This window comes from Armatimonadota bacterium (genome assembly GCA_031432545.1).
In the GTDB taxonomy this organism is placed as follows: Bacteria; Sysuimicrobiota; Sysuimicrobiia; order Sysuimicrobiales; family Sysuimicrobiaceae; genus Caldifonticola; species Caldifonticola tengchongensis.
The window spans coordinates 398,038-452,447 of record JAVKGX010000001.1 but is presented as its reverse complement, the minus strand read 5'-3'; the positions used below and the strand labels follow the sequence as shown (position 1 = coordinate 452,447).

Annotated in this window: 63 protein-coding genes and 1 tRNA gene (2 of these 64 only partly in view); 15 read left to right on the top strand and 49 right to left on the bottom strand. The window is 69.9% G+C overall.

What is annotated here, in order from left to right; translation table 11 throughout:
• The 12 genes from QN163_02325 to QN163_02270 all read right to left on the bottom strand — a co-directional run.
• Nucleotides 1-88 carry the 5' end (the start) of an NADH-quinone oxidoreductase subunit J gene (locus QN163_02325; GenBank protein ID MDR5682852.1) on the bottom strand. The gene continues 443 nt to the left of window position 1, outside the view, so the window shows 88 of its 531 coding nt (coding positions 1-88); it begins with the start codon at nt 86-88; the stop codon falls past the left edge of the window.
• 94 nt (nt 89-182) lie between these two features.
• A complete protein-coding gene (nuoI, locus tag QN163_02320; GenBank protein ID MDR5682851.1) occupies nt 183-674 on the bottom strand; it encodes an NADH-quinone oxidoreductase subunit NuoI in 492 nt (163 codons plus the stop codon).
• A 14-nt stretch (nt 675-688) separates the two neighbouring features.
• Nucleotides 689-1,663, bottom strand: a complete 975-nt coding sequence (gene nuoH / locus QN163_02315) for an NADH-quinone oxidoreductase subunit NuoH (protein MDR5682850.1) — start codon at nt 1,661-1,663, stop codon at nt 689-691.
• Nucleotides 1,660-4,170 carry an NADH-quinone oxidoreductase subunit NuoG gene (nuoG, locus tag QN163_02310; GenBank protein MDR5682849.1) on the bottom strand — a complete coding sequence of 837 codons (2,511 nt, stop codon included), beginning with the start codon at nt 4,168-4,170 and terminating at the stop codon, nt 1,660-1,662. The genes nuoH and nuoG overlap by 4 nt, the downstream gene beginning before the upstream one ends.
• Before the next feature lie 84 nt (nt 4,171-4,254).
• Nucleotides 4,255-5,544 carry an NADH-quinone oxidoreductase subunit NuoF gene (gene nuoF, locus QN163_02305; GenBank protein ID MDR5682848.1) on the bottom strand — a complete coding sequence of 430 codons (1,290 nt, stop codon included), beginning with the start codon at nt 5,542-5,544 and terminating at the stop codon, nt 4,255-4,257.
• A 7-nt stretch (nt 5,545-5,551) separates the two neighbouring features.
• Nucleotides 5,552-6,049 carry an NADH-quinone oxidoreductase subunit NuoE gene (gene nuoE / locus QN163_02300; GenBank protein ID MDR5682847.1) on the bottom strand — a complete coding sequence of 166 codons (498 nt, stop codon included), beginning with the start codon at nt 6,047-6,049 and terminating at the stop codon, nt 5,552-5,554.
• Nucleotides 6,049-7,221 (bottom strand): NADH dehydrogenase (quinone) subunit D, encoded by a 1,173-nt coding sequence (gene nuoD / locus QN163_02295; GenBank protein MDR5682846.1) that lies wholly within the window; start codon nt 7,219-7,221, stop codon nt 6,049-6,051. The genes nuoE and nuoD overlap by 1 nt, the downstream gene beginning before the upstream one ends.
• 116 nt (nt 7,222-7,337) lie before the next feature.
• Nucleotides 7,338-7,859, bottom strand: coding sequence for an NADH-quinone oxidoreductase subunit C (locus QN163_02290; protein ID MDR5682845.1), 522 nt, complete (start codon nt 7,857-7,859; stop codon nt 7,338-7,340).
• Nucleotides 7,856-8,338 carry an NADH-quinone oxidoreductase subunit B family protein gene (locus QN163_02285; protein MDR5682844.1) on the bottom strand — a complete coding sequence of 161 codons (483 nt, stop codon included), beginning with the start codon at nt 8,336-8,338 and terminating at the stop codon, nt 7,856-7,858. The genes QN163_02290 and QN163_02285 overlap by 4 nt, the downstream gene beginning before the upstream one ends.
• The gene (gene ndhC / locus QN163_02280) at nt 8,329-8,682 is read right to left on the bottom strand and encodes an NADH-quinone oxidoreductase subunit A (protein ID MDR5682843.1); all 354 of its coding nucleotides are present in this window, start codon (nt 8,680-8,682) and stop codon (nt 8,329-8,331) included. The genes QN163_02285 and ndhC overlap by 10 nt, the downstream gene beginning before the upstream one ends.
• Nucleotides 8,683-8,825: 143 nt before the next feature.
• Nucleotides 8,826-9,029 carry a hypothetical protein gene (locus tag QN163_02275; GenBank protein ID MDR5682842.1) on the bottom strand — a complete coding sequence of 68 codons (204 nt, stop codon included), beginning with the start codon at nt 9,027-9,029 and terminating at the stop codon, nt 8,826-8,828.
• Nucleotides 9,026-10,201: a cysteine desulfurase family protein gene (locus QN163_02270; protein MDR5682841.1), complete on the bottom strand. Its 1,176-nt coding sequence runs from the start codon at nt 10,199-10,201 to the stop codon at nt 9,026-9,028. Before QN163_02270 ends, QN163_02275 begins: the two co-directional genes overlap by 4 nt.
• 76 nt (nt 10,202-10,277) lie before the next feature.
• On the opposite strand from QN163_02270, the gene QN163_02265 reads away from it, so the two are divergent.
• Complete coding sequence (locus QN163_02265; protein MDR5682840.1) at nt 10,278-12,485, top strand: HD domain-containing phosphohydrolase; 2,208 nt, start codon at nt 10,278-10,280, stop codon at nt 12,483-12,485.
• A gap of 154 nt (nt 12,486-12,639) precedes the next feature.
• Here the strand turns inward: QN163_02265 and QN163_02260 are convergent, their stop codons facing one another.
• A complete protein-coding gene (locus QN163_02260; GenBank protein ID MDR5682839.1) occupies nt 12,640-13,002 on the bottom strand; it encodes a MerR family transcriptional regulator in 363 nt (120 codons plus the stop codon).
• 141 nt (nt 13,003-13,143) lie between these two features.
• Here QN163_02260 and QN163_02255 point away from each other — a divergent pair, with 141 nt between their 5' ends.
• A complete protein-coding gene (locus QN163_02255; protein MDR5682838.1) occupies nt 13,144-13,992 on the top strand; it encodes a WYL domain-containing protein in 849 nt (282 codons plus the stop codon).
• Between the two features lie 17 nt (nt 13,993-14,009).
• Here QN163_02255 and QN163_02250 read toward each other — a convergent pair whose 3' ends face one another.
• From QN163_02250 to QN163_02230, 5 genes are all read right to left on the bottom strand, one after another.
• Nucleotides 14,010-14,987 carry a histidinol-phosphatase gene (locus QN163_02250; GenBank protein MDR5682837.1) on the bottom strand — a complete coding sequence of 326 codons (978 nt, stop codon included), beginning with the start codon at nt 14,985-14,987 and terminating at the stop codon, nt 14,010-14,012.
• The gene (locus QN163_02245) at nt 14,984-15,685 is read right to left on the bottom strand and encodes a metallophosphoesterase family protein (protein ID MDR5682836.1); all 702 of its coding nucleotides are present in this window, start codon (nt 15,683-15,685) and stop codon (nt 14,984-14,986) included. Before QN163_02245 ends, QN163_02250 begins: the two co-directional genes overlap by 4 nt.
• Nucleotides 15,682-16,260: a CoA pyrophosphatase gene (locus tag QN163_02240; GenBank protein ID MDR5682835.1), complete on the bottom strand. Its 579-nt coding sequence runs from the start codon at nt 16,258-16,260 to the stop codon at nt 15,682-15,684. The genes QN163_02245 and QN163_02240 overlap by 4 nt, the downstream gene beginning before the upstream one ends.
• A gap of 2 nt (nt 16,261-16,262) precedes the next feature.
• On the bottom strand, nt 16,263-16,493 hold the full coding sequence (locus QN163_02235; protein ID MDR5682834.1) for a hypothetical protein: 231 nt from the start codon (nt 16,491-16,493) through the stop codon (nt 16,263-16,265).
• A gap of 62 nt (nt 16,494-16,555) precedes the next feature.
• Nucleotides 16,556-17,599 carry an amidohydrolase family protein gene (locus tag QN163_02230; protein MDR5682833.1) on the bottom strand — a complete coding sequence of 348 codons (1,044 nt, stop codon included), beginning with the start codon at nt 17,597-17,599 and terminating at the stop codon, nt 16,556-16,558.
• 152 nt (nt 17,600-17,751) lie between these two features.
• On the opposite strand from QN163_02230, the gene QN163_02225 reads away from it, so the two are divergent.
• Nucleotides 17,752-18,546 carry a thymidylate synthase gene (locus QN163_02225; GenBank protein ID MDR5682832.1) on the top strand — a complete coding sequence of 265 codons (795 nt, stop codon included), beginning with the start codon at nt 17,752-17,754 and terminating at the stop codon, nt 18,544-18,546.
• A gap of 56 nt (nt 18,547-18,602) precedes the next feature.
• Here the strand turns inward: QN163_02225 and QN163_02220 are convergent, their stop codons facing one another.
• The 6 genes from QN163_02220 to QN163_02195 form a co-directional block, all read right to left on the bottom strand.
• Entirely contained in the window at nt 18,603-19,274 is a 672-nt protein-coding gene (locus QN163_02220; protein MDR5682831.1) for a GNAT family N-acetyltransferase, read from the bottom strand.
• A 131-nt stretch (nt 19,275-19,405) separates the two neighbouring features.
• Nucleotides 19,406-20,344 carry an EamA family transporter gene (locus tag QN163_02215; GenBank protein ID MDR5682830.1) on the bottom strand — a complete coding sequence of 313 codons (939 nt, stop codon included), beginning with the start codon at nt 20,342-20,344 and terminating at the stop codon, nt 19,406-19,408.
• 34 nt (nt 20,345-20,378) lie between these two features.
• On the bottom strand, nt 20,379-20,828 hold the full coding sequence (locus tag QN163_02210; protein MDR5682829.1) for a GAF domain-containing protein: 450 nt from the start codon (nt 20,826-20,828) through the stop codon (nt 20,379-20,381).
• Nucleotides 20,829-20,848: 20 nt separating this feature from the next.
• Nucleotides 20,849-22,072 (bottom strand): MFS transporter, encoded by a 1,224-nt coding sequence (locus QN163_02205; protein ID MDR5682828.1) that lies wholly within the window; start codon nt 22,070-22,072, stop codon nt 20,849-20,851.
• A 35-nt stretch (nt 22,073-22,107) separates the two neighbouring features.
• The gene (locus QN163_02200; protein MDR5682827.1) at nt 22,108-22,524 is read right to left on the bottom strand and encodes a PaaI family thioesterase; all 417 of its coding nucleotides are present in this window, start codon (nt 22,522-22,524) and stop codon (nt 22,108-22,110) included.
• Complete coding sequence (locus tag QN163_02195; protein ID MDR5682826.1) at nt 22,521-23,846, bottom strand: phenylacetate--CoA ligase; 1,326 nt, start codon at nt 23,844-23,846, stop codon at nt 22,521-22,523. Before QN163_02195 ends, QN163_02200 begins: the two co-directional genes overlap by 4 nt.
• A 125-nt stretch (nt 23,847-23,971) precedes the next feature.
• On the opposite strand from QN163_02195, the gene QN163_02190 reads away from it, so the two are divergent.
• Nucleotides 23,972-24,469, top strand: a complete 498-nt coding sequence (locus QN163_02190; GenBank protein MDR5682825.1) for a hypothetical protein — start codon at nt 23,972-23,974, stop codon at nt 24,467-24,469.
• Nucleotides 24,466-24,750, top strand: a complete 285-nt coding sequence (locus tag QN163_02185) for a hypothetical protein (GenBank protein MDR5682824.1) — start codon at nt 24,466-24,468, stop codon at nt 24,748-24,750. Before QN163_02190 ends, QN163_02185 begins: the two co-directional genes overlap by 4 nt.
• A 205-nt stretch (nt 24,751-24,955) precedes the next feature.
• On the opposite strand, the gene QN163_02180 is transcribed toward QN163_02185, so the two are convergent.
• Genes QN163_02180 through QN163_02160 form a run of 5 tightly spaced genes read right to left on the bottom strand, consistent with a single transcriptional unit; the run spans nt 24,956 to nt 30,671 of the window.
• On the bottom strand, nt 24,956-25,300 hold the full coding sequence (locus QN163_02180) for a PD-(D/E)XK nuclease family protein (protein MDR5682823.1): 345 nt from the start codon (nt 25,298-25,300) through the stop codon (nt 24,956-24,958).
• Nucleotides 25,301-25,334: 34 nt separating this feature from the next.
• Entirely contained in the window at nt 25,335-26,861 is a 1,527-nt protein-coding gene (locus tag QN163_02175) for a SagB/ThcOx family dehydrogenase (GenBank protein MDR5682822.1), read from the bottom strand.
• Between the two features lie 10 nt (nt 26,862-26,871).
• Nucleotides 26,872-27,168: a hypothetical protein gene (locus QN163_02170; protein ID MDR5682821.1), complete on the bottom strand. Its 297-nt coding sequence runs from the start codon at nt 27,166-27,168 to the stop codon at nt 26,872-26,874.
• Complete coding sequence (gene rsmI / locus QN163_02165; GenBank protein ID MDR5682820.1) at nt 27,165-28,328, bottom strand: 16S rRNA (cytidine(1402)-2'-O)-methyltransferase; 1,164 nt, start codon at nt 28,326-28,328, stop codon at nt 27,165-27,167. Before rsmI ends, QN163_02170 begins: the two co-directional genes overlap by 4 nt.
• Nucleotides 28,329-28,358: 30 nt before the next feature.
• On the bottom strand, nt 28,359-30,671 hold the full coding sequence (locus QN163_02160) for a DEAD/DEAH box helicase (protein MDR5682819.1): 2,313 nt from the start codon (nt 30,669-30,671) through the stop codon (nt 28,359-28,361).
• An 18-nt stretch (nt 30,672-30,689) separates the two neighbouring features.
• On the opposite strand from QN163_02160, the gene QN163_02155 reads away from it, so the two are divergent.
• The 3 genes from QN163_02155 to QN163_02145 all read left to right on the top strand — a co-directional run bounded on the left by QN163_02155 (nt 30,690) and on the right by QN163_02145 (nt 31,431).
• A tRNA-Leu gene (locus tag QN163_02155) sits at nt 30,690-30,775 on the top strand.
• Between the two features lie 90 nt (nt 30,776-30,865).
• The gene (locus QN163_02150) at nt 30,866-31,222 is read left to right on the top strand and encodes a hypothetical protein (protein ID MDR5682818.1); all 357 of its coding nucleotides are present in this window, start codon (nt 30,866-30,868) and stop codon (nt 31,220-31,222) included.
• Nucleotides 31,222-31,431 carry a hypothetical protein gene (locus tag QN163_02145; protein ID MDR5682817.1) on the top strand — a complete coding sequence of 70 codons (210 nt, stop codon included), beginning with the start codon at nt 31,222-31,224 and terminating at the stop codon, nt 31,429-31,431. The genes QN163_02150 and QN163_02145 overlap by 1 nt, the downstream gene beginning before the upstream one ends.
• A gap of 20 nt (nt 31,432-31,451) precedes the next feature.
• On the opposite strand, the gene QN163_02140 is transcribed toward QN163_02145, so the two are convergent.
• The 3 genes from QN163_02140 to QN163_02130 are packed head-to-tail and all read right to left on the bottom strand — an operon-like array spanning nt 31,452 to nt 32,999.
• Nucleotides 31,452-31,961, bottom strand: a complete 510-nt coding sequence (locus QN163_02140) for a hypothetical protein (GenBank protein MDR5682816.1) — start codon at nt 31,959-31,961, stop codon at nt 31,452-31,454.
• Nucleotides 31,951-32,442, bottom strand: a complete 492-nt coding sequence (locus tag QN163_02135; protein MDR5682815.1) for a zf-HC2 domain-containing protein — start codon at nt 32,440-32,442, stop codon at nt 31,951-31,953. Before QN163_02135 ends, QN163_02140 begins: the two co-directional genes overlap by 11 nt.
• Nucleotides 32,442-32,999: a sigma-70 family RNA polymerase sigma factor gene (locus QN163_02130; GenBank protein ID MDR5682814.1), complete on the bottom strand. Its 558-nt coding sequence runs from the start codon at nt 32,997-32,999 to the stop codon at nt 32,442-32,444. The genes QN163_02135 and QN163_02130 overlap by 1 nt, the downstream gene beginning before the upstream one ends.
• A 216-nt stretch (nt 33,000-33,215) precedes the next feature.
• On the opposite strand from QN163_02130, the gene QN163_02125 reads away from it, so the two are divergent.
• From QN163_02125 to QN163_02115, 3 genes are read left to right on the top strand one after another with little or no spacing between them, the layout of a single operon-like run.
• A complete protein-coding gene (locus tag QN163_02125) occupies nt 33,216-33,350 on the top strand; it encodes a hypothetical protein (protein ID MDR5682813.1) in 135 nt (44 codons plus the stop codon).
• A gap of 56 nt (nt 33,351-33,406) precedes the next feature.
• Complete coding sequence (locus QN163_02120) at nt 33,407-33,643, top strand: hypothetical protein (GenBank protein ID MDR5682812.1); 237 nt, start codon at nt 33,407-33,409, stop codon at nt 33,641-33,643.
• Nucleotides 33,644-33,651: 8 nt separating this feature from the next.
• Complete coding sequence (locus QN163_02115; GenBank protein MDR5682811.1) at nt 33,652-34,239, top strand: methylated-DNA--[protein]-cysteine S-methyltransferase; 588 nt, start codon at nt 33,652-33,654, stop codon at nt 34,237-34,239.
• Nucleotides 34,240-34,263: 24 nt separating this feature from the next.
• On the opposite strand, the gene QN163_02110 is transcribed toward QN163_02115, so the two are convergent.
• Complete coding sequence (locus QN163_02110; protein MDR5682810.1) at nt 34,264-35,862, bottom strand: amidohydrolase; 1,599 nt, start codon at nt 35,860-35,862, stop codon at nt 34,264-34,266.
• A gap of 78 nt (nt 35,863-35,940) precedes the next feature.
• On the opposite strand from QN163_02110, the gene QN163_02105 reads away from it, so the two are divergent.
• Entirely contained in the window at nt 35,941-36,558 is a 618-nt protein-coding gene (locus tag QN163_02105; protein ID MDR5682809.1) for a molybdenum cofactor guanylyltransferase, read from the top strand.
• Between the two features lie 3 nt (nt 36,559-36,561).
• Here QN163_02105 and fdhD read toward each other — a convergent pair whose 3' ends face one another.
• The 3 genes from fdhD to proS form a co-directional block, all read right to left on the bottom strand.
• Nucleotides 36,562-37,416 carry a formate dehydrogenase accessory sulfurtransferase FdhD gene (gene fdhD, locus QN163_02100; GenBank protein MDR5682808.1) on the bottom strand — a complete coding sequence of 285 codons (855 nt, stop codon included), beginning with the start codon at nt 37,414-37,416 and terminating at the stop codon, nt 36,562-36,564.
• Between the two features lies 1 nt (nt 37,417).
• On the bottom strand, nt 37,418-39,667 hold the full coding sequence (locus tag QN163_02095) for an FdhF/YdeP family oxidoreductase (GenBank protein ID MDR5682807.1): 2,250 nt from the start codon (nt 39,665-39,667) through the stop codon (nt 37,418-37,420).
• A gap of 74 nt (nt 39,668-39,741) precedes the next feature.
• Entirely contained in the window at nt 39,742-41,178 is a 1,437-nt protein-coding gene (gene proS / locus QN163_02090; GenBank protein MDR5682806.1) for a proline--tRNA ligase, read from the bottom strand.
• A gap of 425 nt (nt 41,179-41,603) precedes the next feature.
• Here proS and QN163_02085 point away from each other — a divergent pair, with 425 nt between their 5' ends.
• Nucleotides 41,604-42,002 carry a DUF2231 domain-containing protein gene (locus tag QN163_02085; protein MDR5682805.1) on the top strand — a complete coding sequence of 133 codons (399 nt, stop codon included), beginning with the start codon at nt 41,604-41,606 and terminating at the stop codon, nt 42,000-42,002.
• Nucleotides 42,003-42,009: 7 nt separating this feature from the next.
• Here QN163_02085 and QN163_02080 read toward each other — a convergent pair whose 3' ends face one another.
• Genes QN163_02080 through QN163_02065 form a run of 4 tightly spaced genes read right to left on the bottom strand, consistent with a single transcriptional unit; the run spans nt 42,010 to nt 44,405 of the window.
• Nucleotides 42,010-42,612 carry a molybdenum cofactor guanylyltransferase gene (locus QN163_02080; GenBank protein MDR5682804.1) on the bottom strand — a complete coding sequence of 201 codons (603 nt, stop codon included), beginning with the start codon at nt 42,610-42,612 and terminating at the stop codon, nt 42,010-42,012.
• A gap of 24 nt (nt 42,613-42,636) precedes the next feature.
• Nucleotides 42,637-43,068 carry a thioredoxin family protein gene (locus QN163_02075; protein ID MDR5682803.1) on the bottom strand — a complete coding sequence of 144 codons (432 nt, stop codon included), beginning with the start codon at nt 43,066-43,068 and terminating at the stop codon, nt 42,637-42,639.
• 6 nt (nt 43,069-43,074) lie between these two features.
• A complete protein-coding gene (locus QN163_02070; GenBank protein MDR5682802.1) occupies nt 43,075-43,542 on the bottom strand; it encodes a DUF4395 domain-containing protein in 468 nt (155 codons plus the stop codon).
• Nucleotides 43,539-44,405 (bottom strand): sulfurtransferase, encoded by an 867-nt coding sequence (locus QN163_02065; protein ID MDR5682801.1) that lies wholly within the window; start codon nt 44,403-44,405, stop codon nt 43,539-43,541. Before QN163_02065 ends, QN163_02070 begins: the two co-directional genes overlap by 4 nt.
• 282 nt (nt 44,406-44,687) lie before the next feature.
• On the opposite strand from QN163_02065, the gene QN163_02060 reads away from it, so the two are divergent.
• Nucleotides 44,688-45,320 carry a protein-L-isoaspartate(D-aspartate) O-methyltransferase gene (locus QN163_02060; protein MDR5682800.1) on the top strand — a complete coding sequence of 211 codons (633 nt, stop codon included), beginning with the start codon at nt 44,688-44,690 and terminating at the stop codon, nt 45,318-45,320.
• Between the two features lie 24 nt (nt 45,321-45,344).
• On the opposite strand, the gene QN163_02055 is transcribed toward QN163_02060, so the two are convergent.
• From QN163_02055 to apgM, 3 genes are read right to left on the bottom strand one after another with little or no spacing between them, the layout of a single operon-like run.
• The gene (locus QN163_02055) at nt 45,345-46,013 is read right to left on the bottom strand and encodes a lysophospholipid acyltransferase family protein (protein ID MDR5682799.1); all 669 of its coding nucleotides are present in this window, start codon (nt 46,011-46,013) and stop codon (nt 45,345-45,347) included.
• 50 nt (nt 46,014-46,063) lie between these two features.
• Complete coding sequence (locus QN163_02050) at nt 46,064-46,825, bottom strand: hypothetical protein (GenBank protein MDR5682798.1); 762 nt, start codon at nt 46,823-46,825, stop codon at nt 46,064-46,066.
• Nucleotides 46,826-46,834: 9 nt separating this feature from the next.
• On the bottom strand, nt 46,835-48,100 hold the full coding sequence (gene apgM / locus QN163_02045; GenBank protein MDR5682797.1) for a 2,3-bisphosphoglycerate-independent phosphoglycerate mutase: 1,266 nt from the start codon (nt 48,098-48,100) through the stop codon (nt 46,835-46,837).
• Between the two features lie 69 nt (nt 48,101-48,169).
• Here apgM and QN163_02040 point away from each other — a divergent pair, with 69 nt between their 5' ends.
• A complete protein-coding gene (locus tag QN163_02040) occupies nt 48,170-48,604 on the top strand; it encodes a LapA family protein (GenBank protein MDR5682796.1) in 435 nt (144 codons plus the stop codon).
• A gap of 43 nt (nt 48,605-48,647) precedes the next feature.
• On the opposite strand, the gene QN163_02035 is transcribed toward QN163_02040, so the two are convergent.
• The 6 genes from QN163_02035 to QN163_02010 form a co-directional block, all read right to left on the bottom strand.
• A complete protein-coding gene (locus QN163_02035) occupies nt 48,648-49,454 on the bottom strand; it encodes an HAD-IIA family hydrolase (GenBank protein ID MDR5682795.1) in 807 nt (268 codons plus the stop codon).
• Nucleotides 49,455-49,495: 41 nt separating this feature from the next.
• Entirely contained in the window at nt 49,496-50,347 is an 852-nt protein-coding gene (gene dapF, locus QN163_02030) for a diaminopimelate epimerase (protein MDR5682794.1), read from the bottom strand.
• A gap of 63 nt (nt 50,348-50,410) precedes the next feature.
• Nucleotides 50,411-51,493 carry a D-alanine--D-alanine ligase family protein gene (locus QN163_02025; protein ID MDR5682793.1) on the bottom strand — a complete coding sequence of 361 codons (1,083 nt, stop codon included), beginning with the start codon at nt 51,491-51,493 and terminating at the stop codon, nt 50,411-50,413.
• Complete coding sequence (locus QN163_02020) at nt 51,486-52,481, bottom strand: GntR family transcriptional regulator (GenBank protein ID MDR5682792.1); 996 nt, start codon at nt 52,479-52,481, stop codon at nt 51,486-51,488. The genes QN163_02025 and QN163_02020 overlap by 8 nt, the downstream gene beginning before the upstream one ends.
• A gap of 99 nt (nt 52,482-52,580) precedes the next feature.
• Nucleotides 52,581-53,780 (bottom strand): ATP-binding protein, encoded by a 1,200-nt coding sequence (locus tag QN163_02015; protein MDR5682791.1) that lies wholly within the window; start codon nt 53,778-53,780, stop codon nt 52,581-52,583.
• A protein-coding gene (locus QN163_02010; protein ID MDR5682790.1) for a response regulator transcription factor crosses the window boundary here: on the bottom strand, nt 53,764-54,410 show its 3' portion. 79 nt of this gene lie beyond the right edge of the window; only the last 647 of its 726 coding nucleotides appear in the window; the start codon falls outside the window, past its right edge; the stop codon is at nt 53,764-53,766. The genes QN163_02015 and QN163_02010 overlap by 17 nt, the downstream gene beginning before the upstream one ends.

Sequence of the window (54,410 nt, the reverse complement as noted above, 5' to 3'; positions counted from 1 at the left end):
CGCTGTGGACGGGCTGACGCGCGGCGATGACGCCCACGCCGCCGGCGATTGACAGCGCCGATGCGATCGTGAACAACAGGACTTCCATTCTCCCCCTCTTGCCCGCACGCAGAAGTCGCGAGCGGGGTTTCGGCCCGACCGGGCGCTGGCGCCACGGCCACGGGAGGCGACGCGCCTCCCCGCTACACCTCTCGCGCGGGATCCCGGCCCGAGGCGCCGGGATACGGCTCCTGCAGCATCTCCTTGGTGTAGATGAGCGCCTCGCGGCTGTAGTCGGCGAGTTCGAATTCGTGCCCCAGCACGATGGCGCCGGTCGGGCACGCCTCCTCACAGAACCCGCAGAAGATGCAGCGCAGCATGTTGATCTGGAACTCCTCGGCGTACCGCTCGCCCTTGCTGACGCGCCGCTGCGGCGTGTTCTCCGCCGCCTTGACGTAGATCGCTTGCGACGGGCAGACGATCACGCACAGCTCGCAGCCCACACAGCGCTCGTCCCCGTCGGGGTACAGCGTCAGCCAGTGTCGGCCCTTGAACCGCTGGGGGACCGTGGGACGCTCTTCCGGATACTGGATCGTCACGGGGCGGCGGAACAGGTAGCGGAAGGTGACCGCCATCCCCTTGAGGATGGCGGTCGTCTCGACGAGCGCGCGCTGCCAGCCGTTCCGATTCGCCATGCTCCGCTCCGCCGCTAGACCACGAACAACGCCGTCACGACCACGTTTCCCAGCGCGACCGGGATGAGGATCTTCCAACCCAGCCCCATCAACTGATCATAACGTACGCGCGGGACGGTGGCCCGGATCCAGATGAAGACCATCACGAAGACCGTGACCTTGATCGCGAACCAGACGATGCCGGGCAACCATGGGCCCATCCAGCCCCCGAAGAACAGCGTGGCGGCCAAAGCACTCTGGGTGATGATCGCCAGGTACTCGGCGATGTAAAACATGCCGAATTTGAAGCCGCCGTACTCCGTCTGGTATCCGGCGATCAGCTCCTGCTCGGCCTCGGGGAGGTCGAACGGTGCCCGGTTCGTCTCGGCCAGCGCCGACAGGAAGAAGATCACGAACGCCACCGGCTGGCGGACGACGAACCACCCCTCCTGCTGGGCTTCCACGATCCGCACCAGACTCAGGCTGCCTGCCGCCAGCACGACGCCGACCACCGCCAGGGCCAGGCTCAGCTCGTAGGAGATCACCTGCGCGCTGCTGCGCAGACCGCCCAGCAGGGAGTACTTGCTGTTGGACGACCATCCGCCCAAGATCAGCCCGTAGACGCCGACCGAAGACGCCCCCAGCACCAGCAGGATGCCGACGTTGGGGTCGGCGACGTAGGGGGTGACCCGGTAGCCGAACACCTCAAACGGCGGCCCGAAGGGAATCACCGCGTACACGAACAGCGCGGTGACGGTGATCAGGACCGGCGACAGCAGGTAGACCAAACGGTCTGCGCCCTGCGGGACGAAGCTCTCCTTGGTGAGCAGCTTGATGCCATCGGCCAGGGGTTGGAGGAGTCCAGCCGGGCCGACGCGGTTGGGACCGTACCGCACCTGGAAGCGTCCCAGCAGTTTGCGCTCCAGCAGCACCGTATACGCGGTGGCCGTGAGCAACACGAAGGCCAGCAGGGCGCTCTTGACCGCCGCCTCCACGACGACGGCGATCATGCCTGCCTCGTTCGCTGCAGGACCCGCACCGACGCGCGCACGACCCGTCCGGCCAGACGCCACTCGGCTGCGGGCACCTCCTCGAACCCCAGCGGCACCAGGACGTGGCCGGGGAGCACGTCGGGCGCGATGTGCGCCGTCAGGCGAGCGGCCTGCCCGTCCACCGCCAGCTCGACCTCGTCCCCGCTCAAGACGCCCACACGCCCGGCGTCGTCCGGATGTAGCGTCGCTCGCGGCGCACCGGCCAGGTCCGGCAGGCCGCGGCAGCGCGAGGCCATCGTCCCCCGGCGGAACAGGGGCGTCCACGGCACGACAACGAGCCCCTCTCCCGGAGGCAGGGGATCGCCGGGAGCGGCGGAGGGGGCCTCCACCCGCGCCGGGCGGCGGGGCAGCGGATACGGCTCGCCCTCGGCGAGCCCGGGGATCACCTGCTGCATCTCCTCCCAGATCTCACCGACCGTCGCGTAGGCGAGGGGAAACCCCAGGCGATCGGCCAGCGCCTGAATGATCGTCAGGTCGGCCCACGCGCCCGAGGGCCCCACCGTCGCCTGCTGGATCCGCTGCGGCCGCGCCTCGATGTTTCCCGCAGTCCCGCCCTTCTCCGCGAAGGTCAGCGCCGGCAGCACGACGTCCGCCTGCTGCGCGGTGTCGGTCCAGAACAGGTCGGTCACCACGAGCAGGCCCAAGCGGTGGCGGGCGCGCCGCCACAGGTCGCGGTCGGGGAAGTCGCGCGCCAAATCCGCCCCGGCGAGGTACAGAACCGAGATCCCGCCTTGCGCAGCCGCATCCAGCATCTGCGGGGTGCCCAACCCGGGCCGCTCCGGCACAGCGATCCCCCACGTCCCCTGCACCCGTCGGCGGGCGTCGGGGTCGTCGAGGGCGCTCAACCCGGGCAGACAGTCGGGGACCATCCCGGCGACGGCGGCCGCCGCCGCGCTGCCCCGTCCGCGCATCAACGACAGGGTCCCGCCGCTGACGGCGCGCAGCGTGTTGACCGCCTCCAGCACTCCGGTTGCGACCGGGCCTTCCAGCGCCATCCGACCGACCAGGAACACGGCCTCCCCGCCCGCCGCCAGGGCGGCTGCGACCGACTCCAGGACCGGGCGGGGCACGCCCGAGCCCGCGGCCGTCGCGTCGACGTCGACTGCGTCCAGCGCATGCGTGGCAGCCTCGCCCTTGCGTTCGGCGCACAGCCTGACCAGTGCCCACACCAGCCGGTCCTCCCATCCGTAGTTGTGAAGGATCGCCGGAGAACAGTAGGGGGAGATCTCCAGCCGCTTCGGGGCGAGCGCGACGATGCGCCCGCCCCGGTCTGCGGCGCGTTTGGCACGCAGCCACACCACCGGGTACTCCTCGCTGAGGTCGCATCCCACCAGCACGATCACTGAGGCGCGGTCGATCCGGTCGATCGCGCCCTCCATGCCCCAGGCCCAGTCCCGGGTCGGCGGTGCGTACAGGGTATCGCAGCGGGAGTCGAGGTTGTTGCTGCCCAGGCTGCGGAACAGGCGGCTCAGCAGATACGACTCCTCCAGTGTCAGCCGCTCTCCGCCGACCGCCCCGATCGTCTGGGGCGCGGCGCCGCGCAGGTGCGAGGCCACCACGTCGAGCGCTTCGGCCCACGTCGCCTCGCGCAACCCGGCGCCGTCCCGGACGTAGGGGCTGCGCAGGCGGTCGGGGCGGTTGATGTAGTCGTAGCCGAAGAAACCGACGTCGCACATCCAGACGTCGTTGATCGCCGTATTCTCGCGGGCGCGCGTGCGGACGACCTCGCCACCGCGGACGTCCAGCGTCATCGCGCAGCCCACCCCGCAGTGGTTGCAGACGCTGGGCACCGCGCGGTTGTTCCAGGGCCGGGAGCGGAAGCGGTACACGCCGCTGGTCAGCGCGCCGACCGGGCAGATCGCAATCGTGTTGCCGATGAACTTGCTGGGACGTTCCATCGTGATGGGTGGCACGTCGATGTGCGTCAGGTATCCCCGCTCATGTCCCTTGAGGGCATGGTCTCCGGCGATGATCTCCCCGAACCGCGTGCAGCGCCAGCACATGATGCAGCGCTCGCGGTCCAGCGTCAGCACCGGGCTGAGGGGGACGGACTTGGGAAAGTGCCGTTTGGGTTCGACGAAGCGCGAGATGCCGGGACCGTACTTGAAGGTGTTGTCCTGCAGGGGGCACTCTCCGCCCTTGTCGCAGATCGGGCAGTCGAGGGGGTGATTGATGAGCAAAAACTCCAGGATCGCCTGCCGCGCTTCGACGACGTCGGGCGACTCGGTGTGCACGACCATGCCGTCCTGGGCCTCCAGCGTACATGCGGTCTGCAGGCGCGCCATGCCGTCCACCCGGACGAAGCACATCCGGCACGCGCCCAATGGCGGCATCCGGTCGTGGTAGCAGAAGATCGGGATCTCGATCCCCAGCCGCTCGGCGGCGTGGTAGACGGTGGTCCCCTTGGGCACCGTCACCTTCTGCCCGTCGATCGTCAGTGTGACCGTGGATGGTCTCTCGCTCATATCAGGATGGCTCCCGCGGGATCGAGCCCGCCGACGCGCGCAACGCCTCAGCGCTCTGCGACCGCCGACCGCGCAGCACGTCGTTCATCCACCCGGCGCGGGGACGCTCTCCACGATCCGCACGGGCATCTCGACGGGCTCCCGCGCCCTGCGGATGTACGCCTCGAACTCCTCGCGAAAGTACTCCAGACCGGCGTTGAGGCTGGGCGGCACGCTCTCGCCCAGTGGGCACAGACACGTACCGGTCATGTGCTTCGACAGACTGCGCAGCAGGTCCAGGTCTTCCATGCGGCCCCGCCCGTGCAGGATCCGGTCGAGGATTTGTGTCACCCACACCGTTCCCTCGCGGCAGGGCGTGCACTTTCCGCACGACTCCTCCCGGTAGAACTCGCAGACGCGCGCGATCACGCGCACCATGTCGGTCGTCTCGTCCATCACGATCACCGCCGCCGACCCCAGCATCGAGCCGACCTTGGCCAGCGACTCGTGGTCGAGGCGCACGTCCAGGTGCTCGGCCACGAGCGGCTTGCTGGACGAGCCACCCGGATAGCAAGCCTTGAAGCGGCGGCCGTCCCGCATCCCACCGGCGCGTTCGATCAGCTCCCGCAGCGTGATCCCCAAGGGCGCCTCGACGACACCCGGCCGGTTCACGTGGCCGCTGACGGAGTACAGCTGTGGGGGCCCCTGCTGCAGCCACCAGTCCGGACCCTCCCGGACGATCCACGGCACGCAACACAGCGTCTCGACGTTGTTGAGGACGGTCGGCTTGTTGTACAGGCCCATCACCGCGGGAAAGTAGGGAGGCTTCAGGCGCGGCATCGCCCGCTGCCCTTCAAGCGACTCGAGCAGGGCGGTCTCCTCCCCAGCGATGTAGGCGCCGGCCCCGCGGTGCAGCACGATGTCGCAGGCGAAGCCCGACCCCAGGATGTCCTGGCCCAAAAAACCCCTCTCGTACGCCTGCGCGATCGCCCGCTCCAGCTTGCGGGCGCCCAGGTAGAACTCGCGCCGCAGGTAGATGAACGCCTGCCGGATGCCCACCGCGTAGCAGGTGAGGATCATGCCCTCTATGAGAAGGTGCGGGTCGCCTTCGATGAGGGTCCGGTCTTTGAAGGTCCCGGGCTCTCCCTCGTCGGCGTTGACGACCAGGTACTTCACGGGGGCCTCCGCCGGTACGAACCGCCACTTGCGACCGGTCGGGAAGCCCGCGCCGCCGCGGCCGCGCAGCTGCGACCGCTCCACCATCTGGACGATCTGTTCGGGCGTGTGCTCCCGCAGCGCGCGCCGCAGCGCCTCGTAGCCGCCGTTGCGCATGTAGGTCGCGATGTCGTCCTGATCGGCGACATCGACGTGGCGGAGGAGGACGCGCTCGGACATGGCGTGGTCAGCGGTCGGCGGCGTGCGCCGGCTGTCCGTCGATTGCGTTCAGGATCTCGTCGACCCGCTGCGGCGTCAGCCGCGCATAGCGCTCGCGGTCGACGATCATGCAGGGCGCCTCCTCGCAGGCGGCCAGGCACTCTGCGATCCGCAGGGTGAACCGTCCGTCCGCGGTGGTCTGCCCGGAGCGGATCCCCAGACGGCCCTCGAGGTGTGCGCGGATGGCGTCCGACCCCGCCAGCATGCATGAGACGTTGGTGCACAGCTGGATGACGTGCCGGCCCACCGGCTCGGTGAAGATCAGCGAGTAGAAGGACGCCACCTCGGCCACCGTCTCGACGCTCAGCCCCAGCAGGGCCGCGACCTCGGCCATCGCCTCCGGCGGCAGCCAGCCGAGTTCGTCCTGCGCCCGCAGCAGTGCGGGCACCAGCGCCGAGCGCGCAATCGGGTAGCGGGTTTTCAGCGCTTCGATGTCGGCGCGCGCCTGCGCGGACAGCATCGCCATCACCGGTCGACGTCGCCCAGCACGATGTCGATGGACGCGATCGCGACGACGACGTCGGCGAGCATCCCCCCTCGGACCATCGTGGGCAGTGCCTGCAGGTTGGAGAACGAAGGCGCCCGCACCCGCACGCGCACGGGGCGGTTGGAACCGTCGGAGACGATGTAGTAGCCTTTCTCCCCGCGTGGGGACTCGACGGCGGCGTACGCCTCGCCGGGCGGCGGGTGGATCCCCTCGCTGACGAGCTTGAACTGGTGGATCACCGCCTCCATCGACCGCACCAGCTCGGCGCGCGGCGGGAGGGCGACCTTGCGGTCGTCGGCGATCACCGGGCCGTCGGGCAGCCGGTCCAGCGCCTGGAGCACGATCCGCCGCGACTGCCGCATCTCTTCCATGCGGACGAGATAGCGGTCGTAGGCGTCGCCGTTGCGGCCGACCGGGACATCGAACTCGTAGTCGTCGTAGGAGGAGTACGGGAAGGCCTTGCGCACGTCGTAGGCGATCCCCGACCCCCGCAGGACCGGACCGGTGACGCCGTAGGCGAGCGCGTCCGCGGGGCGCAGCACCGCCACGCCCTCGTGGCGTTCCCGCCAGATCAGGTTGTCGGTCAGCATCGCCTCGTACTCGTCCAGGTGGCGGGGCAGCTCCTCCAAAAAGCTCCGGACCTTCGGGAAGAACCCCTCCGGCAGGTCCCACTGCACGCCACCGATCCGGAAGTACCCAGGCATCATCCGCTGGCCGGACACCATCTCCGAGATCTCCATGAACTGCTCGCGGTCCCGGAAGCAGTACATCAAAAGGCTGCTCACGTTGAGGTCGATGCCCGTCGTCCCGAGCCAGACGAGGTGGCTGGCGATGCGGTTGAGCTCGCACATGATGAGGCGGATGACCTGGGCCCGCTTGGGGACCTCGATCCCCAGCAGCTTCTCGACCGCCAGACAGTACGCCATCTCCTCGTGGTAGCTGGAAAGGTACTCGATCCGGTCGACGAGTGTGATGTTCTGGTGGTAGGACCGGAATTCCATCTCCTTCTCGATGCCGGTGTGTAGGTATCCGATCACCGGACGGCAGGAGACGATGGTCTCGCCCTCCAGCTCCAGCACCAGACGCAGCACGCCGTGTGTGCTGGGGTGCTGGGGGCCCATGTTGATCGTCAACGTCTGACGCGTGAGCATCGACCTGTGCGCCGCCGGTCTCCGGGCCGCCGGCGACCGCCTTTCGCGTATCGGATGTCCACCTCGGGCGTCCGCTGCCTCCGGTCGTCCGCTTGCGGCCAGCGGGATCGTTCGCCCTACCGGCGCCTGGGCGGGACGTGCGGGACGATCTCGCTCGGCACCTTGGGGACGTGCCCCCTGAACTCTACGGGCTCCTCCGTCAGGGGGTAATCCCGCCGCAGCGGGTGGCCCTCCCAGTCGTCGGGCATCAAGATGCGCCGCAGGTCGGGGTGGCCCTCGAACCGGATCCCGAACAGGTCCCACACCTCCCGTTCGAACCACTCGGCGCCCGCGAACACCTCGACCGCGCTGGGCAGGACCGGGTCGTCGCCGGCCACCGGTGTCTTGATCCGCAGACGCTGCGTGCGCTCCAGGCTGAGCAGGTGGTAGACGATCTCGAACCGAGGCTCAACCGGGTGGCGGTCCCACGCCGTGAGGTCGAGCAGCATCTCGAACGCCCACGGGCGCGCCTTCACGGCCCGCAGCGCGTCCAGGATCCGCTCCCGCGCGACCGTCACCGTGGCATCCCCGCGGAACGCGTGCACCACCATGGCGGCCTCCCCGAAGCGCTCGGCCAGGAACTCCTGCACCGGGGTCATCGCCGCGCCCGCTGTCGGATCTTCTCCTGCAGCTTCATCAGCCCGTACAGCAGCGCCTCCGGCCGCGGGGGGCAGCCGGCGACGTAGACGTCCACGGGGACGATCTTGTCCACGCCCTGCACGAGGGCGTAGTTGTTGTACACGCCCCCGCAGGACGCGCAGTCCCCCATCGACAGCACCCACTTCGGTTCCAGCATCTGCTCGTAGATGTGCCGCAGCACCGGCGCCATCTTCTGGCTGACACGGCCGGCGACGATCATCAAATCGGACTGGCGCGGCGAGGCACGGAACGCTTCCATCCCGAACCGCGCGATGTCGAACTTCGACGTCGTGGTCGCGATCATCTCGATCGCGCAACAGGCCAGCCCGAACTGCACCGGCCACACCGACGAACTGCGCGCCCACGCCAGCATCCGGTCGACCGTCGTGGTCAGGACGTTGCGCTTGAGGCCCTCGTCTTCGGGAGCGATCACCGCCATTCCAGCCCTCCGCGCGCCCACTCGTAGACATAGCCGAGGCCCAGCAGGGCGATGAAGACCAGTCCGGCCCACAGCGCGGTCGGTCCCACTTCCCGCAGGACGACCGCCCACGGGTATAGGAAGACCGCCTCGACGTCGAACAGGATGAACAGCATCGCGATCAGGTAGTAGCGGATCGGGACGCGCTCGCGGGCCGATCCGATCGGCCACACGCCGGATTCGTAGGGCATCATCTTCTCCGGCGTGGGCCGGCGGCCGCCGACGAGCACGTGCAGTCCGAGCAGCGCCACCGCCACCGCGATCGACACGGCCAGGTGGACCAGAACAGGAACGTAGTCGGTCATCGCCCTCCCCGGGCCCGGTCTCGGCGCGACCGGCAATTGTCCGGTGCGCGCCGACCACACGAACGCCGGGCGCACGCGGGCCGCTCGTGCCGCACCCGCCCTGAGCCCGGCTACTTGCATCATCGCAACCGATGGGACGGAAATCAACGGGCGAGGGAGTTGGCCCAGCGCAGTCCGGGGAACCGGGCGAAGTCGCCGTCGGTGGTGTGCAGCACTGCCCCGTGCTCGATGGCCAACGCAGCGAGGTGTGCGTCCATCACGTCCTCGCCGAGCACGCCGGTCCGCACCAGCAGGTCCCTGAACACCGACCGGTGACGGCCCGCCGGTTGCCACGGGATGCGCATCATGATGTCAGCGTCGGCCGGCGGGCACGCCACAGCGGGGAGGCGGCGCGCAGCTGGGGCACGATCTCCCGCATCGCCCGGACCGTCTCGTCGACCTCCTCTGCGGTCGTCCAGCGGCCCAGCGTGAACCGCACGGTCCCCACGGCGACCTCCGGCGCCAGCCCGATCGCCGTCAGCACGTGGGAGGGTTCCAGGCTGCCGGACGTGCAGGCAGACCCGCTGCTGGCGGCGATGCCGCGCATGTCCAACGCCATCAGCACCGACTCGCTTTCGGTGCCCAAAAACGAGACGTTGGCGTTGTTGGGCAGGCGCTCGGTCGGATGCCCATTGTACGTCATCGCCTCGATCTCGCTTAGCCCGGCCACCAGGCGATCGCGCAGCGCCGCGATCCGCGCCTGCTCGACCCCGCGCTCGTCCAGCGCGATCTCGATCGCGCGCGCGAACCCGACGATGTCGGGCACGTTCTGCGTCCCGGCCCGCCGCCCGCGCTCTTGCGACCCCCCGCGCAGCAGGGGCGCGATGCGGGTGCCCTTGCGGACGTACAGCAGCCCCACGCCCTTGGGGCCGTACCGCTTGTGCGCGGACGCCGACAGCAGGTCCACCCCCAAGTCGTCGACGTCGATCGGGATCGCGCCGAACGACTGGGTGGCATCGGTGTGGACCAGCGCCCCGCGCTCCTTGGCGACCCGCGCGATCTCCGCCACCGGCTGCAAGGTGCCGATCTCGTTGTTGCTGTGCATCACCGACACCAAGACGGTGTCGTCCCGCACCGCCCGCCGCACCTCGTCGGGATCGACGCGCCCATGGCGGTCCACCGGCAGGACCGTGATCTCCCAGCCGCGCTCGCCCAGCCAGCGCGCCGGCTCCAGGACCGCGTGGTGCTCGATCGCGGAGACGACGATGTGCCGGCCGCGGTCCTCGTTCGCCAGGGCGCAGCCGATCACCGCCCAGTTGTCGGCCTCGGTGGCCCCGCTCGTGAAGACGACATCGGCCGGGCGAGCGCCCAGTGCCCGCGCCAGCAGCGCCCGCGCGCGGTCCACCGCCGCGCGGGCTTCCTGCCCGAACGCGTGCAGGCTGCTGGCATTGCCGAAAGCCTCCCCGAAGTACGGACGCATCGCCTCGACGACGCGGGGGTCGGTCGGCGTGGTGGCACCGTGGTCGAGGTAGATCGCCATCCCCGGCCATTATAGGAAATCGGCTGCGGCGTGGCACCGGAGTTGCTGCGCACTGCCTTCAGGACATAGCGACGCCATGGGGCGCTCCCTTCCCGGCGGCCTCCGGGGCTGGCTCACCGCGGTCATCCTGATCGCGGTCGTGCCGCTGGCCGCCCTGCTCCTGTTCGAGGCGGGCGGGCGGTACCGGCACAACACCGAGCAGGCCCGTCGGCAGACGCTGCAGGTGGCGCGGTTCGCCGCACTGGATCTTGAACGGGTCGTGGTCTCCGCCGCCCACAGCCTGGCCGCACTCGCACAAGTCGGGGTCGTCCGGAACCGGTCGGATGCGGCGTGCAACCGTTGGCTGGCAGCCGCGATCACCGCCGACCCGCGCTACGCCAACCTCGGTGTGGCCGAGCGCGACGGGCGGGTGTCGTGCAGCGCGCTGCCTTTGCGCAGACCGGTCAACGTCGCCGACCGCCGCTACTTCCGCGAGGCCGTGCGCACGGGAAGGTTCGCGATCGGCGAGTACCAGATCGGCCGTATAACCGGCAAGCCCACCCTCAACGTCGCCCTGCCGCTCCGGGACGCAGCCGGAGGCGTGCAAGCCGTCCTGTTCGCCGCCCTGGACCTCGCCCGTTTGCAGGAGGTCGCCGCCCGTGCCGCCCTGCCTGCCGGTTCTGTCATCTTGGTGATCGATGCCAACGGCACCATCTTGGTGCGGCACCCCGATCCGGAAGGCCTCACCGGTCGGACCCTCCGCGACGGCCACCTCCTCGCCGCCGCCGGGGCTAATTCCGCGGAACTCGCCGGACCGGACGGCGTGGTACGCGTGTACGGGTTCGAGCGGCTGCCGGGAGGACCGCAGGAGGCGGCGTTCGTCGCCGTCGGCATACCCCGCGACCCGCTGCTAGCACAACTGCGGCGCGACCTGGCCGGCCGGCTCGGCGTCGCCGTGGCCGTCGTCCTGGCCGCGCTGCTCGCTGCGTGGACGCTGGCCGACCGGTTCATCCTGCGGGGCGTAAACAGGCTGATCGCCGCCGCGGACCGGCTGGCGTCGGGGGAGTCCGCCGCGCGAACCGACCTCCGGCACGATGCTGGCGAAATCGGGAGGGTGGCCGCGGCGCTGGACCGGATGGCCGAGGCGGTCGAGCAGCGCGAGGCCGCGCTGCGGCGCGAGCGGCAGCGGGTGGCGCGCCAGGTTGAGCAGCTGGCCGCGCTGCGGCAGATCGACCTGGCCATCATCGAGACCCACGACCTGGCCACCACGCTGGACACAGTCGCAGATCAGGTGACCTCGCTGCTGTCCGTCGATGCCACCGACATCCTGCTGCTGCACCAAGCGACGCAGACGCTCCGGTACGCGGCCGGCAAGGGGTTTCGCCCCGACGAGGGGCAGCGTCCGGCGGTGCGCCTGAGTGAGGGGGTATCCGGCCGGCCGGTCATGGAGTCGCACACGGTGTTGGTCCCTGACCTGGCGAGCCTGCCGGATCCGATGCGGCCACACCCGATCGGCGCCGAGCGGTTCGTGACCTACATCGGGGTTCCGCTGATTGCCCGAGGCCAGGTGCGGGGCGTGCTCGAGGTCTTCCACCGCCGCCCGCTGCAGCCGGATGCGGACTGGATGGCGTTCCTGGAGACGCTGGCCGGCCAGACTGCGATCGCGATCGACAACGCGGTGCTGTTCTCCGACCTCCAGCGCTCCCACCAGGAACTCGCGCTGGCCTACGATTCCACCCTCGAGGGGTGGTCGCGCGCTCTGGATCTGCGGGACGAGCAGACCGAAGGGCACACCCTGCGCGTCACCAATCAGGTTCTGGAACTGGCACGCGCCGTCGGCATCCCGCAGGCCGAGCTGGTGCACGTGCGGAGGGGGGCGCTGCTGCATGACATCGGGAAGATCGGCATCCCGGACAGCATCCTCCGCAAACCGGGCCCGTTGACCGAAGCGGAATGGGAGGTCATGCGCCGACACCCCGTCTACGCTTACGAGCTGCTGTCGCCGATCGAGTTCCTGCGGCCGGCGCTGGACATCCCCTACTGCCACCACGAGAAGTGGGACGGCACCGGTTATCCCAGGGGGCTGCGCGGGGAGCAGATCCCGCTGGCAGCACGGGTGTTCGCGGTGATCGACGTGTACGACGCGCTGACCTCGGACCGGCCGTACCGCGCTGCCTGGCCGGAGGACAAGGCCGTCGCCTACATCCGCGAGCAGGCCGGAAAGCACTTCGATCCGGCGGTCGTCGAGGCGTTCCTCCGCATGCGCGAGGGCCACCGCGAAATGAAACGGGCGCTGCCTGCATGAAGCAACGCCCGCTCCGGCGGCTCCGGGAGCGTCCGAGCCGAGCCGCTCCCGGCGACCGCACATCCGTTGGGGTCCTCCTGCCCAGGTCGGCCCGCTGTGAAACCTGGTGGCGGCGTTGGGGAGCCCGGTCAGGGTGCCCCTAGGTCTTGGCCGGCTACTCCTCGAAATCCTCCCGCCGGAAGGCAGATTCAGGCAAACTGATCACCCGCGCCCCTCCCCTTCGGGGCGGCCGACGGCGCCGTATCCACAACCGGTCCTCCCACCCGGTAAAGCGCGGCCAGCCCTCCTGAACCGCGGCCCTCGCCTGCAGCGGAGAGAGCTTCTCCGTCTCGATCAGGTGGCGGAGGTGCTGGATCTGCTCGACGTCCCGCCAGGAGTACAACCGTCGTCTGCGGCGCCCGGCCCGCACCGGTGCGATCAACCCCTGCCGTTCCCAGCTGCGCAGTACGGCCGGCCGCAGACCGGTCAGAAGGGACACCAGGCCGATCGGAAACAGTTCGGTCGAGGGGTTCGACACGTCGGGCTCCAGAGGAGGTGGTACGGCTCCAGTATATCAGCGGGTCCTGCGGGTCAACACTGGACGTGTGTTCGCCCGCAGCGCGTATCGCGAACACGTGTACGCAAGGCTCGCGCAGCGCCGCCCTCGAACGTTGGAACCGTGCGCAGGACCGAGCGCCGGAAGGCGATTCCACTGCTGCTGCAGACCCGCGGAAGGATGCGGGCGGCGGACCTGGCACGACACTTCCAGGTGTCCAAGAGGACGATCTACAGGGACGTCAGAGCACTGGCCGCAGGGGGCGTCCCGGTAACCGGAATACCGGGTGTGGGCTACGCGCTGCGCGAGGCATTCGTGACGCCCCCAGAGGTCCTGGCGTTGGACGAATCCGACGCGGTCCGGCTCAGCGCGTTCATGGCGGCCACTGAGTCCGATCCGCCATTTGACAAGGCCCACCAGACGGCACTGTTCGCCGAAGTCGTGCCCCGCCCGCCGGCTGCCGCGCCCATGTACACGCGGCTGCGCCACGCCGTGGCTGCCCGCCGCGTGACGGCCGTCGCCACCGACGCCGAGGAACGCACCATCTGGCCGTTGGCACTGTTGCGGGTGCGCGGCGTGTGGTTCCTCGTGGCGCGTGAACCGGCCTTGGGGGAAGATCTCGCACTGCCATTGGACACCATCCGCGCCGCCCGGATCGGGCCGGAAGTCTTTGAACGCCCCGCGGACTTCAAAGTCGACGCGTGGGTGCCCCGGCCCCGCTCCGGCCATCAGATGGTCCGTGTGTGGACCGACCCCTTGCACGCCGCGATCGAACGGCATCGCGCCGCTGGACAACTGGTGGCAGACTATGAGCACCAGGGCGGTTTCGTGCTCGTCTATCACGTCCGCACCGTCCACGAACTGTGGCCCCGGCTGATGGGCTACGGTGGCTGGTTCCAGGTACTCCACCCGCCCGGGCTCCGGCGCGTGGTGGCGCGCGCCGCCCAGCAGATCGCCATCCGCCACCGCTAGGGCGACCGGGCCCGGCTTCAGTCCGACGGGGGTTCGTCCCGCTTGGATGGACCCGGTGTCTTTGTCGGCGGCAGTCCGGGAGTCGGCCGCAACAGGGGGACTTCCTGCCGCCGACGCCGCTCGAAGCGGCAGCGCGTCGTGTAGCCGGCTTGGAGGACGATCGCCTCCGCCCGTTCGAACGCATAGCCGACGTGCTCGATGCGGTGGGCATCGGAACTGATCACGATCGGAACCCCTGCCGAACGCAGCGCAGCCAGCAGGTCGGCAGACGGGTAGAGCTCACCGACCGGCTTGCGCCACCCCGCGGTGTTCACCTCAGCGCACAGCCCCTTGCACGACGCCGCAGCGGCGACCCGCTCGTGCCAATCCCGCATGTCGCCAGACGGTCGGTGCCCGAACACCTTGACGACGTCGGGGTGCGCGAGGACGTCGAACAGACCCGTCTGCACGGCCTCGCACAGCAGCCGGAAGTACTCCGCGTACACCTGTTGCGGAGCGTGCCGTTCCCACTCCCCGCGCTGCGCCGGGATGTCGAACCCCCACCACCCTCCGCTGCGGCCGCGGATCCAGTGCACGCCCACCAGCGCGAAGTCCCAGTCGTAGGCACCGATCCACCGCTCCAGCTCACGCTCGCATCCGGGGCAGTAGTCCCACTCCATCGCCGCCCTGATCGGTAGCCCTTCGCGGCGCGCGCCGTCCAGCAGCCGGAAGTACGCGTCGACGTCCCAGTTGCGCCGGCCGGGTACGTTACGCCCGTGGATCCACGCGTTGTCGGGAGGATAGATGGTACGGCACTGCACGAAGTTGTGGGCGTGCTCGGTGATCCCGATCTCGGTCACGCCCGCAGCCGCCGCCGCTTCGATCAACCGCAGCAGCGACGCCCGATCGAGGGCGTAGTTCTCCAGGTGGACGTGGTAGTCGGGGCGGGGGACGGTGTGCGGCGCAGGCGACCGCAGCGGGGGGTCGCGGTCCTGGCGGTCCGCGGTCTCGGTCATGCCCTCGCGGTCCGAATCCGCTGGGCCCAGATCGCGCCGTAGGGGTGGTGTGCCGCGTAGCGCCGGGCGATCCGCTCGGGGTCGTAGCCGCGCTCGACGCGCCGCAGCTGGACGTGCCACCGCCCGTCCCACGTGAACAGCGCGTACGCCGGCCGCGGATCCCAGTCGAACGGAAAGCCCACGGACCCCGGGTTCACGAGCACGCGGCCGCGCAGTTCCCGGCGATGCTGCTTGTGGACGTGCCCGTAGACGACCAGGTTGGCGCGTGCTTCTTCGAAGATGCGCTCGACCAGGTCTTCGGGGGCGTCCGGCTGTACCGCCTCCTCGATGTCCCACGGCGTCGCGTGCACAAGGTACAGGTCGTGCCCTTCTTCGGGCACCATGCGCAGCTGGAAGGGGAGCTCGGCGAGGTAGAGCATGTGGTCGCTGTCCAGGGACCTTCGCGTCCAGTCCAGCAGCGAAGCAGCAGGCCCGGCGGGTACTACTTCTTCTGTGATGTAGCGGTCGGTGTTGCCGAGGATGGCCGACCACTCTCGCTGGCGCAAAAAGTCGATGCACTCCGCCGGCTCCAGACCTCCCAGGCAGATGTCGCCGCCCACCAGCACGTGCTGCAGCCCCACCACTCGGTCCAGATCCCGCGCCACCGCCTCGAGGGCGGCCAAGTTGCCGTGGACGTCGCAGATGATGGCCAGCTTCACCGCACCAGCTCCACCAGGTCGCGCACGATCCGCGCGGTGGCTCCCCAGATCACATGTGGTCCGAAGTCGTAGAAGTACACGGGGTGGCGCTCGACGCCGCGCTCCCGCCACTCCAAGCGCAGGTTGCGGTCCTTGATGAAGAACGCCAGCGGCACACGCACCACTTCACCGATCTCCTCGGGCGCGATCCGCAGTTCGTAAGGATGGGGGACGCGGCCGACGAAAGGCCGGATCACAAAGCCGGACACCACGGTCGGTACGTCGTCCAGCTGACCCAGCAGTTCCACGTCGTCCGACGCGATCCCCACCTCCTCCCACGTCTCCCGCAGCGCCGCGTCGAGGGCGTCGCGATCGATCGGTTCGACCGCGCCTCCCGGGAACGAGATCTGGCCCTTGTGGGTGGCGACCCGGTCCGTCCTCTTCGTGAGCAGGACGAAGATTTGGCCGTTGCTCTCGTACAGCGGGACGAGGACGCCGGCGAGTCGATGGGCAGGGTCTTCGATTTGGCGGGGTCGGCGGGCGGCGAGTCGCTGGCGAATCTGCTCGATCCGAACCGCGCTGCTCCGCGCCTCCATGTCTAACCCGAGGCAGGCCACGACCCGGGACCGCCGCGCAGCCGCCGGGCCATCTCCTCCACGGCCTCCTCGTCCGGCGCACCGCCCCGGAAGGGAGCGGCCAGCAGGCGGGCCAGCCGCCGGAGCGGATGGTTCGGCGGGCGCCCCATGCTCAGGTCGAGCAGCCCCGCAACGACCAGCATCCCGTACATAGCCAGCACGAGGAAAAAGACGACCACCCAGAACAGGAACATGCGCCGCGACCTCCCGGCAGACATCATAGCAGGTGGGGCCCATCGAAGGTGAGCGGATCACTTCACTCGGCCGGCGGCCGGTCCGGGGGCAGCAACCGCAGCGGCGTCCGCCAGTAGATGCGCTCCAGCGCCCGCGGCGAGAGGTCGACGCCGCGCAGGACGGGCGGCCCCTGGCTGTCGGCGTCTTCGATCGGCAGGGGGCAGACGAGGTCGGTTTCCCAGAAGACTCGGTGGATCCAGTACCGAACGGTGTAACGGTGCGGCTCCGGATCGTGCAGGACGACCTGGTCGGTCCCGAACACGATTCGGTCGGCCCACCTGTCGAAGAAGGCCCTCGTGTGCTCGGGCTGCCTGCCGAGCTCGCGCACCATCCACTTCGTCGCGCTCGTGTCCACAACCAGGTTGGGATGGTCGCACAGCAGGCGATGCACGTGGTCCAGATGTTCGGGGTCGCCGGCCATGTGGGCCGCTTGGAACAGCACGCTGCGGTGGCGGGCCATGCGGGCTTCCAGCGGGGGATACTGATCCGCCTTCTTGCCCAAGCGCGCACGGCCGGCGTACTTCGTCGCGAACCACCGGTCCGGGTCGGAGACGTGGATCAGGACCGCCATGTCGTGCCGCTCGATGAACTCGAAGATGGGGTCCAGCGCCGGTGCGTCGGGGCGGGGGACCTCTCCCTCCACCCGGTCCGCGAGCCTGGGGGCCATCCACATCTTGACGATGCGCACTCCCTGTGCGTGCGCGGCGTGCAGCGTACGCAGGTTGTCGGAGACGAACCGGCCGGGGCGGCCCCAGTGGGTCCAACGGATCGGCACGGCGATCTGGACTTCGGGGAAGCGATCCCTGGCCCGCAGCTCGGTGGCGAGATCGGCAATCGCGACGAACCGCGCGATCCCGTACAGCCTGCCGGCTGCGACCAGCTGGGCGTTGGCGTCGGACGCCGGCATCCGACGCGCAGTCCGACCGGCACGTCGCCGAGGGCTCCTGCTCGGCCTCACCGCGAAGTGGGTGTGCATGTCCGCGATCGGGCAGTCCACCTTGCGGGGCGGAGGGTTCGCGAACCCCTCCCGCCGCGCGGATTCGAGCAGCGCCAGACCCCGTTCCATGCCTATACCTTGTATACCGAATCCGTGTGCGGCACAAGATGTAGCGCACAAACTGAGCCAGCGATACGACATGTGGATAACCGGGGAGGTTGTTCACAGCCCAGCACCGAATCACAGGAGCGAGGCGATCCCAGCGAGGAGGGCGGCCCGCCATGATCGAGTACTTGAACCTGCTGCGCACGGTGCTGGAACGAGGGCGCTTCAGGCCGGACAGGACCGGCACCGGCACTTACTCTGTGTTCGGCGCGCAGGTGCGGTTCTCCCTGAAGGCCGGCTTTCCGCTGGTCACGACCAAGAAGGTCCACTTCAAGTCCGTCGTCTACGAGCTCCTGTGGTTCCTGAGGGGAGACACCAACGTCGGTTATCTGCGCGACCACGGGGTGACCATCTGGGACGAGTGGGCGGACGAGCAGGGGGACCTCGGCAGGATCTACGGCGCCCAATGGCGGGGCTGGCGGGCGCCGGACGGCCGGACGATCGACCAGATCGACCGCGTGATCTCCGAGATCCGCACCAACCCGCACAGCCGCCGCTTGGTCGTCAGCGCGTGGAACGTCGGAGAACTGCACCAGATGGCGCTGCCGCCCTGCCACGTGCTGTTCCAGTTCTACGTGCACGACGGCGAGCTCAGCACGCAGGTCTACCAGCGCAGCGCGGACGTCTTTTTGGGCGTACCGTTCAACATCGCGTCGTACGCCCTGCTGACGCAGATGGTCGCGCAGGTATGCGACCTCACACCGTCCGAACTCGTGTACACCTTCGGCGATTTGCATCTGTACAGCAACCACGTCGAGCAGGCCCGCATCCAGCTCTCGCGCCAGCCGCGACCGCACCCGCGGGTGCGGCTGAATCCCGCCGTCCGGGACATCTCCGAGTTCCGCTATGAGGACATCGAGCTGATCGGTTACGACCCCCACCCACCGATCAAGGCGCCCGTGGCGGTGTAGCGCCCGACCAAGTTCGAAAACCTCCCCCGCGGCAGGTCAACAGGCTGACGTCCCGGTCAGGGCGGTAGGTGGGCCACCATGTAGAGGATACGCCGTGTGCCGAACAGCCACCGCTGCCACAGCAACCGGTGGCGGCGCACGACCCGAAAACCCAAAGACGCGTACAGACGCACCGCGGCGTTGTTGCCCTCGACGACGTACAGCGCCACCCGCGTGCGCCCGGCGCGCCGCGCCGCCGCCATCGCGGCGGTCACCAGCGCGCGACCCACGCCCCGCCCCCGCGCCTGCGGCAGGACGGCCACCGCCTCGATCACGCCCGTAGCGGCGTCCGGCGAGGACGACCCCAACGACGTCAGCAAGAGCAGGGCGCGCAGCGACTCCCATACGGAAAGCCGTCGGCGCAGCACGGGCCACAGCACCGGGGGAGGCGGTGGCTCCAGCACGAGGGTCGCCGTGCCCACGATCTGCCCTGCGCGCTGGGCGACGTAGACCGTCCCGGTCGGGGGCAGATCGGCGAGGATGCGCGCCGTCCGCTCGCGATCTTGACCGAAGATCGGCCCGAACTTCTCCGGAAATCCCTCCGCCAAAACACGCCCCACCGCGGCGCGGTCGGTGTCGGCCGCCGGCCGCACAACCAGCTCGTCCTCATGATCCCCGCCCGCCGACGGCTGGTGGGCGGTCGGAGAGGGGCCTTGGCGGTGGGTGGCCGGGTGTGGGGTATCCGTCAACGTCCGATTCCGTCCACGTTTGACATCCGACCCCGACCGGTCGCCATCCGGTGCGGCGCTCCCGCGCGAGCAGGACGTACCGGCCCCGCCCGCCAGGACGCCTCAGTCAGACGGCATACGCGCGGCCCCGTTCACCCTCGGTCTGGCCGGTCAACCGGTTCCCGCGCGTCACCCAGGTCGCCCGAAGCGGCGGACCCGGCGAGCAGGGGCGAAGGCCGCAGGGCGCCTGTGTACACGCCGGCCAGCAGCAGACTCCCGCCGGCGACCAGAGCCGGCGTCACGTCCTCGCCGCCCAGCCACACGCCCAGGGTCACGGCCACGAAGGGCATCAGCGGCAGCGCGTACGCGGTGGCCGACGCGGTCCAGCGGCGGACGACGAACAAGAACAGCCCGAACATCCCCATTGAGCCCGCGAGCACCAAGTAGACGAGCGCCCACCACGTCTGGGCTCTCTGCGGGATGGTCCACGCCTCCCCGAACGCGGCCGACAGGGCGAACAGCAGCACCGCCCCGACCGTCATGCCCACCGCGTTCGTGGCGACCGGATGGCTGCGGGGCAGCGTCTTGGCGATCACGCTGCCCTCGGCCGCGCACACCGCTCCCCCGACGATCGCCAGCATGTACACAAACGGCGCGGCCCCTGCGCCAGCGCCGCCGGACATCAGCGCGATGCCGGCCACGGCCAGCATCCCACCGCCGATGCCGCTCCACCGAAACCGCTCCTGGCCGTGGGCGACCGCCAGCAGAAAGGCAAGCAACGGCACCGCAGCCATAAGGACCGACGCCAGGCCGGCGGTCACGCGCGCGAGCCCCACGTACAACAGGGCATAGGCCAGTCCAAAGCTGAGCGCGCCGTACACCGCGCTGCCCTGCAGCCCCGCGCCCCGAGGGAGAGCAAGTCGGCCGACGGCCGCAACCGCCAGGAGCAGCAGCGCCGCGGCGGCGAACCGCACCGCCGCCCCGAACATCGGGGCGAGTTCCTGGTTGCTGATCCGGACGGCGAGGAAGTTCACGCCGCCGATCAGCACGATGAGCGCGAACGCGCTCAGCGTCAGACGATCTGCCCGCATGGATGCCCCCGCGGGCGCACCGCAACGCCGCCGGTCATGCCCGTGTCCCGGCGAGCAGACGCGCCACTCCCTCCAAAAAGACGCGGTCGCGCTCGTCGAACGCGTCCAGCCGGTCGCTGTCGATGTCGATCTCGCCGACCACCCTTCCGTCGGCGACGATCGGCACGACGATCTCCGACTTGGTGTAGGGGAAACACGCAAGGTAGCGAGGGTCGCGAGAGACATCGGGGACGATTTCCGTCCGACCGGAGGCGGCGGCTGCACCGCACACGCCCATCCCGATCGGAATCCGCGTGTGCTCCGTCGCCTCCGGACCGCGCCACGGTCCCAGCACCAGCTCGTCGCCTTCGACCCAGTATATCCCCACCCAGGTGTAGTGGGGGAAGTTCTCCTGCAGGTAGGCCACCACGCGTTCGGCCCCCTCTGGGCCCGGATGGTGTTCGAGGATCCCCCGTACTCCGTCCAGCCAGGCCTTGGTCTCCATGCCCGCCTCCTTCCGGTCGATTATGCCACGCCGCGCAGCCGCGGGCGCAGCGCCAAGGCGACCACGGCGGTGAGGGCCCCTCCCAGGGTCAGCGACGCGGGAACCCCCACGAAGGCTGCGAGCGCGCCCAGGGGGAAGCTGCCGAGGGCGAACATCCCGAACGCGGTCATCGAGTACAGGCCCATCGCCCGACCCCGCATCCCCGGGTCCACGCTCGTCTGGACGAGGGCGTTGGCGGACGACATCGCCACGGACTGGAACAGACCGGTCGCAACCAGGAGGAGCAATGCCGGCCACAGACCCCCAGACAGGGCGAACAGGACCACGCACGCACCGAACCACAGCGTCGCCCCGGACAGCAACCGGCCGCGGCTGCGGCCCACCACGCGCGACACGTACCACGCGGACAGCACCGTCCCCAGCCCCGGTGCCGCCTGCAGCAGGCCGAGCCCCGTGGCGTCGGTGTGCAGGACCTCGCGCGCGAACGCCGGCATCAACCGAAAATAAGGCCGGCCGAAGAAGTTCAACACCGCCACCGAGAGCAATGCCCACAGCACGACGCGATTCGTACGCAGCAGCGCAAACGCCTCACGGATCTCCTCAAAGACCCGGTCGCCCGACGCCACCTCCCGCCGCGCCGTGGGGCTCATCCGCGCCAACGCGACCAACACGCCAGCGTACGACAGCGTGTTGATCGCAAAGCAGCCGGCCTCCCCCACGACGGCGATCAAGGCGCCTCCCAGCGACGGCCCGAAAATGCCCGCGCCGTTGAACGCCACGGAGTTGAGGCTGACGGCCTGCAGCACCTCGTCTTCCTCCACCAGCGCCGGCACCATCGAGTGACGGGCAGGCATGTCGAACGACATCACCACCGAGTTGAGCGCCGCGATGAGGATCACGTGCCACACCTCGACGACGCCGGTGACCGTGAGCAGCGTGAGGACCAGGGCGCTGGCGGCCAAAAAGGCGTTGGTCCAGAATAGCAGCGCGCGGCGGTCCCACCGATCCGCCAGCGCGCCGCCGACGACGGCGAAGACCAGGCGGGGCAATCCCTGGCACAGCGCGAGGAGTCCGAGGTAGAAGGGTGACAGCGTCAACCGGTCGATCAGGTATCCCACCGCGACGAACTGCATCCACGATCCGGTGTTGGAGACGAGCAACCCCGTCCACAGCAGCCGGAAGTCGCGGTGCCGCAAGGGAGCCAGCATGCTGCGGGGGCGGGCGACCGCGGGATCGACCCGCATGGAAGGGAGGTCCGGCCGGCCGGATCCGAGCCGGCTCATTCTTCGGCGTCGGCGACCGGCACGTCCCGGCGGTAGACGAGTCCTTGCATCGTCGCGACGCGCCGACCCTGCGCGTCGCGCACCTCGACGCGGTAGGAAGCCACCGTGCGCCCCAGGTGCTCCTCGGAGCACTCCGCCACCAGGCGCCCGGGGGCGGGCACGCGGTGGAAGTGCACGTTGACCGACAGGGCCACGGCCCGACGGTCGTGGGAGTTGCTGGCCACCGCGAACGCCGCGTCGGCCAGCGAGAAGATCGCCCCGCCGTGGACGACACCGTGGAAGGTACGGTGTTGGGGCCCCAGTTCCATGCTCACCCGGGCCCAGCCGGGCCGCACGTCCTCGACTTCCATCCCCAACAAGCGCGCGTAGGGATCGGCGCGAAAGGTCTGCAAGAGGTCCGCCACGGCGTTCACATCTTCCGCAGGTCCACGACTCGGCGCAGCTTGCCGCCCTCGCTGCGCGGCACGGTGCCGGGGGCCATCAGCGTGACCTTGGTGGAGATCCCCAGCACGCCGTAGATCGCCTCGTGGGCCCGCTGCAGGAGGTTCTGCACCCGCTCGTCGGCGGGATCCAGCACGCCGCCGATGCCGTTGAAGTACAGGTCGTCCACCTCGATCCGCACCTCCAGCTCGTCCAGCGTCCGCTCCCGGGTGACGACCAGTTGGTAGTGCGGCGTCAGTTGCGGGAGTCCGACGATCGCGGCTTCGACCTGCGAGGGGTAGACGTTGACGCCGCGCACGATGAGCATGTCGTCGGTGCGGCCCACCACCCGTGACATCCGCACGTGGGTGCGTCCGCAACGGCACGGCTCCGGATTCAAAGACGCGATGTCACCGGTGCGGTAACGGATCACCGGCAGCGCTTCCTTGGTCAGCGTGGTGAAGACCAGCTCGCCCTGCTCCCCATACGGGAGCGGCTCGCCGCTGTGGGGGTCGACGACCTCGACGAGGAAGTGGTCCTCAAAGACGTGCGATCCGTCCTTGGCTTCGACGCACTCGTTGCTCACGCCGGGACCGATCACCTCGCTGAGCCCGTAGATGTTCACCGCGGTGATCCCCAACTTCTCTTCGATCTGGGATCGCATCTGCTCGGTCCACGGCTCGGCGCCGAGTACCCCGTACCGCAGCCGCAGGTCGCCCGCCCGGACCCCACGGACAGCCAGCGCCTCGGCCAGCGTGAGCGCGTACGAAGGCGTACACGCGATGACCCGGGCCCCGAAGTCCTGCAGCAGCATGATCTGCCGTTCGGTGTTACCACCGGAGACCGGCACGATCGTCATCCCCAATCGCTCGGCGCCGTAGTGCATCCCCAGGCCGCCCGTGAACAGCCCGTACCCGTACGCGTTCTGAAAGACGTCGCCGGGCCGGCCCCCAGAGGCCGCCAGGCAGCGGGCGCAAACCTCGGCCCACACCTCGATGTCAGCCCGCGTGTACCCGACCACCGTCGGCTTGCCGGTCGTCCCCGAGGACGCGTGGATGCGGACCACGCGGTCCAGCGGCACGGCGAACAGGCCGAACGGATAGTGGTCTCGGAAGTCGCTCTTGAACATGAACGGCAGGCGCGAAAGATCCTCTAGGTGTCGAATGCCGTCGGGGCTCACCCCGGATGCGTCCATGCGCTCCCGAAAGACCGCCACGCGATCGTACGCGTACCGGACGACGTGCTGCAGCCGCTCCAGCTGCAGCCGCTCGAGCACAGGCCGCGGCATCGTCTCAGCTTGGGGGTTCCAGATCATACCGCAGGGGGTTTCTCGCCGGCCGCACGGCTTTCCTGTCGGGGGTGCGCGTACAGTGCCGTCGGATACTAGAGGTGGTCGGATCCGGGGTTCGGACGAGGTCGGTGACGTGGGGAGGTGGGCAGATGCGTGCCCTCTTGCTGGCAGCGGTCTTGATGGTCCTGTCCGCAGGGGCCTGGGCCCAGCCGTCTGCGTTCGAGGACGTCCCGCCGTGGCACTGGGCCTTCGAAGCCGTCCGGAGCGCGGCCACGGCGCAGATCACGATCGGCTACCCGCGGAACGACCGGGATCTGGCCGCCAACGCCGTCGTCCAGGTTTACGAGGCGTTCGCCCACCCCATGCATCCACAGGCGAGGGCGTGGGCGGAGAGGTTCCTCGTCAATCTGCCGGCGGACTGGCCGCGTCCGCTGCAACGCTCCCCGCTGCGGGCCTATCGACTGGAACAGATGCAGGTGGAGATCTCCGCCGGTGCGGGTGTGGCGTCGTTCGTCGCCATCGCACGCCTGGCGGACGGGCAGGTCGCGCGGGATGCGCTGCGCGTTCGGGTCCGCGCAGATGACGAACGGCGGTGGCGGGCCGAGTACCCCGACTTCGCCACGGGCCAGCCACGGGTGTTTCGTTGAACCCGCTGGACGAGGGGGTGCAGACGTACGCCGATCCCCTCGGGCGCTGGATCGGCATCGTCGTGTTCCTGTCCGGGGTGGCCCTGCTGGTCACCGTCTTCGTCATCGCCTACCGCGAACTGACCGCCAGCGGCGACGCCGGTTGGTTCTCGCGTCTGTTCAACCTGCCCGGCGCGCTGTTCTACAAGGGTGGGCTGCTGTTCATCATGGGCGCGGTGGGCTCGCTCGTGGCGAACAAGGGAATCGCCCTGTACCGCGCCGCCTGGCGCGGACGCGACTGACGGGCATCAGCCCTTCCACTGCGCCGCGCGGACGTGGGCGCCGCCCTCGGGACACGTGTCCAGGTAGTCGCACCACGCGCACTGCCTGCCCGGTGCAGCCGGCCACGTCCGGTCGGAGAGGCCGCCGGCACCGCCACGCGCTCACGGTGCTCCAGGAACACGAACTCCACTTCCCGCACCGGCCGGCCCAGGCGCTCCTGCACGCTCAGGATGTACACCGCGGCAGCGACCTCCAACGCGACTGTCGGTCCTCGTGGCGGGGCGGCGAGCCGGTCTTGTAGTCGACGATCCGCACCCCCTCGCCGACCGGATCCACGCGATCGACGCGCGCCACGAACAGCAGGCCGTCGTCGCGCGCCTCCACGTAGCCCTCGAGCATCACCGGCTGCGCGGCGGGCAGCGCGAACAGACGACGCAGCGCTTCATGCACCAGGCCGCCCATCGCCAACGACGCACACGGCCGCGCCGGCAGGCCCAGCACGTGGCGTAAGTGGTAGCGCTTGGAGCACGCACGGTACGTGGTCAGAGCCGAGGGAGACAGGCGCGCCATCCCCCCCGGACAGTGTCCGACCGTGTGGCCGCTGTCAAGGGGATCGCGGCCGGGCGGGTCGGCCCAGGACGGCGAGGAACATGGGACTGTGGCGGGGCGCGCGCGGCGCGAAGAACGCGGCGACTTCGTCGTCGTAGAACGTCAAGGCCGTCGCCCGCAACCCGAGGGCGTGCGCGGCGAGGTAGGTTCGACCGCCGCGGATGCCGCCTTCCAGCTGGACCGCCCGGTAGCCGCGGTTGCCCAGCCTGGCCAGGACGGCTTCGACGTCTGCCATGAAGTAGATGTTGACCGCCGCTTGCGCCGCGGCCGACTGTTCGAGGGCCAGGTAGCCCGCTTCCGCGCGGAAGTCGCCCCGTCGCAAGGCCTCTAGGACTCTGTGCCCGCGGAGGTACCTGTACGTCCCGGCCGGCAGGCCGCCCACGGCGTTGACGATCAGGTACGCCGTAGTGAGCGCCGCCGCGGGCTCGAGAAAGTCCGCCGGAAGGTCCGTCCCGATGGCGTGCAGGACCGCCGCGAGGTGGTCAAAGGACACCGGCTCGGCAGAGAACCAGCGCGTGGACCGGCGCTTGCGGATCGCCTCCTCGATGGGGGCGGCGGCGAGCGTCGGATTCGGGGCCGGCAAAGGGACCAGCGAACCCACAGCATCTCGTGTCTGCGCCAGGCCGTCGCGCTCGCGCCAGCGCGCGACTTCCTCCGCACGCCCAAGACAGGAAGCCTCCTGCATCCTCACGATCTCGGGGTACTCGACTTCGCGTCGCGACGGCGGCGGCGTGGGCAGGTCCAAGGGCAAGACCGTGGGCGCAGGCGGCGCCGGCGCCGACGCGCCGAGGGCCACGAGGGCGACAGCAGCCTCCCGCCGTCCGTCGACACCCAGGAGCCGGTGCACGCGCTCGTCGACGAAGCCGAGCACGACGCGGGCGACCAGGCCGAGGGCGGAGGCCACCGCGAGCAAGTTCGCGAGCATCGTCCCGGTGTCCCAGAACGCGTGCCGGTACGCGCGTGCCCCGTACTTCCAGGCGTTGCGCCAGAAGGTGCTCGTGCAGACCAGCACCACCGGCGCTGCGGCGACCGAGCCCTCGCCGGCCGTCGCCTCCGCCAACTCGCCGCGCACGTCCCCGGCGCGCAAGCGGCGCAGCGCGAACTCCGGGACGTCGAAGTGGTACAGACCCCCCGGCAGGTCGACCAGATCGGCGCACGCGACGTATACCTCCACGTGGTACAGCGCGCCGGTGCACGGAGCGGCTCGGTAGGCGACGACCTCGCTGTCGTATCGGACGCGCCGCAGGATCCCCGCCGACCAGCGGAGGATGTGCGCGAGCGCCACCAGATCCGGCGACCGTCCGAGGGGCGTTGGGATGCCCATCACAGCCGCAAGCGCCGGCGTCGGTGAGGGTCCCAGATCCTGGGGCAGTGTTATCGGATCGAGGGTCGGGTAGGTCTTGTAGGGCAGGGGCCGGTTCGCCCAGTCGAGCCGATGCCCCGGGCGCCGCACGCTGGCGTAGGAGTGCTTGGTGACCTCGTGGTACGTGCGCGCGGCCCGGACGTCCTCGTTGGCGGTCATCCCTGCGTCGTCACGACTGGCCGCTCCCGCTTGCGTCCTCGACCGGACTCTCCAGGAACTTCGCTACCAGCGCTCGCGCCCGGTGCGCGTCCGACCGCGCCACCAGCAGGTCGGCCCACACGCCGCGCGCGGCTTCGAAGACGCCCTCGTAGCCGGGGACCCCGCGGCGCCGCACCAGCACGCGGAAGCCCGCTTCGCGGAGCACGGCGGCGAGCAGGTCCGCTTCCACCTGCGTGCGGGCCCGGTGCGCGACAACCAGCGCGTCGGCGTCGCCGAGAATCCAGCGCCGCAGCAACTCACCGATCAAGTGCGCCCTCCCCGCGGCAGGTAGACCTGGGCGGGAACCGTGTGGCCGCCGACGCGCACCGACAGGGTCCGCCGCTCGTACTCGACCTCGTAGGCGTCCAGACACCGCAACGACGCCGCGTCCACGCCCCGCAAGAGCAGTCCGTGCACCTCCGCATGGGGGTCGGGTGCGATCTCCTCGTAGCCGGACCGCGACGTCTGAGGACCGACGGCGCGCCATCCCGGCAGCACCGCAGGCTCGGTGTCGAAGGCTCGCCCGGTCAGCCGTTCGACCAGAGCCGGGTCACGGAGGGTGCCGTAGGCGAAGACGTCGGCCGTCGACGCCTCCACCAGCCGCAGCGCTTGCCGGTAGGCCGTACGCCGCCGGATCCCGTGCGAACGCGCCACCGCGTCGGCCGCGTCCCGCACAGACGCCCCGCGCGCGAGCGAAGCATGCAACTCGGACTCGGCTTGGACGTCCGCCGCCCCGTCTGCGGACCGGCCTCTCTCCAGGACGATCGTGATCTCGCCCCGCGGTGGGTTCGTCTCCGCGTGGGCCAGCGCCTGGGAGAGCGTGCCGCGGAACACTTCCTCGTGGCGTTTGGTCAGTTCGCGGCAGATCGCCACGCGGCGATCCCCCAGGCGCCGGTGGAGGTCGCGCAGCGTGGCCACCAGGCGCTGCGGCGCCTCGAACAGCACCAGCGTCCCCGGTTCCCGTGCGACCCCTTCCAGCAGCCGGTCGCGCGCGCCTGGCTTGCGCGGCAGGAAACCCAAGAACAAGAAGCGGTCGGTCGGCAGCCCGGAGGCGACGAGTGCCGCGAGGATCGCGCTCGGCCCCGGCACCGGCACGACCGGGATCCCTTCCGCGGCACAGCGCCGCACGATCTCGTATCCCGGGTCGGACAGCCCCGGCATTCCCGCGTCGCTCACCAGCGCCACCGACCGGCCCGCCTTCATCTGCGCAACGAGTTCCTGCGCGCGGCGGCGCTCGTTGTGCTCGTGGTAGCTCACCGTGAGCTTCCGGATGTCGTAGTGCGCCAGCAGCTTGCTGGTGTGCCGCGTGTCCTCGGCTGCGATCACGTCGACCTCTTTGAGGATCCGCAGCGCGCGCAGCGTGATGTCCTCCAGGTTGCCGATCGGCGTCGCCACCACGTACAGCGTCCCGCCGGTGTGCGTCCTCATGCCTCCTCAGCCTCGCATCCCCGCATCGAGCTAGGACCGCCGCGCCGTTCGCCGGCCGACCAGCGCCTTTGCGCTCCGAACGCCCAGCACCCGGCGCAACAGCGCCACGGCGCCAACCTTGTCCAGCGGCGTGTTGGCGTTCCCACACTTGGGAGACTGGATGCACGAAGGGCAGCCGTCTTCGCACGGGCACCGCTCGATCGCGTCCAACGTGGCGCGCATCCACTCCTCCAGAACGCGAAAACCCCGCTCGGCCACTCCCACCCCGCCCGGGTAGCCGTCGTAGACGAAGATCGACGGGCGGCCCGTCTGAGGGTGCAAGGGGTAGGACACGCCGCCGATGTCCCACCGGTCGCACATCGCAAACAGCGGCAGCAGCCCGATGGCAGCATGCTCCACCGCGTGCACCGCGCCGGCGAGGTCGAAGTCCGCCAGTTTCCGGGCGATCGCCGGGGGCACGTCGAAGCCGACCGCCACTGTCCGCAGGACCTCCGCGGGCAGGTCCAATCCCACCACACCGATCACCTCGTCGCCGAACAGACGCTTGCGCGCGTACTCCACGACGTGCGTGGTGACCTCGACCTCTGCCAGATATGCCTCCGCATCCCCGAACGGCGAACAGGCGCGGACAGCGCGGATCGCAAGGTCCGTCACGGTCCTCGGCTCGGTGTAGTGGTCGACCTCGGCGCGCCGGACCGTTGCCACCTTGCGCGCCACGTCCAGATCTTCCACGAGGTAGGTCTCGCCGCGGTGCAGGTACACCGCGCCCGGATGCACCTGCTCGAACGCCCGCCCCTCCTCCACCGTCCCGACCAGACGCCCAGTGGGGTCGACGATGTGGTACGTCCCACCGGCTGATCGGATGCCGACCTGTCGCGCGGGATACGGCGCGCCGCGCCAGTACCAGCGGGCGTGGCGGCTCTGCAGCTCGCCGATCTCCTCCAGCACCGGGGCGATCGCACCGGCGGTGGATCCGAACAGCGTCAGGTCCTCTTCGCGCAGCGGCACTTCCGCGGCAGCGCAGCGGAGGTGGCTGGCCAGCACGTACGGATTCTCGGGGTCGATGACGGCGGCTTCGACCGGGCGGCCGAACAGGTAGCCGGGGTTGCGTGCCAGGTACTGGTCCAGCGCGTCGTCCGTAGCGATCAGGATGGTCAGCGCCTCCTGCCTACCGCGGCCCGCACGGCCTGCACGCTGCCACGTGCTGGCGACCGTACCCGGGAAGCCGACCAACACCGACGCGTCGAGTCCCCCAACGTCGATGCCCAACTCCAGAGCGCTCGTGGCGACCACGCCCAGAAGTTCTCCGCCGAACAGCGCCCGCTCGATCCGGCGGCGCTCGCCGGCCAGGTAACCGGCGCGGTAGGGGCGGATGCGCCCGGCCAGCTCGGGCGGCAGCGCCCCGGCCGCCCTGCGGTAGATCAGCTCGGCTGTCTTGCGGGCGTTGACGAACACGATCGTGCGCACGCCGGCTTCCACCAGTCGACAGAACAACCACGTGGCCTCGCCGTACGGGCTGCGTCGCAATCCGTCCGCGCCGTGCGGCGGGTTCCACAGCACGAAGTGGCGGGCGCCGCGCGGGGCACCGTCGTCGTCGATCACCTGCACCGGAACGCCGACGAGCCGGCTGGCAAACTCCGCGGGGTTGCCCAGTGTGGCCGACGCGCACAAAAACTGCGGATCGGCACCGTACACCCGGCAGACGCGGCGCAGCCGCCTCAGCACGTTCGCGACGTGGCTGCCGAACACGCCGCGATAGACGTGGAGGTCGTCCAGCACCACGTACCGGAGCCGACGGAAGAAGGCCCGCCAGCGGAAGTGCTGGGGGAGGATTCCCACGTGCAGCATGTCCGGATTCGTCAACAAAATCTGCGCGCGATCGCGCACCCGCGCGCGCTGGTCGGCAGGGGTGTCGCCGTCGTAGATGCCCGCGCGCACCGGCACGCCGTATCCGTTCAGGACGTCCAGCTGGTCTTGGGCCAGCGCCTTCGTGGGAAAGACGTACAGCGCGCACGACGGGGGATCGCTCAGGAGCGTCTCGAGCACGGGGAGGTTGTAGCACAGGGTCTTGCCGCTGGCGGTCTGCGTGGTGACGACGATCGCCTCGCCGGCCCGCGCGGCGTCGAGGGCCTGCGCCTGGTGCACGTATAGCTGCGAGATCCTCTGGCGGGCGAGCGCTGCAGAGAGGGCATCCGGGAGGGGGCGGCGTGGGCGCGCGTAGCGGGCGGGGCGGGCCTCCAGGTGCTCCAGGTGGACGATGCGATCGCCCGCCTCCCGTCGGAGCGTCTGGAGGAACCCCGACACGCCCATCGCCTTGACGCTCCCTTTGGCTTCGTCTAGCATCAGAAACTGCCCGGGATGGCCGGAGTGGCGGAACGGCAGACGCGCTACGTTCAGGGCGTAGTGGGCGATAGCCCGTGGGAGTTCAAATCTCCCCTCCGGCACCACGACCGTCGCGCCGGCATCGGCTTTCCCGTGCGGCGCGTGCGACCACTCGCTTCGATCCCTCCGGCACCGATGCCGTGGACGACCTCTCCGTGACGGACCCAGATCTCGCCGTGCTTCATCACCTGCGCGGCTTCCCCGACGAGCTGGAGCGCTACGCGAACCTGGTGAAGCAGGCGCACCCGCGCGGCAGGTCGGCCATCGCGATGATCATACAACGGCCGGGACCCGACAGCTTCCTGCGGCGGGTCGTGCGGGCGGTCCACGACGGCGAACGGATCGTCACCACGGTGGATGCGGCCGAAAGGCTCGGGATGACGCCGGCCGAACTCTTGCGCCGTCTGGACGCGGGGGAACTCCCTTTGCCTCTGTTCCGGGACGGGCGCAAGGTGATCTGGGGAGCGGATCGGCTGACCGGCCGCGCGCCGAAGACCGACGGTGTCCCCTGATGGCCCGCCTGGCCCTGTACGTCGTGTGCCGGTCGTGCGGCGAGGAGTTCGACACCAAGATCCGCAGCGACACGCGATCGTTTCAGCGGGGTTCGTTCGCCGCGAACTACCACACCTGCCCCCGGTGCGGGGCGGCGGAGACCTACCGGAAGGCGGACTACGTCCTCTATGACGCCCGCACCGGAGAACGGATCGCGCAAACCGGTTGAGCGGGGCGAGCACGGGCCCGCTACCGATGCTGCTCGATGAACCGCTGGACGTCGCGCAGCAGCCGGACGGTTTCCTCCTCGAACGTGTCCTGGATCAGCGAGAAGCGAGCCTGTTGCTCCAGGCTCAGCGCGGTGCGCGTCCGTTGGAGGATCGCGGCGCGGCGTTGCTCGAACTGCGTCTTGACCGCGTCCAACTCCGCCACCTTGGATCGGATCAGCGCGCGGTTGGGCGGCCGCTGCTGCAGCAGCGCCCGGATTTCCTCGCGCAGCTCGCCCTGCCGTCGGGCGAACTCGAAACGGGCGCTCTTCAGGGCGCGGACCTGCGGGAAGATGCGGGCGATCTGTCCTTCCGTGAGGTCCAACTCGTCCACCAGCCGCCAGATCAACAGCGCTTCGAGGATGCGTGCGGCTCGCTCCGCGGGCAGGGCACGCTGCGCGAGGGCGGCGCCGCCGACGGCGAGCACGCAGGCGGCGACGACCACCGCCACGCGCGCGGCACCCTCCAAGCGCGCCAGAGGTCTACGGGTCATCGCCCGGCGGCAGGGAGTCGTCGAAGTGCCAGGCCGGCCGGATCCCGGCGCCAAACTCCCTCGCGAGCGCGTCGACGGCAGGGAGGATCTCGTGCATCGACGCGGTGACGACCCCCTTGGGGATCGGATCGGGAGGCTGCGAGACCGGCACCCGGAGACGTTGCGTCGACACCGCGGCCAGCACCACCGCAGCGAGCAGCCCGGCCACGACCGCCGCGAGGTGTCGTGAGGGCCGTATCCTCACGCCGATCGCCCCCTCCAGAGACCGGTTCAGCGTCTCCCAGTAGCCGCGTGGCGGAGACGGATCCGGCAGATCCCGCAGCAGCGTCACGATCTCGCCCAGTGCGGCTGCCCGGGCACGGCATTCGGCGCACACGGCCAGATGGGTGCGCACGGCCTGTCGCGCGGTCGGCTCGACCGATCCGGTGAGCACGTCCAGCAGCAGATCCTCGACTTCGGCACAGGGAGGCCTGGTCCGCATCAGTCCTCCGTCACCGTCACCAGGTGGCGCAGCTTCTGGCGCAGCTTCCGCAACGCCGCAAACACGGTTGCCTTGACGGTCCCCTCCGAGCAGTCCATGATGTTGGCGATCTCGGCGTACGGAAGGTCCAGGTAGAGCCTCAGCACCACCGCGGCTCGCTGGCGCGGTGGCAGCGCTTCGACCGCCGCCGCGATCTGCCGCCCGCGTTCCCTGCGCTCTGCGATTTCCCCCGGCCCATCGTCCGGCGGCGCCGGCCGATCCGGCAACGCCGCAACGAGAACGGGCGCGCGTGCTGTCCGCACCAGATGGTCCAACGACGCGTTCACCGCGATCCGGTACAGCCAGGTGCGCAGACTCGAAGTGCCCTCAAACGACCGGAGCCCGCGGAAGGCACGCACGAAGGTGTCCTGGACGACGTCGGCGGCGTCCTCGTGGTTGCCGGTCATGCGCCGTGCGACCCGGTACACCGTCCGGCGGTACTTGATCACGAGAGCGGCGAAGGCGCTCTGTTCCCCGCGGCGGAATGCGACGATCAGTTTGCGGTCCTCGCTGTCCATCACCGGTCGTCCGCCTACTCACCTCGTCCCATTCTAACGTAGACGCACGGCCGGACCGATCGGTTTATCGGACCCCGGCTGGCCCGAAAATTGCTTGGCAGCGCGTTCTTGGGAATGGAAGGAGGAATCCGGGCGGGGTCGAAGGAAGAGCCACACGACGGCGGGGGCACCAAGATGCGGGAAACGGTCCTGACATGCCCGTACTGCGAATGCGTCATGACAGAGCGCTGCGAGTCGCGCTGCGAGGAAGCGTCGTGGTACGAGTGTCCGATCTGCGGCCACCGCGTCGAGCACGACGGTAGCTTGCGCTCCCTCGACGACGACATGCCGTCCCAGCTGTACCTGCAGTGACGTCCGGACCCATGACCCTCCCCCTGAGCCGACCCTGCCCGGAGTGTGGCGCCGACATGGAACTGCTTGCGTCCGACGACTCCGGTGCCGTCGTGCTCTACGAGTGCATGGAGTGTGGGTTCCAGAGCGAGGAGCGCGTGGAGAACGTCCTGGAGGAACCGCTGGACGGGGAGGACGCAGCGGTGGGGGATCCCGACGCTGACGACGAGCCCTTTCCCGAAGACGGCGAGGACGCCTACGTCGACCCCGACGAGGAAGACTACCTGGACGAAGAGGACGAAGACTGGCAGTAGGCGGTTTGATGCGGCGGAGCGTGAGCAGGGCCGCACGACGCAGGACGGGCAACGAGGGGATCATCGCCGACCGGTCGGGACGGCCCATGCGGATCTCGCACACGGTTGTGGGATCGCCGCTGGGCAGGCTCCTGCTGGCCGCGACGGGAAGGGGTGTGTGCGCCGTGGCCTTGGGAACGTCGGCGGCCGGGTTGCAGCGCGCCCTGCGCCGGGCGTTCCCGTCGGCGGACATCCGCAGGGACGACGCGGGCCTGCGTCCGTGGGCACAGCGGTTGCTGGACCACGTCGGGGGCCGCCGGGCGGACTTGGACCTGCCCCTCGATGTCACCGCGACGGCGTTCCAGTCCCGGGTGTGGGATGCGGTGCGCGCCATCCCCTTCGGGCAGACCCGATCCTACAAGCAGATTGCGACCGCCATCGGCCGGCCGCGTGCCGTGCGAGCGGTGGCGCGCGCCTGCGCCGCCAACCCGGCGGCCGTCGTCATCCCCTGCCACCGCGTCGTACGCGAAGACGGCAGGATCGGCGGATATCGCTGGGGCGCCCGGCGCAAAAGGGCCTTGCTGGCGTACGAGCGCCGGCGCTCCGGGGATCGGTAGGTGCCCCGCCCGCAGGATCCCTCCTCATCGGCTGAACACGACTTGCCCGCCGACGACGGTCATGCGCACGCGCGCGTGTGCCAGGGAGGACGGGTCGCGGACGATGTCGTGGTCGAGCACAGTGAGGTCACAGACCTTTCCTTCTTCTAAGCTCCCCTTGACGTGTTCCTCGCCCGAGGCGTAGGCGGCTCCGTTCGTGTACGCGCGCAGCGCCTCCTCCACCGTGAGGGCCTCCTGCGGGTACCAGGGATCGCGACCGTCGTGGGGGTCGCGACGGAACACGGCCGCGTGCAATCCACGCAGGACATCGAGCGTCTCCACCGGGGCATCGGACCCGAAGGCCAGCACCGCGCCGGCGTCTGTGAGCGACCGGAAGGCGTAGGCATACCGTGCGCGCCGACCCCAGTAGCGATCGGCCGTATCGCGATCGCTCGTGCAGTGGATCGGCTGCATCGAAGCCACCACGCCGATGCGCGCGAACCGCCCGATGTCGTCAGGATGCAGCAGCTGCGCGTGTTCGATCCGCTGCCGCAGCCCGAACCGGCGTGCAGCGGGTTGTGCGGCCTCGAACGCATCGAGGACCCAGCGGTTGGCCCGGTCGCCGATCGCGTGGACCGCGCACGCCAGCCCCGCCTCGGAGGTCCGGCGCACGAGCACCTGCAGCTCGTTTTGCGTCCGGGTCGCGATACCGACGTTGTCGGGCTGCCCCTCGTACGGCTCCAGCAGGCTGGCCGTCTGTGAACCGAGCGTGCCGTCGGAGAAGATCTTCACGAAGCCCACGCGCAACGTCTGGTCACCCAATCCGGACCGAACGCCGAGCCGGATCGCGGCGTCTGCGTCCTGCTCCGGGATGCCCATGACCACGCGCAAAGACAGCCGACCATCGCGGTGCAACCGCTGGAAGGCCCCGAACACCCGGCTGTCCTCGACGTCATGGATGCCGGTGATGCCCGCCGCATGGGCCAGCGGCAGGGCCTGGAGGATCGCGGATTCGACCTCCTCGTCGCCCGGTGGGGGCAGGACACGCGACACGAAGACCTTCGCTTCTTCCTTGAGGATGCCGGTCGGCAGTCCGTCTGCGCGCTCGATCTGCCCGCCCGGTGGATCCCCGGTGTCCGCCGTCACGCCGGCCCGGGTCAGCGCCAGCGAGTTGCACCACACCAGGTGCCCGTCCTTGCTGGTCAGCGCCACGGGATTGGAGGGGGAGATTGGGTCGAGGTCTTCCTTGCGCGGGGAGCGGCCCTCGGGCCACACGTTCTTATTCCAGCCCCGGCCCCAGACCCACGTCCCGGGTTTCGCGGCGGCGACGGCCTGTGCGACCCGGGCCACCGCCTCGCGCAAGGAGGCCGCCCCTTCCAGATTCACGGTGCGCAGCGACAGACCGAAGGCGGCAAAGTGGACGTGGCTGTCGGTGAATCCGGGGAACGCGACCCCACCTGCGAGATCGACCGCCCGGAAGCGCGAAAACGCTGCGCGGATCTGGGCGTCCGACCCGACGCCGACGATCCATCCGCCCCACGCGGCCACCGCCTGCGCGACGGTTCCGGAACGATCCAGCGTGTAGATCCGGCCGTTGTGGAACCGCGTCCCCTCGCGCGCCTCCTCTCGGCGAACCTGCTCCATCGGCGAGCGCCCTCCTCCGGCGAGACGGCCAGCCCGACGGCGTCGGGCTCCCTGCGCACGTCTCGATTGTACGCGGTTGTGCGATCCTGCCGGCGGTGCGATCCTCGACATGTGGGCTCACCGACCGGGGTCGTCCTCGCGGGTGGGAAGAGCCGGCGCATGGGGTGCGACAAGGCCACCCTACCGCTTGGGGATCGTAGCCTGCTGGCGCACGTCGTCGGCCGCCTGCGTGCGGTGTGCGCGCCGGTGCTCGTCGTGGCTTCCCGGCCTGACGCCTATCCCGACTGCGGGGTGCCGGTGATCGCCGACCGCTGGCCCGTCGGGGGCCCGCTCGCCGGCCTGCACGCCGGCCTTGCGGCGGCCCGCACCGACTACGCGGTGGTCGTCGCCTGCGACCTTCCGTTCATCACGCCGAGCGTGCTGCGCGGGTTGGTCGAACGCGCTGGGGGATTCGAGGCCGCGGTACCCAGGGTGGACGGAGTTGCACAACCGCTGTGCGCCGTCTACCATCGCGGCGTGGAGCCCGTCGCCGAGGCGCTGCTGCGCCGCGGAGTCCGATCGGTGCGGGCGCTGCTGCGACGCCTGCGCGTCCACTACGTCGGCGAGGACGAACTGCGCGCGTGGGACCCGGATCTGCGCAGCTTTTTGAACGTCAACACGCCCGCAAACTACGAGCGGGCGCTCGCGATGCTTTGACACCTACCCCCCGACCCGCATGGACAGCTGGATCCTGTGCGACCCGGCGTAGACGTTGAAGCGCTCACCGCGCAGGAAACCGACGAGGGTCAGGCCGAATTCCCGCGCGGTCGCGACGGCGAGGCTGCTGGGAGCCGACACCGCGCAGAAGACGGGGATTCCGGCGGCGACCGCCTTGTGCACCAGCTCGAAGCTGGCACGGCCACTCACCATCACGAGGTGGTCCCGCAACGGGAGCCGATTCTCCAGGAAGGCCCATCCCACCAGTTTGTCCATGGCGTTGTGCCGGCCTACGTCCTCGTACACCGCGACCAACTTGCCGGAGGGGTCGAACAGCGCCGCCGCGTGCAACCCTCCGGTCAGCCCGAACAACCCCTGCGCCGAACGCAGCGTGCCCGGGAGCGCGGCGACCACCTGGACGGGGACCCGCGGACCGTCCGGCAGCGGGGCGCCCCCGCGCGAGCGGATCGCCTCGAGGCTCGCCCTGCCGCACACCCCGCACGCGCTGGTCGTGTAGAAGTGCCGCTCCAGCGGTGCCAGATCGGGCAGACGATCGGAGCGCAGTTCCACGTTGACGACGTTGTAGTGCTGCTCGGCGGGCGGACCCAGGCAGTACGAGATCCGGAGGACGTCCTCGCGGGACCGCACGATCCCCTCCCCGAACAAAAAGCCGGCCGCCAGCTCGAAGTCGCCGCCCGGCGTACGCATCGTCACCGCGACCGTGCGCTGCTGGCCGCCCGCCACCAGCCGGATCTCCATCGGTTCTTCGGTGGCGACCCAGTCGGCGCGCGATCCGGCCCGTTGGCCCGCGACCACCCATAGGCGTGTGCGCGTCTTGCTCCCAGGTCTGTGACGCATCTCAGGTCCCCGCGGTCGACCCTGCGGGCCGCTCGACCTGCACGACGGCGTTGTAGTCTGGAATTCCTGCCTGCGGCGAACGGCGGCCCCGGTCCATCAGCACGTTGCCCTCCGGCCAGTGTACCTGCAGCGTGCCCGGCTTCACCGGGGCCACCAGGATGCGGCCCCGAAACTGGCCAAACGCGTTGCGCAGGATAACGGGATCGCCATCGCGCAGCCCCAGCCTCGCCGCATCCTGTGCGCTCATCAGGACCGCTTCGCGCACGGCGCCCGTCAGCGCGTCGCGCCGCTCGTGAACCATGCTGTTGAACTGCTTGCCCCGCCGCGTCGCCACGATGAACGATCCATCGGGGACATCGGTCCGGGGCAGCGGCACCACCGCAAAGCGCGCCCGACCGTCTGGGGTGGGAAACTTCCAGCCCCAGCACAGGTGTGCACCGCCGTACTGGAACTGGTCGCCCCCGCGCTGGAGGTGCTGGATGCCGTCGTAGAACGGCACCGCGCGCGCGATCTCCTCGCGGATGGCGGGCGTGCCCGAAAAGTGCAGCCGGCCGGCCAGGTCCGGTCGCACACGGCGGGCGAGGTCCATGAACACCTCCCACTCGGGCCGTGCCTGCGGGATCCGGGGGCCCGCCACCTCCGGGCTCAGGATCACCCGCCGCTCGGTGCTGGTCTGGGTGACGCCGCCGGGCACCTCGTAGCGCGTCGTCGCGGGCAGCAGCACCACGGCATCGGCCGCGTCCACCAACATGGAGCGCGACAACACGATGTCCATGTGCACACGCAACGGGATGCGCTCGAGCGCCTCGCGGACGTACGCCGGATCGGGGAGGACCTCCAGGAAGTTGCCGCCGGCGCTAAACAGCACCTCGAGTCGACCCTCGTGCGCGGCATCCACCATCTGCGGCGCGGTCAAACCCGGCCGGTCGGGTACCGGGAAGCCCCACAGCTCGGCGAAGCGCTTGGCGTTGTGCGCGTCGATCGGCAGCCCCCCAGGCAGCGCCGTCGCGTACGCTCCCATCTCGGCCCCGCCCTGCACCCCCGAGTGCCCCCGGATCGGCATCAACCCGCACTTGTCGCGCCCCACGAAACCCTTGCTGAGTGCGAGGTTGACGATCGCGCGCACGTTGTCCTCGCCGCACTCGTGCTGGGTCACGCCCATCGACCACACGAACACCGCGGTCCGGGCCTCGGCCAGCATCCGCGCCAGATCGACCATCTCGGCACGCCCCAACCCGCTGCCCCGTTCCAGTGCCTGCCAGGACTGCGCCCGCAGGGCCTGGGCCACCGCCGCAAAGCCCGTGGTGTGCGACGCGATGAAGTCTCCGTCCACCCAGCCGGCCTCGACCATCGCCTTGAGCACGCCGCTGAGGAACGCGACGTCTCCGCCCACACGGACCTGGAAGAAGCGGTCCGCGATGCGCGTGCCGAACAGCGCGCTCTCCAGCACCGAGGGCACCCAGTAGCGCTCCATACCCGGCTCCCGGTAGGGGTTGACCACCGCCACACGGGTCCCGGCACGCCGCGCGTAGTACAGGTACTTCATCATCACCGGCTGGTTGTTGGCGACGTTGGACCCGATGAAGACGATCAGGTCGGTGCCGATCAAATCCGTGTACGAGCAGGTCGTGGCGGCCACGCCCACGGCCTGCTTGAGCGCGAAGGTGCTGGGTGCATGGCACACGCGGGCGGCGTTGTCGATCGAGTTGCTGCCCATCGCCCGCACCGCCTTCTGGGCGGCGTAGTAGTGCTCGTTGGGCATGCCGCGGCTGGTGAGGTAAAAACCGATCCGCTCGGGACCCGCGGCGCGGATGCGCTCGGCCGCCAGGTCGAGTGCTTCGTCCCATGAGAGGGGCCGGAAGCCCGGCTCTGCCCGCCGTCGGATCATCGGGTGGGGCAGACGACCGAGGCGGCGCAACTCCTCGCCTCGCTTGTACTTCAGCGCTGCGACATCTTCGAGCAGTCGGGCGTCCAGAGCCGGCATCGTGTTGAGGCGCAGCAGGCGCAGCCGGACGTTGCACAGGTGCACGCCCTCCACGGTCCAGTCGCGCAGACCGGCCGTACCCAGAGCGCAGCCGTCGCACACACCGTGGGCCAGCACACGCCAGGCGTAGCCCAGGCGGTCGAGGTTCTCCCACACCGCGTGGGCGATCTCCAGGTAGTTGTTCGGGCGCTGTTCGCCGATGCCCAGCGGTCGGCGGCTGGCCCACAGCCTGGGATCCCAACCGCGCACCTGGAAGGTTCTTCCCACTGCGCGCCTCCGGAACTCCGCTGCGGACCGTGGCGGTGCCCCCGTCGGAGCCTACAGACCCGCCATCCAAGGGATCAGTACGCGCGTGCGAAGTAGACGGCGCAGACCGCCGGACGCCCACACGCGACGCACACCCCGTCGGCCGGCTCGTCCGTGATCACCCGCGGCGAGGCGCCGGTTGCCTCCCGCAGCCGGTTCTCACATGCCGCGTCACGGCACCACAGGACGCGGACGAACCCGCGGCGCTGCCCGATCGTCTCGACCGCCTCGTCGAACGTCGAGGCCTGCAGCGTCTGCGAGTCCAAAAACGCCTTCGCGCGTTCGTACATGCGCGACTGGATCGCCCCGAGTTCCGCGGCCGCCGCGTCCGCGACGCCGTCCAGCGGCACCGGCCGCCTGCCGCCTTGCCCGTCACGGGCCACCAAGATGGCCTGGTGGGCCCGCAACTCCTTGGGACCGATCTCGACGCGCAGCGGTACGCCGCGCATCTCCCAGTCGTTGAACTTCCACCCGGGCGTGTAGGCCTCCCGCTCGTCCAGTCTCACCCGCATCCGCCCGGCGAGTTCCGCCGCGACGGAGCGCGCGGCGTCGCGGACCGACGGCTCCTGCTCGAACCGGATGGGCACCACCACGACCTGGATCGGGGCGATGCGTGGGGGCAAGAACAGGCCGCGGTCGTCGCCGTGCGTCATGATCGTTGCACCCAGTGCGCGCCACGACAGCCCCCACGACGTGGTCGAGACGTACTTGCGCGTGTTGTCGGCGTCCAGGAACTGGATGCCGAACGCCCGGGCGAAGTTCGTACCGAAGAAGTGGCTCGTGCCCGACTGCAGCGCCTGCCCGTCGGGCATCATTGCCTCGATCGTCAGGCTGTAGATGGCGCCGGCGAATTTCTCGCTGTCGGGCTTTCTGCCCGCGAGCACAGGAACGGCCAGCTCCGTCGTCACGAAGTCCTCGTAGACGCGCAGCATCCGCCAGGTTTCCTCCTCCGCTTCCTGTGCGGTGCGGTGCGCGGTGTGCCCCTCCTGCCACAGGAACTCCATCGTGCGCAAGAAAAAGCGCGTGGACTTCTCCCAGCGCACGACGTTGTTCCACTGGTTGATGAGGATCGGCAGATCGCGGTACGACTGGATCCACTTGGCGTACATGTGGCCGATGATCGCCTCCGACGTCGGCCGCACCGCCAACCACTCGCTGAGCTGTTCTTTGCCGCCGTGGGTCACCCAGGCCACCTCCGGCGCAAACCCCGCCACGTGCTCGGCCTCCCGCTCCAGGAAGCTGCGCGGAATGAACAGCGGGAAGTACGCGTTGGCATGGCCCGTCTCTTTGAAGCGGCGATCCAGCGCGGCCTGCATCAGTTCCCAGATTGCGTACCCGTATGGCCGGAAGACCGTCATGCCCCGCATCGGCGCGTAGTCGGCCAGCTCGGCTTTCAACACGACCGCGGTGTACCAGTCCGAGAAGTTCGCGGACTTGCTGGGGATCTCCCGGACGATCTCCTTTGTCTCCATCGACGGCCTCCAAACGAAACCGCCCCGTCCGCTGCGGGACGGGGCTGCCGTGGTACCACCCGAATTCGGTAGCCCGCAGATCCGACATCCTGGCCGGGAGCATCGGCGAGCATCCCCGCCCCTGCAACCGGCACCACCGCCAAGGCCACCGCACTCTCGCCCGGCTATCGGCGGGCCACCCGGAAACGTTCGCCGCGCGTGCGGCTGCGTTTCGGCTCGGAGGGGGGTTGCGGACGCACACCGGGCCGGCTTTGCACCCTTTCCGGCTCGCTGGTCCGACTGCTGCGTCCGCTGGACCTCGTCGTCGCCTGCACAGAAGTCTACCACACCCCGTCACACAATCGTTACGCACCGTCGGCAGGAGGCCGCGCGGTGCGCGGGAAAGACCCTTACCGCATCCTTCCCTGGTGCAAAGGGGTGATGCCGTGTACCTGTTCCACCCCCCGGTGACCGATTTTCCGATCGCGCTGTGGATGACGAGCTTCCTGTTCGACGTCCTGAACTGGTTGAGACCGCGCGACCTGTACCGGACGATCGCCCTCTGGCTGATCGGGCTGGGGCTGCTCGCCGCCCCCGTCGCGATCGCAACCGCATTTTACGACTTCGCGCGCCTCGCCCGCGACGGCGTAGGAACGGCGTTCCTCAGCCGCCACGTCGTACACAGTACGCTCGCCTACGCCACCACCTTCGTGTACCTGGCCTCGTTCGTGCTGCGCTGGCGCGCGCCCGATGCACGCACCTGGATCGCCGTCGCCGCGCTCGCGGGGCCCGTGCTCGTCGTGCTGACCGGGTACTGGGGCAACCAGATCCGGCAGGTGATGTAGGCGGCGGTCACCGCACCTTCGCTTCGCTCTCCAGCAGCCGCTGCGCCTCGTGCAGGTCCGATTCCGTCTCAACGACGAAGAACGAGCGGAGATCCGGATCCAGCCAGCGGCACTCCGCCTCCGTGACGATCCGCGCGCGCAGTCCCCGCAGGAACCGCCACAGCGTCTCTCCCCGCACCGCCATCTCCTCGAGGACGGGGTGACAACCGCGCGCGTACACCGCGTGCAACGCGTGAGGTCCGTCCGACAGGACCGGGATGACGACGTCCGCGAGTTCCGCTTGCGACGCCATCCACCGCACGAGCCCGGGGTTCACGAACGGCATGTCGCAACCGCAGACGAAGCACCATTCGGCGGTGGCGGCACGGAGCCCGGCCGCCAGCCCGATCAGGGGGTGGGTCATCGGTTCGGGGTCGACGACGACGTGCAGGCCCAACTCGGCGAGCGCGCGGTCCTTGGCAACGACGAGGATCTCGTCACAGGCAGAGCGCAACCGCTCGACGACCAGGCAGACCAGCGGTCGCCCCGCCAGCACCGCCCGGAGTTTGGGGACGGCGCCGATCCGGCCGGGACCGCCCGCCAGGACGATGCCCGTGAGGGACCCGCTCACGGCCGGTATTGTAGCAGCCCGCCGTCAACCCCTCGGGGCCAACGACTCGGTCGCGCCTCGCTGTGGGCGCCCCGATTCCGCGGTGGGCTCCGCGGCCAGCTGTCTGGCCAGTTTGCGTTCGTCCGCCAGGCCGCGGTTGAAGGCCAACACCCGCCCCCCTGCCCCGACGACGACGGTCGTGGGGACCGAGAAGATCCCGTAGCGCCGCGCGACATCCGGCTGACGCTCCACGTCGACGACCTCGATCCGCACGCCGGGCACCAGCGCGTGCAGACGTTCGAGAGCCGGCGCCTGCTGGGTGCGGCAGGGCACACACAGGGGGTGGGTGAACGCCAGCACTGCGGGCCCGTCGACCGGCTCCAGGCGCCGGGCTAGGCGGCGGTCGCGCAGGCGAACGAACAGCCAGAGCGACGCCACCAGCAGCGCGATGGCCACGACGATCCAGACGCGCTCCACAGCCGTCTACCCCTCTTTCCCGCCAGGGCGGATCCATCCCAGCCGCGTCAGCTGGACGTAGACGAAGCAGCCGGCGCAGAATCCGAAGATCAGGTTGACCGCCGCGAGCACCGCGACGATCCAGGCCACAGCCCACCCCACCACCGACGCGCCCGCCCACATCGCGAAGGCCGCCGACAGCAAGAACACCGCGCCCACGCCCTGCGCGAACCGGTGCGGGGCCAAGTCGTCCTCCCGCACATCTGGCCGCAGAAACCGCCCTTTCAGCGCTCGGTGGTAGAACTGCTGGAACAGCGCGGCCCTGGGGTCTGCCGCGCCCAGCGCCAGCACCGCACCCACCACCCCGACCAGCCAGTGGGTGTCGGTGAGGAACCCAGCCACGACGAAGAGCACGATGGCGAGCTGGTTGGTGCGCAGCGCGTTGTGATCGACGCGCCGGGACATGCGTTCGACCTCGACGTGTGCGCCCCTCACGGCTTCGCCTCCGCGGGAGCCCCTCGCTCGATCGGAACGCCCACCAGGCTCCCCCACTCCGTCCACGATCCGTCGTAGTTCTTCACGTTCGGATAGCCCAGCAGGTACTTCAGCGTGAACCATGTGAGGCTGCTGCGCTCCCCGATCCGGCAGTAGGCGACGACGTCCTTTTCCGGGGTGACGCCCCTCGGCTCGTACAGCGCCCGCAGTTCCTCGGCGGGCCTGAAGGTGCCGTCTTCGCGGACGTTCAGCGTCCAGGTGACGTTGTACGCACCGGGGATGTGGCCCGGACGCTGCGCTCCCTCCTGCGGATACGCGGGTGGGGCCAGGACTTCGCCACTGTATTCCTGCGGGGACCGCACGTCGACCAGCGCCAGGCGCGGGTCCCCGAGGCGGCGCTGGATCTCGTCGCGGAACGCACGCACCGCCGGGTCGGGGTCTTTCGCACGGAACGTCGTTTTGGGGAACGCCGGCTCCTCGGTGACCAGCGGCCGACCCTCGGCGACCCACTTCTGACGGCCGCCGTCGAGGATTTTCTTGTTCTCGACGCCGTAGTAGTCGAGCAGCCAGAAGGTGTACGTCGCGAACCAGTTGTTCTTGTCGCCGTACAGCACGATCGTATGTTCGTTTCCGATGCCTCGATCGCCCAGCAGCGCCTCGAGCTGCTGGCGGGAGATCCAGTCCCGCCGCACGGGATCTTGCAGGTCGGTCTTCCAACGGATGTGGATCGCACCCCGGATGTGTCCTTGCGCGTAGAGCTCCGGATCCTCGTTCGTCTCGACGATTCGCAGCCCTGGGTCGTCCAGATGCGCCGCCAGCCAGTCGGTCTGTACGAGTACGTCGGGTCGTGCGTAAGACGCCATCGCCATTTCCTCCGCAACCTGTGGGATTTCCGCAAAACGGCGCGGCTGCGCCCTAAGAGCAGACGGCCGCCACCTTTCGGCGAGCGGAGCGAAGCGGAGGCCTGGGGAAGACTTCGCGGACTACGCGGCAGGCGGCGAAGGCTCACCCAGCCTCCGCCACAGACAGATGCAGCTACGAGGTGCGTACCGCAGACCGTTCATCGTGGATCCTTTGTAGCATCCACCCACGAGGGTGTCAACCGACTGGCCCCTGTGCACCTCGGTCTGCGCGATGATGGAGACGTGACGCCTGACCGACTCGTCCACGTCCTGATCGCGGAGGGCATCCGCGATCCCCGCGTCCTGCAGGCGTTCCGGGAGGTCCCGCGCGAAGCGTTCGTCCCCCCGGAGTTCCGAGAACTCGCCTACGCCGATCGGCCGATCCCGATCCCGCACGGTCAGGTAACCACGCAGCCGTCGCTGATCGCCAAGATGCTCGAAGCCCTGAGACTCCAGCCCCACGAGCGCGTACTGGAGATCGGCACCGGATACGGATTCCAGACCGCCGTCCTCGCCCGCCTCGCGCAGTTCGTGTGGAGCATCGAGCGCCACCCGGACCTGGCCGAGACAGCCAAGCAGAACCTGGCGAGGGCCGGGATCACGAACGTCGAGCTGGTGGTGGGGGACGGTACGCTGGGGCTGGCGGAGCACGCTCCGTACGATGCCATCGTCGTCTCGGCGGCTTTCTTGGATGTTCCGCAGCCGCTGGCGGACCATCTGCGCGTCGGCGGCCGCCTCGTTCAACCCCTCGGACCCGGCGGCGACGACGAGGTCGTGTCGTTCGAGAAGACGGAGTACGGCCTGGTGCGCCGGGAGCACCTGACGTGGGCGCGTTTTGTGCGATTGTTCGGCCGATACGGGTTCCGCCCGGAATGAGGTCGGGCCCGGCACCGAGCCTACTCACGGATGCCCCTGACGGTACAGGGCCAGCATCGCCTCGCGCAGCGCACGTGTGGTCGCCTCGACGTCGGCGGCCGACCGGCCCTGGGGCGGCGGCAGCGGAGGACCGAAACGGACCGAGACGCGTGCTGGACGGGGCACGACCGAGCCCAGCGGCAGGGCCCGGTCGGTGCCGAACAGCCACATCGGCAGAACGGGTGCTTGGGCGCGCGCACTCAGCAGTGCGACACCGTTGCGCAGTGGAGCCAGCGGTTCGGCGGTCCTGTTGATTCCGCCCTCCGGGTAGATCGCCAGGCAGCCGCCGGCGCGCAGCAGGCGCAGGGCGGCCTTGTACGCGGATCCCGTGTAGGCGGCCGCATCGACCTCGGTGCGGGGCACCGGAATCACGCCGTACCATCGCAAAAGTGGGGCGATGACGCGCAGCAGCCCCTCCCACGGGACGAAGCCCGGATGGACGCGCTCGCCCAGCAGGTCTTCCGCCGCCATGAACACCGCCCGGCGCGGCAGCGCCGCGGCATGCACGATCGGGTCCAGCCAGGACAGGTGATTCGCGGCGGCGATCACCGGGCCCGAACGCGGGCAGTGTTCGCCGCCCGCGGTACGGAAGGCGAACAGGAACCACAGCAGGCCGCGGACGGCAGCCCGTGCGGCCCGGTAGCCGAGCGTCACCTCGCCTCGCGCGCCGCCAGCCGGGGGCTCGCCGCCGGACGGTCCGTGCCTCACGGCCGCCCGCGGCTGGAGGGGGGTCCGGACGCGCAGCGGAATCGGTGTTCGGCGCGGTTGTTGGATGCGTCGGACTCGCCCTCGAGGACCGGCAGGCGGGCGGTGAGGCGGTACTCCCCCGGGGGGAGGTCCAGACCCTCGAAGACCACGACCCGGTGCGAGCCCGCTGCGGGCAGTGCGCGCGGGACGATCGCGACGCGGTACACCCGCCAACTTCCGCCCTCCCTCCGCAGCAGGTTCGCCGTCAGGTCGGGGGGATCGACCACCGCCCCGACGGCCAGCAACTGCACGTGGACTCGGACCGGGCCGGCGCAGCCCGGTGGGTCGAGACCGATGCCCGCCACGCCGACGTCGAATGACGCGGCCGCCTTGAGCGGCTCCCGTCGCAGCCGCGCCACCCGCCAGCGTCCCGCGCGGTGCACCAGCTCCACGCGCTCGTCGGCGATGGCCGCCCCGTCGCCTTCCAGCACCAGCTTGACCCGTGCCGAACCGCCGTCTTTGGATACGCGCAACTCCCGAACCTCGAAGGCGGCGATCCGGTAGCCGCGCAACGCCAGCGGGTCGGAGATCGCCCGGCCTTCGGGCGTCATCAGACCCCTCGCCCCCTCCCAGTCTCCCCGCGCGCGTGCCTGGTAGAACAACCGGAGGTCACGCTCCGCCTCCGCGCGCGGGCCGCCGCATCCAGCCAGCGCGATGACCACAGCGGCCACAGCCGCCCGCGCCAGGATCCCGGATCGCCCAGGGCCTACGCGCAACATGCCGTCTCGTCACCCTCGCCCCGCCAGCTTCGCGAGCAGGGGCAGCACGTCGATGCCGCGCAGGTCGCCCAGGCTTCCGCGCGGTGCCGAACCCTCGCCAAACGGTCCCGCGCCGTCCGGTTCCACGCCCGGCCCGGACACCAGCAACGGCACGGGGTCGTCGGTGTGTCTGCCCACCTCACAAGGGGTGGCGTGGTCCGCCGTGACACATACGACCGCGTCGAGCACCGACGGCAGCAGCTTTCCGAAGAAGTGCCGGTCGATCCCCTCGATGCTATGGCGCTTGCGCTCCCAGTCGCCGTCGTGGCCGGCTTCGTCGGGGCCCTTGAGGTGGATGTACAACCCGTCCCACTCCGGCAACGCCTCCACCGCCCGATCCGCCCACTGTGCGTACACCGACGCGTCCTGCCCGCTGGGCGGCACGTCCACCGTGCCCATGCCCAGCATCCTGGCGATGCCGCGCTCGACCGGCATCTCGACGAAGCAGGCCATCCGAAGACCGAACCGCTGGGCGATGCCGGGAACGGCGGGCACGTGGTCGCTGGCGTCGCGCAGCAAAATCGCGTTGGCCGGCAACTTGCCCTGCCGCCGTCGCCGGCGGTTCACAGGGTGATCTTCCAGCGCCTGACGGGCAGCACGCGTGAACTCGTTCACCAGGTGGGCGGCCCGCCGCGCCTGCGTGGAATCGTCCAGCGGGACGCAGTCCTGGATCTCGTCAGCGAAGTCTGCGGCGGCGACGCCCAGCCCGCCCACGCGCGCATACGCCGGATCGGTGTTGCCGATGCTGGCCGACAGGGGGCCGTGGTCGTCGTAGAAGACGACGACGCACCGGTGGCCCACGCTGGCCCGCAGCGCAAAGCGTGCACCGGTCAGGCGCACCCGACGGTTGACCGCCTCGGCCAGTTCGTGCGCTTCGGCGCTCGTGAGGTCTCGCCCCACGCGGCGGTCGAGGATTTGTCGCCCCGCACCCACGGTCGCGAAGTTGCCGCGCAGGGCCAGGTTGCCGTCGGCAAACGGCACGTCCATGCCCAGGGCTTCCAGAAGCCCGCGGCCGGCGTGGTATGGATGCGGATCGTATCCGAGCATGGCGGTCACCGCGACGTCCGATTCCGGCGCGATGCCCGGGCCCACCGTCGTCACCCGGCCCTGTCGCCCCCGAGCCGCCAGCCCGTCGAGGTTCGGTTTGTGCGCCGCCTCCAGGGGCGTGCGGCCCCCCAGCGCCGCGATCGGGCGGTCGCCGAGTCCGTCGAGGATCACGTAGACAATCTTGGCCAACTGACACCTCCGCTGGCGAACTCCGCGATCCCCATGATACGTAATCAACAGAAAAGGGGGTGCCGTCCCATGAGGTTTCAGACCTCGCTCGCGTTGATCCTCCTGGCCGCGGCCGCCGCGTTCGCGTTGCTGAATCCAACAACCGTCGTGCGGACCGAAGTCGTCAACCTGCCGACGGGCTCCTACCAGACGCCCCTGATCGGCGTGATCCTAATCGCCGCCGCCGGGGCGATCCTGCTGATGCTGGCCGCCAGCGGCATATCGCTTTCGGCGGCCGCCGCCGACCGGAGGCGCCTGGAGGACCGGCTGGCCGCCCGTGAGCACGAGATCGCCGAGATGAAAAGCCGCGCCTACGACACCGTCTCCGAGCAGATCGCCATCCTGCGCAACGACCTGACGCGACAGATCGACGAGCTGCGCGCCCGGATCGAGGGGCGCCCAGCCGAACCGACGCGTGCCATCCGGGCGGACGAGACAGAGCAAACACGCGTCTTCCAGAAGTGATCCACCTGTGAGACCGTCTCGGCGTGGGGCTGCGGGCTGCCTTCTAGGCCAGTCCCAAGAGGCGCGCGAGTTCGTGCAGATCGACGACCACGACGTCGGGGCGCGCGGCATACCCGGCCGGGTCTTCCGCCGCTGACACGCCGGACAGCACCAAGGCCGTCCGCATTCCGACGCGCGCGGCCCCTGCGATGTCGGTCGCGACCTGGTCCCCCACCATGACCGTCTCCGCCGCCGCAGCACCCAGGCGGCGGAGCGCCATCTCGAACAGGTACGGCTCGGGCTTGCCCAGCACCACGGGCGACACCCCCGTCGACGTCTCGATCGCCGCCACGATGGCGCCGCTGCCCGGCCACAGTTCGTCCTCGACCGGCAGGTTCGCGTCGCGGTTGGTCGCGACGAACGACGCGCCCCGCCGGATCGCGATGCAGGCGTCGCGCAGCCGCGCGTAGGTCAGCTCCACGTCCAGCCCGACCACGACCGCGTCGGCGGGCGGTGCGTCGGCCAGGGCGAACCCCGCCTGACGGAGCGTCGCGCGCAGCCCCGGCCCGCCGATCACGAACACCTTCGCGGGCGCGTCTTTTCGGTTGCGCAGATAGTCGGCGGCGCACACCGCCGACGTGACGATCTGCTCCGGTGAGGCGCTGATCCCCATCCCTTCCAGCCGCTCGGCGTACTCACCGACGGTGTGCGCCGAGTTGTTCGTGGCAAAGACGAACGGGATGCGCCGCCGCCGCAGCGCGGCCACAAACTCCCGGGCACCCGGAAGCGGCCGCCGCCCACGATAGACGACGCCGTCGAGATCCAAGACCACGGCCCGTGCGGCGCGCAGGTCCGCCCCTCCGGGCGCCACATGGCCCCGCCTTCCGGAAAGATTCCAGGCGTCCTTCGCGCTCACAACGTCTTTACGAACTCCGCTGACATCTCGCCCGCATACACCTCCGATGCGGGGCCGGTCATGCGCAAAGCGTATCCCTCTTTGACCTCGATGCTCAGCACACCGCCGTCCATCTCGACGACCACCCGTCGGTCCGTGAGACCGCGACGCACACAGGCGGCGGCGACGGCGCTGGCGCTGCTACCCGACGCCAGCGTTTCCCCAGCGCCGCGCTCCCAGATGCGGATCCGCACGCGATCCGCCGACAGAACCTGGGCGAACTGCACGTTGGCGCGCTGTGGGAACAGCGGGTGCCGCTCAAGCGCCGGTCCCAGCGTGTGGAAGTCGACGGACCCCAGGTCTTCGGTGAACACGACGCAGTGGGGGTTCCCGACGTTCACCGCCGTCACGCGAAGGCGCATCGGACCGACTTCCAATTCCTCGTCCACGATCTCGCGCGGCGGCCCGCCCGCGGGTATGCGGTCGCTGCGGAAGGTCGCCTCTCCCATGTCCACCGTGATCGACCGCACCGCTGCGTATTCCCGATGGAGGTCGCAGGTGACGATCCCGCCCGGGGTCTCGACGGTGAAACGTGTCCTGGGGGTGTGTCCGTGGTCGTAGAGGTACTTGGCAAAGATCCGTAGGCCATTGCCGCTCTTTTCGGCTTCGGTGCCGTCCGGGTTGTAGATGCGCAGTCCGAAGTCGGCGCTGTGCGAGGGCACGTGGGCAAGGATCCCGTCCGAGCCGATCCCGAAGTGCCGGTCGCAGATCCTGCGGATCGCCTGCGGGGTCAGCTCGAACGAAAGCTGGGTTGGGTCGACGATGATGTAGTCGTTGCCCAGCGCGTGCGACTTGACGAAGCGGTTCACCCAGGCACCTCGATCGACCCCAAGCGGCCCGCGGCCGACCTGGGGCCCCGTGCTTCGCGCCGGTCAGCTGTCACCGCCGGCTGCCCTGTGCAGTCGTCTTCCCCCTTCGTAGCTCGTCTTCAGTGCGTTGCGGCGCCGCCACCGTTCGAGCGCCAGGTCCACCAGCCGCGACAACAGTTCGCGGTAGGGCAGGCCGGAAGCCTCCCACAGTTTGGGATACATGCTGATCTGTGTGAAGCCGGGGATGGTGTTCACCTCGCTCACGTACGCCGGCCCGTCGCGCTCGGCCAGGAAATCGACACGGGCCATCCCCTCCAGGCCGAGCACCCGGTAGGCACGCAAGGCCAGTCGGCGGACTTCCTCGGCGCGCGGGGCATCCAGGCTCGAGGGGATCAGCAACTCGGCGCCGTCGGGGTCCACGTACTTCGCTTCGTAGTCGTAGAACTCGTGCGCGGGACGGATCTCGCCAGGGAGGGATGCCTGCGGCTCGTCGTTGCCGAGCACGCTCACTTCGATCTCGAGCGGGGCCGGGACCGCCCGCTCGACGACGACTTTCGTATCGTACTGCAGCGCGTCGGCCACCGCCGCATCGAGCGCGCCCACGTGCATCACCATGCGGATGCCCACCGACGACCCCAGCCGCGCGGGTTTCGTGAACACCGGAAAGCCCAACCCGCCGACGATGGCCTCCCGTACGGCGGCCGGGTCGGACGCCCACTCCCGGTCGGAGAACGCCACGAAGTCCACGACCGGCAGGCCGGCTGCGCGCAATACCTTCTTCTGTACTTCCTTGTCCATGCCCATCGCCGATCCCAACACCCCGGCGCCGACATACGGCACGTTGACCATTTCGAACAGCCCCTGGATGGTGCCGTCCTCTCCGTACGGGCCGTGCAGAACGGGGAACATCACGTCGCAGACCACCTCCCCGCCGCCGGCGCAAAAGACTGCTTTGCCCTCGGTGTCCAGGCGGAGCCAGGCGCGGCTTCCCCCCACGTACCACGCACCGCGGGGGTCGATGAAGATCTCGACGACTTCGAACCGGTCCCGGTCCAGCGCCGCCAGCACGTTGGCGGCAGAGACCTTCGACACCTCGTGCTCGCCCGAGCGTCCGCCGTAGACGATGCCCAGCCGCAGCTTATCCACGGCCGGGCTCCGCGGTCCTGGCCGGCGGACGGCGGTTGGCGGCACCCGACGATGCGGCGAGGGGTCGGCACGTGCGGCGCCAGGTCTCGATGCGCTCCCGCAACAGGCTCACCGCCCCATCGAGGAGCACGCTGGCGAACACGATGCGTGGCTTGTCCGGCGGCAGGCGCAGCCGTTCGAGTACCTTCGGTGAGGCGATCACGACGTCCGCCGCGGCGATCGCGCGCGCCAGGCGCCGGGGATCGCCGAGGTGCACGCTGGTGATCCGGCGACCGCGAATGCCGACCGCACGGATGGAGCGCTCCTTGCTCCGCGCGCCCTCCTCGGTCGCGCACACGACGGCGAGCGACGTCCCCTTGGGTAGCCTCGCCACGCGCTCCAGGGTGTCGAAGTCGGGCAGGGCCACCAACCCGACGACCTCGCGTCCGGGCAGGGCCGCCTGGACTTCCTCGACGTGGAAGAACGTCGTGCAGACGACATCCGCTCGGCGGGCCGCCCGACCGGCATCGGACAGCAGTGCCCCCCGAACCGGAAGGCCCAGCGCCGCCGACAGGACCCGTGTGAAGTACCTGAGATCTGACGGGTTGCACTCGACGAACAGGATGTCGGGTCCGCCGTCGGTGGGTTGGCGGGAACGCGCCCGCGCCGCCAGCAGTCCCTTGAGGTCTTCGATGGAGAGCCCCGCCGCGCGCCCCGCCGACAGGAACTCGTCCGCGAAACGGGTCAGGCGCACGCGCAGCTCCGCAGACGCCCCGCGCCTGCCCGACACCCGGGTTCCCCGCCCGGGGGCAGCATCGAGGTATCCCTCCGACCGCAGCTCCCGGTAGGCGCGAGCGACCGTGTTGCGGTTCACGCGCAAGAACGACGCGAGCGTGCGCACGGGTGGCAGGCGGTCGCCCGGCCGCAACCGGCCGCTGAGGATCTGGTAGGCGATCTGCTCCTTGAGCTGGTCGGTGAGCGGTAGGTGAGGCTGCAGGTCGAACTCCAAGCCGGGCTCCGGGTGTTTGTCCTACTTGTACTGTGACAATAGGGGACGCCGGCGGGTGTGTCAACCCGCAGACGGCAGGCATGCCCGCGCCCCGGACGGCTATCGACCCGAGGCCGTGCGGTGGGCCGGACCTCGGCGGGGCAGGGTCAGAACAAACCGCGCGCCCACCTCGGGCCGGTTGTGAGCGCGTACGGTTCCGCCATGCGCGTGGACGAGGTGTCGGACGACCGCCAGTCCCAGCCCGCTGCCGCCGCTCGCGCGCGACCGAGACGGGTCCGCGCGATGGAAGGGCTCGAAGATGCGCGGGAGTTCGTCGTGCGGGATGCCAGGCCCCCCGTCGTCGACGACGACCTCGACGTCGCCATCCGACCGCGAGGTCGCACGGACGGCGACGGTGCCCCCCGACGGCGTGAAGCGGACGGCGTTGTGCAGCAGGTTCTGGATCACCTGTCGGATCCGGTCGGCATCTACGTCGACCACCGTGTCACCTTGCGAGGAGACCTCGACGGCGACGCCCCGTTCTTCGATCCACGGCTGGAGGACCTCGACCGACTCCCGGCACAGGGCCGCGACATCGGTCGGGGCGCGCCGCAGGGCCAACTGACCGGCCTCCGCCAGGCTCAGGTCCCGCAGGTCGGTGATGAGCCGGCTCAGCAGAGCGCTTTGCGTGTGGAGCGCGGCGATGCGTTCCGGCGTAGGCTCGGACACCCCGTCGAGGAACGACTCCAGGTTGGCCTGGATGATCGAAAGCGGCGTGCGCAGCTCGTGGGCGACCGCCGCGAGCAGTTCCTGCCGCATCCTCTCGTTGGCGCGCAGCCGCGCGGCCATCGCGTTGAACGCCTCCGCGACGTCTCCGATCTCGCCGCCGGCGGGTCGTACCACCTGGTCGAGGTTGCCCGACGCGATGCCGCGGGCCGCCCGCTGCAACTCCGCCAGCGGCCGCGACAGCCGACCGGCCACCACGAGCGCCACCGCGACGGCGAGCCCGGCCGCGGTCGCACCGCCCAGCCACAGCGACTGATTGAACGCCTTGAGGAACTTGCGTTGCGACAGCCGGAACAACTTCGTCGCCGGGCGCATGCCCTGCAGGAACAGCTCCCGGACGTGCGGCGGCTGCTCGGCGATCCACGTCACCTCGCCACGGCGCACCCGCTCCATGTACGCTCCGAACTGCTGCGCCGTCGTGTACTGGGCCCAGGCCGCCACCAGACCGACCGACGCGATCGCGATGATCGCGAAGGCCAGCGTCAACTGCGCCCGCAACCCGATGCGCCGTGCCTCTTTAGCCGTGGGCCCCATCTGGCTCCCTCGCGAACTTGTATCCCACCCCGTACACCGTGAGCACGTACCTCGGTTCCTTTGGGTCCGGCTCGATCTTTTGGCGCAAGTTCTTGACGTGGACGTCGACCGTGCGCTCGAAACCCTCGAACGAATACCCGTAGACGCGGTCGATGAGCTGCAGTCGCGTGAACACATGGCCGGGCTGCGATGCCAATGCTTCGAGCAGGCGCCACTCCGTGGGCGTCAGCGACACCGGCCGCCCGCGGTGCGTCACTTCCTGCGAGCGAAAGTCGACGTGCAGGTCACCCATGCGCAGCTCCTCGCGGCCGCCCCAGCGGTTGCGCCGCAGGACGGCGCGGACCCTGGCCACCACCTCGCGCGGACTGAAAGGCTTGGTGACGTAGTCGTCGGCTCCCAGCTCCAGTCCTGCGACCTTGTCCTCCACCTCGTCACGCGCCGTCAGCATGATGATCGGCACCCGCGAGACGCCCCGCACGCGCCGGCACACCTCGTACCCGTCGATGCCGGGCAGCATCAGGTCGAGCACGATCAGGTCCGGCTGACGGCTGTCGAACTCCCGGATCGCCGTCTCACCGTCGCCCGTCAGCACAACCGCGTAACCGTCCCGCTCGAGGTACGAGCGCAGCA

Coding starts and splice junctions, on each gene's coding strand:
- QN163_02290 (MDR5682845.1), bottom strand. CDS start 7,859: ATGACCCCGGTGCAGGAGTTCCTGGCCGAGCGCTTCGGGGAGGCCGCC.
- nuoI (MDR5682851.1), bottom strand. CDS start 674: ATGGCGAATCGGAACGGCTGGCAGCGCGCGCTCGTCGAGACGACCGCC.
- fdhD (MDR5682808.1), bottom strand. CDS start 37,416: ATGCGTCACAGACCTGGGAGCAAGACGCGCACACGCCTATGGGTGGTC.
- QN163_02175 (MDR5682822.1), bottom strand. CDS start 26,861: ATGACCGCCAACGAGGACGTCCGGGCCGCGCGCACGTACCACGAGGTC.
- QN163_02115 (MDR5682811.1), top strand. CDS start 33,652: ATGCGGCGGAGCGTGAGCAGGGCCGCACGACGCAGGACGGGCAACGAG.
- QN163_02250 (MDR5682837.1), bottom strand. CDS start 14,987: ATGACCGAGACCGCGGACCGCCAGGACCGCGACCCCCCGCTGCGGTCG.
- rsmI (MDR5682820.1), bottom strand. CDS start 28,328: ATGAGGACGCACACCGGCGGGACGCTGTACGTGGTGGCGACGCCGATC.
- QN163_02050 (MDR5682798.1), bottom strand. CDS start 46,825: ATGTTGCGCGTAGGCCCTGGGCGATCCGGGATCCTGGCGCGGGCGGCT.
- QN163_02125 (MDR5682813.1), top strand. CDS start 33,216: ATGACAGAGCGCTGCGAGTCGCGCTGCGAGGAAGCGTCGTGGTACGAG.
- QN163_02160 (MDR5682819.1), bottom strand. CDS start 30,671: ATGCTAGACGAAGCCAAAGGGAGCGTCAAGGCGATGGGCGTGTCGGGG.
- QN163_02065 (MDR5682801.1), bottom strand. CDS start 44,405: ATGGCGTCTTACGCACGACCCGACGTACTCGTACAGACCGACTGGCTG.
- QN163_02190 (MDR5682825.1), top strand. CDS start 23,972: ATGCGTGCCCTCTTGCTGGCAGCGGTCTTGATGGTCCTGTCCGCAGGG.
- nuoD (MDR5682846.1), bottom strand. CDS start 7,221: ATGCTCACGCGTCAGACGTTGACGATCAACATGGGCCCCCAGCACCCC.
- QN163_02040 (MDR5682796.1), top strand. CDS start 48,170: ATGAGGTTTCAGACCTCGCTCGCGTTGATCCTCCTGGCCGCGGCCGCC.
- QN163_02230 (MDR5682833.1), bottom strand. CDS start 17,599: ATGGAACGGGGTCTGGCGCTGCTCGAATCCGCGCGGCGGGAGGGGTTC.
- QN163_02135 (MDR5682815.1), bottom strand. CDS start 32,442: ATGCGGACCAGGCCTCCCTGTGCCGAAGTCGAGGATCTGCTGCTGGAC.
- QN163_02120 (MDR5682812.1), top strand. CDS start 33,407: ATGGAACTGCTTGCGTCCGACGACTCCGGTGCCGTCGTGCTCTACGAG.
- QN163_02205 (MDR5682828.1), bottom strand. CDS start 22,072: ATGCGGGTCGATCCCGCGGTCGCCCGCCCCCGCAGCATGCTGGCTCCC.
- QN163_02130 (MDR5682814.1), bottom strand. CDS start 32,999: ATGGACAGCGAGGACCGCAAACTGATCGTCGCATTCCGCCGCGGGGAA.
- proS (MDR5682806.1), bottom strand. CDS start 41,178: ATGGAGACAAAGGAGATCGTCCGGGAGATCCCCAGCAAGTCCGCGAAC.
- QN163_02195 (MDR5682826.1), bottom strand. CDS start 23,846: ATGATCTGGAACCCCCAAGCTGAGACGATGCCGCGGCCTGTGCTCGAG.
- QN163_02285 (MDR5682844.1), bottom strand. CDS start 8,338: ATGGCGGTGATCGCTCCCGAAGACGAGGGCCTCAAGCGCAACGTCCTG.
- QN163_02215 (MDR5682830.1), bottom strand. CDS start 20,344: ATGCGGGCAGATCGTCTGACGCTGAGCGCGTTCGCGCTCATCGTGCTG.
- QN163_02240 (MDR5682835.1), bottom strand. CDS start 16,260: ATGGAGGCGCGGAGCAGCGCGGTTCGGATCGAGCAGATTCGCCAGCGA.
- nuoF (MDR5682848.1), bottom strand. CDS start 5,544: ATGTCCGAGCGCGTCCTCCTCCGCCACGTCGATGTCGCCGATCAGGAC.
- nuoG (MDR5682849.1), bottom strand. CDS start 4,170: ATGAGCGAGAGACCATCCACGGTCACACTGACGATCGACGGGCAGAAG.
- nuoH (MDR5682850.1), bottom strand. CDS start 1,663: ATGATCGCCGTCGTCGTGGAGGCGGCGGTCAAGAGCGCCCTGCTGGCC.
- QN163_02275 (MDR5682842.1), bottom strand. CDS start 9,029: ATGATGCGCATCCCGTGGCAACCGGCGGGCCGTCACCGGTCGGTGTTC.
- QN163_02235 (MDR5682834.1), bottom strand. CDS start 16,493: ATGTTCCTGTTCTGGGTGGTCGTCTTTTTCCTCGTGCTGGCTATGTAC.
- QN163_02145 (MDR5682817.1), top strand. CDS start 31,222: ATGGCCCGCCTGGCCCTGTACGTCGTGTGCCGGTCGTGCGGCGAGGAG.
- QN163_02225 (MDR5682832.1), top strand. CDS start 17,752: ATGATCGAGTACTTGAACCTGCTGCGCACGGTGCTGGAACGAGGGCGC.
- QN163_02140 (MDR5682816.1), bottom strand. CDS start 31,961: ATGACCCGTAGACCTCTGGCGCGCTTGGAGGGTGCCGCGCGCGTGGCG.
- ndhC (MDR5682843.1), bottom strand. CDS start 8,682: ATGACCGACTACGTTCCTGTTCTGGTCCACCTGGCCGTGTCGATCGCG.
- QN163_02270 (MDR5682841.1), bottom strand. CDS start 10,201: ATGGCGATCTACCTCGACCACGGTGCCACCACGCCGACCGACCCCCGC.
- QN163_02180 (MDR5682823.1), bottom strand. CDS start 25,300: ATGGCGCGCCTGTCTCCCTCGGCTCTGACCACGTACCGTGCGTGCTCC.
- QN163_02015 (MDR5682791.1), bottom strand. CDS start 53,780: ATGGGGCCCACGGCTAAAGAGGCACGGCGCATCGGGTTGCGGGCGCAG.
- QN163_02265 (MDR5682840.1), top strand. CDS start 10,278: ATGGGGCGCTCCCTTCCCGGCGGCCTCCGGGGCTGGCTCACCGCGGTC.
- QN163_02210 (MDR5682829.1), bottom strand. CDS start 20,828: ATGGAGACCAAGGCCTGGCTGGACGGAGTACGGGGGATCCTCGAACAC.
- QN163_02110 (MDR5682810.1), bottom strand. CDS start 35,862: ATGGAGCAGGTTCGCCGAGAGGAGGCGCGCGAGGGGACGCGGTTCCAC.
- nuoE (MDR5682847.1), bottom strand. CDS start 6,049: ATGGCGATGCTGTCCGCGCAGGCGCGCGCCGACATCGAAGCGCTGAAA.